We start from the raw sequence: 56,206 nt of genomic DNA, 5'->3' as shown, positions 1-56,206 counted from the left end.
GGGTGATTCCGTCAATTTGACGAAGCGTTCTGGTCAATTTGATCATGAATTATCCATCGCAGTTTACAATTTCGACGGATTTGGGACGCGCAGATAATCTTTGGCAGGAATAGAGATCAGGTCATGCAGGTGCAGAAGGTTCCGATCTTGCGGTGACATGGTTTGAATCGCGTTGCGAACTGCGCGTGCGATCTGAGCGGCGTCCTGATCCTTCGCTGTGATATAAGGTAGCGCGGGGGTTGGGGTTGTTTCGGCGACCTCACGCAGAGCTTCTGGAAGGTCGGAATGGACCTTCAGCATCTCCCATGTCAGCGCATCCAGCGCGGCATAATCGGCACGGCCCTCGGAAATGGCTTGAGCAGACAGCGCATGACCACCGGATTGCAGAACCGACGATGGTGTTCGGTGGTATCGTTCAAGGTGAACCATTGGGGCGGCCCATCCGGATTGCGACAGCGGTTCATTATAGGCAAAAACACCATCGGCCAATTCATCAAGATCGCGGGGGTCGTGGCGGCGGGCTACAAAAACCGACCGGTAATGGCCAGGTGGGCAGCCAGGCAACGCGTAATCCGGCGTTCCAACCAACTGCACCTTGCCATGCAGCCGGGTGCGATAGGGCATGCCGCAGGTCTGGGCAAAAACCAGATCCGGGTCCAACCAGATATCCCAGACATCCCGGTCTCGGTTTAGGTTTGCGGGGCCATAGCCAAGGTAATCCCGAATCGATGCCCAAAACCGATCATTCGCAGAGCGCAGCGCAGGCATGTCGTACATACCCAGCGTGGCTATCAAGATTTGGCAGCCTTTTGACGGGCCATTGCAGAGTCGACATCACTGATGCCCAACAGGCTGACGACCAGTCGCAGTAAGGAATCCTCTTCACCCGTGCGGTGCCCATCCGCCAGAGCGACCGACCACAAGGCCTGAACGACTGCCAGGCGGTCGTCATAGGCAACGGCCTCTTTGATTGCGCGAGTGAACCGTACTGTGTCCGGTGCTTCGGCCTCGAGATCTTCGGCGCGGGCGCGCAGGCCGGCGGCTTCGAACGGGGATAGGTCATAGCGTTCAATCGAAATCCGGTCGATTCGCGCCATTTCACTGTCGGCATAGTCGTTGTCAGATCGGGCAACGCGCACCAGCAGGGCCGTCAAGGCCAGTCGAGCATCGTCATCGGTGAAAGGGGCGGGCTGAGGCTGGGTCAGTCGAGACAGAAAATCACTAAACATGAGACAGGTATAGAGAGGCCTTACGCCTCTTCCAAGCGTCTTTGCACACGCTTTCTGGCGGTCTTGCTGTCGTTAAAGCTCAGACCCATGGCGATGCGGGCTTCTTCGACGATTTTCATCTCGCCCTCATCTGTATTCCCGTCGGCCAGAACCACCTCCCAGAGGGCATCCAAAGCGGCCAAGCGCTCGTGCAGGTCCGTGGTTTCCCGGATCAGCTTACCGAACGTGTCCGTTTCCGGTGCGGCTGCGTGCAGTTTCTCGCAGGTGGCGCGGACCTTTGCGGCTTCGATCGCATTATGTTGATAAAGTCGGGCGAGGATACGGTCGATCAGGCTGATCTCTTCCAGCTTATAATCCCTGTCCGCTTGTGCAACGCGCACCATAAGCGCCCCGAGTGCAAGTTCAGCGTCTGGGTCGGGCAGATTGTCGTGTTGTGGCGGGCGGAAAGCCTGAAAGAGTTTTTTCAACATGGTCAGAGATTATTCCATATTTGATAACCCGCCAAGCACGGACTATCGCGCAAGGCTCAGAATGATCAAAAGACCGCCTGCTAGAGCCGGATAGCGCGCTGGGTCAGAGTACCTTTCGCGCTTCGTCTTGCAGCCAGGCCAGCATTTTCCGATAGGGTACAGGGCCATAGCTTATACGCGCGACTCCCAGCCCAGCCAAAGTGGCGGTGTCCGGTGTGCCGGGTAATGCTATGATATTTAGCGGCAAGTCGATTGACTCTACCAACCGGGCAATCATGGCCTGATCCCGTAGGCCGGGGGCAAAGAATCCGCTGGCCCCTGCATCTGAATAGGCTTGTGCTCGGACCATTGCCTCTTCCAGCATCGCATCATCATGGGTTTCGGGCTGCGCCTTCAGGAAAATGTCGGTCCGCGCGTTGATAAACGCAGGAACGCCCGCCGCATCGCAACCTTCACGCATCGCGCTGACACGGGCGGCCTGAGTTTCAATATCGTACAACTCATTTGATCCGATGATCTGGTCTTCGAAGTTGAAGCCGACAACGCCGGATTCAAGGGCCAGCCTGACATTGGCAGAGATACCCTGAGCATCAGCCGCATACGCACCTTCGAAATCCAGAGTAACCGGAAGATCAACGGATTCGACAATCCGGCGAGCATTGTCCAGCGCGGCCTGCATCGGGATGTTTTGGCCGTCGCTGAACCCTTGTGCCATCGCAACAGGAGCGCTTCCAGTGGCAATGGCTTGGGCGCCAGCGTCGCGCACGGCACCGGCACTGCCAGCATCCCAGATATTGTACAGGATAACCGGTTCGCCCTTTTTGTGCAGGGCCGCGAATGTCAGTGCATTGGTGATCTGATCGGTCATGGACGGTCTCCTATCTCTGAGTTGCGGGCAGTTAACCGTGCAAAGGGTCAGCGCGTACAGTCTTTTCGCGCTGACCGATACAATCTGCTTTCGTGCCTGGTGTCAGACCAGACGCGAGGTGTCCTTGGCAGCGCGCACAAAGTCGCGGAACAAAGGATGCGGGTCGAACGGCTTTGATTTCAGCTCGGGGTGGTACTGGACCCCAATGAACCACGGATGATCCGACCACTCGACGATTTCTGGCAACCGGCCGTCGGGGGACATGCCTGAGAAATTGAGACCAGCTTTTTCCAGCTTGTCGCGGTATTTGATGTCCACTTCATAGCGGTGGCGGTGGCGCTCCTCGATGGCGGTACCGCCATAGACTTCGGCCACTTTTGACCCTTCGGCCAGAACCGCGTCATAGGCGCCCAGGCGCATGGTGCCGCCCTTGTCATCACCGACTTTGCGTTCGACCTTGTGATTGCCCTGCACCCATTCTTTCAGGTGATAGACCACCGGTTCGAAACGTTTTTTACCGGATTCATGGTCGAATTCCTCGGACCCGGCCTCTTTGATGCCAGCGGCATTTCGCGCGGCCTCAATTACGGCCATCTGCATGCCCAGGCAGATGCCCAGGTAGGGCACTTTATGTTCGCGGGCGTATTGCGCAGCCTTGATTTTGCCTTCGGTACCGCGCTCACCGAATCCGCCGGGCACGAGGATCGCGTGGAAGCCTTCCAGATGCGGGGCGGCCTCTTCGGTATCGAATACCTCGGCATCGACCCATTCGACCTTGACGCGGACACGGTTGGCCATCCCGCCATGGGTCAGCGCCTCGGCTATCGACTTATAGGCGTCTTCCAACTGGGTGTACTTACCGACGATGGCGACCTTCACTTCGCCCTCGGCATTGTGGATGCGATCACTGACGTCTTCCCATTTGGTCAGATCGGGCTTGGGGGCAGGGCTGATCTGGAAGGCATCCAGAACCGCCTGATCCAGTCCCTCGCGGTGATAGGCGAGCGGAGCATCGTAGATGGTGCTGAGGTCCTGCGCAGCAATCACGCTATCGGGGCGGACGTTACAGAACAAAGCCAGCTTTTCACGTTCCTTGGTCGGGATCGGGCCTTCGGACCGGCAGACCAGAATGTCGGGGGCGAGACCGATCGAACGCAGCTCTTTCACCGAGTGCTGGGTTGGTTTGGTTTTCAATTCGCCCGAGGCTTTGATGTAGGGCAGCAGGGTCAAGTGCATGAACAGGCATTGGCCGCGTGGTTTGTCCTGGCTGAATTGGCGGATGGCCTCAAAGAAGGGCAGGCCTTCGATATCGCCCACGGTGCCGCCGATCTCGCACAGCATGAAATCAACCTCATCCTCGCCTATGGCGATGAAATCCTTGATCTCATTGGTGACGTGCGGGATCACCTGAATGGTTTTGCCCAGGTAATCGCCGCGGCGTTCTTTTTCCAACACGTTGGAATAAATCCGCCCGGAACTGACCGAGTCGGTTTTGCGCGCGGCTACGCCGGTAAAACGTTCGTAATGGCCAAGGTCCAGATCGGTTTCTGCCCCGTCATCTGTAACGAACACTTCGCCATGTTCAAAAGGCGACATGGTGCCCGGATCGACATTCAGATAGGGGTCCAGCTTGCGCAGACGCACCGAATATCCGCGGGCCTGCAACAGCGCGCCCAAAGCCGCCGAAGCTAATCCTTTGCCCAAGGATGAAACCACACCACCAGTGATGAAAATAAAACGCGCCATGTTTTTCGGCTGCTCCCCGTGAGACGTCAATATCAGCTGCCCGGCGGTTCAAGAAAAACCGCTGCATCACGGGACTTCACGTATAAAGGATTCGCGCCAATAGCGCAAGAGAACCGCAAGATGCTGTTGCAGTTCTCTTTTCGGTTTCTAGGTTTTGTGTGTCAGTTGGCCTGCGGGATCAAAGGCGCGTTGTCACCCTGTGCCGGAGGCAACAGGTCATCCGCCGACGGAATTGCCGGTGTGCTTTCTTCGGTCGCGGCCGGTGCCTGTGTCCCAATCCGGTCGAGCACAGAGCTGCCCGAGGATTTTTGTGCCGCCAGAATGGTCAGCGTGATCGAAGTGACGATAAAGCACGCGGCTAAAATCCAGGTCACCTTGCCCAATGCTGTTGCAGCCGACCGACCAGCCATGGCACCGCCTCCGCCGCCACCCATGCCAAGGCCGCCGCCTTCGGACCGCTGCATCAGGACGACGGCGATCAGGCCCAAAGCCAGAAGAAGATGGATAATGAGAACGACGTTTTCCATGGTGGTCCTGTACAGCGTGGCGTGTATCGCGAGGTACTTATGCAAGTTTGGTTCCGGGGGCAAGTCACGAGTTACCATCACGCCAAGTGATCTTCGGGATCACAGCAAAGAGACTGGACAGGCAAGGGGATGGTAAAGCAGGCTGCGGCCTATGCCACATGACGATCCCGACCACCCGCACGCCTTATTGCCACCCGAACCCGCCCTGCGCGTCAAGGCGCTGGAAACGATTCTGACCCGCAAGGGTTTGATCGACCCGGCGGCTTTGGATGAGATCATCGACACCTACCAAAACAAGATTGGCCCGCAGAACGGCGCCCGGGTTGTTGCCAAAGCCTGGACTGATCCGGCCTTTAAGGCCGCACTGCTTAAGGATGCAACGCCCGAGGTGGCAAAGCTTGGCTTTTACGGTCGGCAAGGCGAGCACATAGTTGTTGTCGAAAATACCCCTGATCTCCACAACATGGTCGTTTGCACGCTTTGCAGTTGCTACCCATGGCCTTTGTTGGGGATTCCACCGGGGTGGTATAAATCGGATGCCTATCGTGCGCGGGCCGTGCGTGAGCCGCGTAAAATTTTGTCAGAGTTCGGAGTTTCTCTGGCGGATGAAACAGCCGTGCGGGTTTGGGATTCAACGGCCGAGATACGCTATCTTGTTCTACCCATGCGCCCCGATGGCACCGATGGGATGACCGAAGACGACCTGACCGCGCTTGTGACCCGTGACAGTATGATCGGAACCGGCCTGCCAAAGGTGCCGTCATGACCCGCGTTCACGATATGGGAGGACGGTTCGGCGACGGTCCGGTGATCCCCGAATCCCAAGATGCAGCGATTTTCCCAGAAGAATGGCACGGGCGCGCATTGGCACTGACATTGGCTGCCGGGTTTCTGGGACAATGGAATATCGACATCTCGCGCCATGCACGCGAACGACTGTCGCCCAAAGACTATGCACGATTCTCTTACTACGAAAAATGGGTGTCAGCACTTGCAGATCTGTTGGTAGAGCAGGGGGTCCTGACTTTGGAAGACCTTCTGGGCCAAGGAACGGATGCTTCACATCCTTTGGCTTCCCGCGCGCTGACAGCCGGGGCGGTAGAGGGCGCACTGTCCAAAGGCGGTCCGGCTGATCGACCCTCGAATATCGCGGTGCAGTTTGATCCCGGCCAAAAGGTGCGTACAGTACGACCGGCTGCCAACCGCCTGAAAAACGGTGGTCATACCAGGTTGCCATCTTACGCTTCTGGCGCTTGCGGTCGGATATTACGCCTGCATGGGACGCATGTTTTGCCGGATTCCAATGCTCATGGTCTGGGAGAGGCACCTGAACCATTATATGCGGTTGCATTCCCAGCCTCTGAGCTTTGGGCCGATCCCGAGAACCGAAATGACGAAGTCATATTAGATCTGTGGCAAAGCTATCTGGTGCCCGATGAGTGAGTGTAACGCACAGCCATTACCCGAGCTGGCATTCGCAGAGCCCTGGCATGCACAGGTCTTTGCGGTCACGGTCGCGTTGAATGAAGCGGGACGATTCGAATGGTCGGAATGGGCCGATCGGTTTTCGAAGATGCTAAAACGCCATGGTCTGAGCAAAGAGCTGAATGGTGGCAACGACTATTTCCATGCCTGGCTGGAAACACTCGAGGCCTTTTTAGCCGAAATGGGTGACGCGAACCCAAGTGATGTCGCTGCAGTATCGTTGGATTGGGAGAAAGCCTATCTGACGACTCCACATGGTGAACCCATTCATTTGTCGAATGGCTAGAAAAGGGGCGCTGCCCCCGCCGCGGCCAGCCGCGACTCCCCCGAGATATTTTGTGCCAGATGAAGCAAGGGATCTTCTCTTCACCTGGCCAAAAATACCTCCGCCGGAGGCACCACGCACAGCGTGGTTATGATCTGCGGCGAATTATCGGTTTCCCTGTCGCTGACACATCGCTATACGAGCCGGGTTTGATATCTCAGCGCAAAAAGGACCAGATATGGCCAATGTGGTTGTTGTCGGCGCCCAGTGGGGTGACGAAGGAAAAGGCAAGATCGTCGATTGGCTCAGTGAACGGGCCGATGTGATCGCGCGTTTTCAAGGCGGGCATAATGCCGGTCATACGTTGGTAATCGACGGTGCTGTCTATAAGTTGCACGCTCTGCCATCCGGTGTGGTACGTGGCGGCAAGCTGAGTGTCATCGGCAATGGCGTTGTTCTGGATCCCTGGCACCTGCTGAAAGAGATCGCAACGATCCAGGCGCAGGGAGTCGAGATATCGCCCGAAACGCTGATGATCGCAGAGAATACCCCGCTGATCCTGCCCATCCACGGTGAACTGGACCGCGCGCGCGAAGAGGCCGCAAGCAAAGGAACCAAGATCGGGACCACCGGTCGTGGAATCGGCCCCGCATATGAAGATAAGGTTGGGCGGCGTTCTGTGCGGGTTGCTGACCTGGCAGACGAAGCGACCCTTGAGGCACGCGTAGATCGCGCGCTGCAGCACCATGACCCGCTGCGCAAGGGATTGGGGATCGAACCCGTGGACCGCGATGCACTGATTGCTCAGCTGAGGGAAATTGCGTCCGAGATTCTGCCTTTCGCAGCACCCGTTTGGAAAGTACTGAACGAAAAGCGCAAGGCTGGTAAGCGTATTCTGTTTGAAGGCGCGCAGGGTGCCCTTCTGGACATCGACTTTGGAACCTATCCGTTTGTGACCTCGTCCAACGTGATCGCCGGTCAGGCGGCGACCGGTGTCGGCATCGGGCCCGGCTCGATTGATTTTGTCCTTGGCATCGTAAAGGCTTACACGACCCGTGTGGGTGAAGGGCCGTTTCCAACCGAATTGGATGATGCGGATGGCCAGCGTCTGGGTGAGCGTGGGCACGAGTTTGGTACCACCACCGGGCGCAAGCGGCGTTGCGGCTGGTTTGATGCCTGTCTGGTGCGCCAAACCTGTGCCACTAGCGGCGTAAACGGTATTTCGCTAACCAAGTTGGACGTGCTGGATGGATTCGAGACGCTGAAAATCTGTGTTGCCTATGACCTTGACGGTAAGCGTCTGGATTATCTTCCCACTGCAGCCGATCAGCAGGCACGATGTACTCCGATCTACGAAGAGGTGCCTGGTTGGAGCGAATCAACGGAAGGCGCGCGCAGTTGGGCGGACTTGCCTGCAAATGCCATCAAATATGTGCGTCGGGTCGAAGAGTTGATCGAATGTCCGGTTGCATTGCTGTCCACTAGCCCAGAGCGGGATGACACCATTTTGGTGACAGACCCGTTTGCTGACTGATGGCGGGCGAACAGAAAAATGGCCTGAGCTATAAAGCGCGTCGTCGTTGGTCGATGGTGCTGCTGCTGATTGGCCTGCCGGCTTATATCGTTGCGGTGGTGACGGTGATAAACTGGTTGGACCGGCCACCAATATGGTTGGAACTTCTGGTATATGTAGCGCTCGGCATTTTGTGGGCTCTGCCTTTCAAATTCATCTTCAAAGGTGTCGGAAAAGAAGATCCTAACGGGTCCTCTGACTGAGCGGCCAATTTGGGGCTCATCCTGCGACGGGTTCATACGCCTGCCCACAAAAGATCGCCCAATGAAAAAGGGCCGGAGTTGGTCTCCGGCCCTTTTTTCTTTTCGGTTTGAATTCAGCCTGCGGCGCGTTCATCTCCGTCAGGGCGGAACCCGATCTCGTCCGAAGCCGCAAACCGACCTCCGCCAGCTTTCTCAATCTTGCCATCGCGCAGCAGTTGCCCGAATGAGCGCAAGCTTTCCTCGCGATTAAAATCGTCCTGCTTGAGAGAACGGATCTTGTTCATCAGTTGCGGGCGCGAGAACTGTTCCTGTCCTTCGATGAACGACAGATAAGATGCCGCAGCTTCCAGCAGGTCCGGCAGAGATTGTGCGCCCTGTTCCTGCGCATAGTGCGCAAAGCCGCTTTCCTCGATCGGAAGACCCAGCGGTTTGGATTTTACACGGCGCGGAGAAATCGGCCCCATTTCATCCTCGTCTTTATTGTCGATGCGCTGTTCAGCAACCAGCTTGAGGGGAGCGGCAGGCTCTGCCTTGGGACGGGCAGTTGTAACATTGCTTTCGGGGCGGCGCGGGCTGATCTGCTGAGCCTGATTACGGTTCAGCGCATCTGCACGATCAGCATTGGTTGCGGCCACTGCATTGCGCAGACGGGAATATGTCTCGCGCTGAGTGGCAGTCGCGGGATCATCCATCTGTTCGACCGCCTTTTCCATCAGGCGAGAAACGTCCTCGTCCAGGTTCGGTTCCTCAGGCAGAGGCTCGGATGCACGGGCGGACAACACGGCTTCGACGCTGGCGATTTCGTCAAGCAGAGTTTCCTCGTCTTCTTCGGTCAAATAGCCGGCAACCTCTTCAGGTTCGTCTGCGTCCGCCGAAATGTCTTCTGTCAGGATATTGTCGATTTCGTCGCTCTCGGCTTCGTCCGTCTCGGCATTCAGATCCGAAAACATGACCTCTTCTGCCTCGACAGTGGTCACGTCGTCGGCAGTGGGTGCGACATCAATTTCTGGCACGGCGGGGGTCTCTTGGGCCGGGCCTTCGATCTCTGCCTCTTCCGCGGCGGGTGGGGGCATGTCCATCTGAGGTTCGGGCTCAAATTCCTGAGCTGCTTCAACCTCTGCATCGGCCGCGGGGGATTCGACCAGATCTGTGGGGGTCAGAGTTCCGGCCTGAAAGGCAGCCGATACGGCATCAGTTGGGCCGGTTTCGGATTTCATCAGGGGGGAATCTTCATCCTCGGCGTAGATCACCGAGTTTTCTTCGCTATGAGAGACCACAGCCCGAATCCGCTGCAGCTTTGCGGCGATACTATCGGCGGCGGGTTCGGGTCGACCCTCTACTGGCTCGGCCTCTGCGATGGGCGCGGACTGTGAAGGGGTATAGGCCGGAGCACCTGGGGTACTGGGCGGGGTCATGGGCGCGGTAGAAAGGGACGGTGAAGCGGCACGGTCTTGCGCCCGCAGAAGCAATCCGTTTTCGTTCTGGCTGGCTTCGACTTTACGCGTCGCATCTCGCTGAGCGATGCGGGTCAGCATTTCGGCGTCTGGTTGCGGCGGTTCAGACCCAAAATACCTGTCATCCGCTGCAAGGTCGCGGAAGTATTCGGCAATCGACTTCATCGTTTCAAAAGAATCGTCAAATCCTTCCAAAGTGCACGAGAAGGTTCCGTAGGAAACTGTCAAAACCTTGTTATTCTGTACCATCAGACGTACGTCCTCTACAAACTACACGAGCCATCAGCCCGGTCGTGGGCAGAGCTATTGGCTCAGAACTTTGTCCATGAACCTATCATTTTGTGGTCTCAATGTGTCAAAACCCGGAAAAAATGATCAATCTCATGAAAAAGACGCGAATTGTACGTTCGAAAGAGTCAATCACGCTGGTTGGAAGCGGTCAAATTGGCCCTGAAGATTTGGATTTGGCGTTGATTCGCACAAAGTTGGCCGTCGCCGCGGATGGTGGGGCGGCAAGTTTGTTGGAAATTGGGCGCATTCCAGACGCTGTTATCGGTGATTTTGATTCGCTTGATTCGGATCACAAAGATCAGATTCCGCTGGATCGACTGTTTCCAATTAGCGAACAAAACAGCACGGATTTCGACAAGGCCCTGCGCAGTGTCGAGGCGCCGTTGGTGATTGGGGTCGGTTTTCTCGGGGGGCGTCTGGATCACCAGTTAGCAGCACTCAATGTCTTGGTTCGCAGGCAAGATCAGCCCTGTATTCTGATTGGCGAAAGTGAGATTATCTTTCACGCACCCCCCCAAATCTCGGTTTCGATGGCGCCTCGAGATGTCGTCTCATTGTTTCCATTACAGCGTGTATCAGGGCAAAGCCGCGGCCTTGAATGGCCAATCGACGGTTTGGTGATGGAGCCGAACGGCGCTGTCGGAACGTCCAACCGCGCATTGGGCTCGGTAGTATTGCGCATGGATGGGCCGGGCCTTTTGGTAATGTTTCCCAGGGCGATGCTGGATCAGGTCATGCAGGCGCTTCTGTCGGGGCCGTCCGGGCGCTGGCCCGCTCACGCAGAATGACATAGAGGCCGGCAGCGATGGTGATGCAGATGCCCAAAGCGGCGACACCGTCGGGCAGGTCGTGAAAGATCAGCCAGCCAAACACCGTAGCGACTGGGATTTCGAGATACTGCATCGGGGCCAATGTTGCAGAGGGTGCATATCGCAGCGACCAGGTCATGAACAGATGTGCGACCGTGCCGAGAAGCCCGATTGCAAGCAAAAGCCAGACATCGCCCAAATTCGGAGCAATCAGGGACAGCTCCCAGATTCCGGCGGGTGTTCCCACCAACAGGGCAGGCAGTAGGATGACAGAAGCTATGACGCCCGACACGGCCTGCAGAGCAATGGGATCTGTAGCTTTTGCAATTTGCCGGGTCACGAGCATGAACAGGGCAAACACCACCGCGACGACAAGTGGAAGCAAAGCCGCATATCCGACCTCGGCAAAGCTGGGTTGAATGACAAGCAATGTACCACCAAAGCCCACAAGGCACGCAATCAGGCGTCGCTTGCCGACTTCTTCCTTTAGTACCAGTTTGCCAAGAAGCAACATGATAAACGGCATAACAAAGGCGATGGCCACAGCGTCGGCCAGCGGCAGGTATTGCAGGGCAGAGAACATCGCGGCGATGCCGACGATGTGCAGCAGGGTTCTTATGACAGCCAGGCGAAATATACGCCCCTGCATGCGCCAGGGCCTGCCAGTCCAGGCGACCAGCGGAACCAACAACATGGCTTGAATGGCAAACCGGACAAAGACCAGCATTCCAAGCGGCACGGTTTCACCCAGTAATTTGGCGACCGCATCCCCCAAGGGTGCAAGCGCGCAAAAGCCAAGCATCAGCACGATGCCAAAAACGGGACGATCCTGTGTCATGCAGCGACGCTAGCGCTTTGGCTGAACAGGGGAAAGCGAAAGCTAGGTTTCAGGCAAAGGCTGCATCTTGGTGTAGTCCGGGCCGATACAGATCGGCAGCCCGTCATCCATTTGCAACCAGTCCAGCTTTTCCTCATGCGCGACATGCAGTGTTGGCTGCAACTGGTTGGGGTCCTTCAGAAGGGCCACGTAGAGGTGCATTATGCCGGACATGGACGCAGACCGGAATGAGATCGGCGAGCCGCAATCAGGACAAAAGCTGCGTTCTACGCCGGGTGAGGATGCGAATGTCTTTGGTGCCTGGCCCGTCCAAGTCAGCTGTCCATCGCGGATCCCGAAATAGGCCGTCATCGGGGCCGCGCATTGTCTGCGGCAACTGTCGCAGTGGCAGGTCACACAGGACAGAACAGGCGGGTCCACCTGAAATGAAACTTTACCGCAAAGACAATGGCCATCCATCATGCTTCCCTGCTTTGTTTCAGCAATTCGGCACGTTCACCGCCAAACCGCCCAATGACGTTTCCTTGTATTTTTCATGCATGTCATGCCCTGTCTGACGCATGGTTTCGATGACGGCGTCCAGTGGTACGAAATGGTGACCATCTCCGCGCAGGGCCAAGGAGGCCGCTGATACCGCCTTGATCGCACCCAGCCCGTTGCGTTCGATACAGGGTACCTGAACCAGCCCGGCGACAGGATCACAGGTCATGCCCAGATGATGCTCGAGCGCAATCTCAGCGGCATTTTCCACCTGTTCCGGGGTGCCGCCCATAACCGCGCACAGCCCGGCAGCAGCCATGGCTGCGGCGCTGCCGACTTCAGCCTGACACCCGGCCTCGGCGCCCGAGATTGAGGCGTTGTATTTGACCAGCCCGCCAATAGCGGCCGCAGTCAGCATGAAATCTTCGATGTGGTTCTCTGAAGCACCGGGTACATGGTCCAGATAATAGCGCATTACCGCTGGAAGAACCCCGGCAGCACCATTGGTGGGGGCGGTCACCACCTGACCGCCAGCTGCGTTTTCTTCGTTTACGGCCATGGCGTAAACGCTCATCCAATCGTTGATCGTGTGGGGCGCGTTCAGGTTCATGCCTCGTTCGGCCATCAACGCGTCATAGATGCCTTTGGCGCGACGGCGAACATTCAGGCCACCGGGCAGAATGCCGTCGGTGGTCAGACCGCGCTCGATACAGTCGTTCATGACCTGCCAGAGGCGCGCGGTGCCTTTGGCAAAACTGTCTGCACAGCCGCGCGCGATCTCGTTGGCGCGCTTCATCTCGGCGATGCTTTTGCCGCTGGTTTTGGCCATGTCCAACATCTCGACCGCCGATTTGAAAGGAAAGGGCACCGGTGCGCCTTCATCTGTTGCCTTGCCCTGGGCCAGTTCTTCCTCGGTCAGAACAAAGCCGCCACCGATCGAGTAATAGACCTGCCGCAGGATCACGTCGCCCTGTGCGTCCGTGGCCATCAGGACCATACCGTTAGCATGGCCCGGCAGATTGTTTTCATAGTCGAAAACCAGATCGGCCTTGGGATCGAACTGCAGCGTGGGCAATCCTTCGGGGGTCACGCTGTGGGTCTCACTTATGCCAGCCAGTGCGGCCTCGGCCCGTTCGTGATCATATGTGTCGGGCACAAATCCGGCCAGGCCCAGGATCGTGGCGCGATCGGTTGCGTGGCCGACACCGGTAAAGGCCAGCGACCCGTGCAACGACCCGCGCAGCCCTGAAAATTCGAACGGAGAGGCGCGCATCATGTCCAGAAACCGCGCGGCAGCAACCATTGGTCCCATCGTATGGGACGAGGACGGGCCAATGCCCACTTTGAACATATCGAAGACAGACAGAAACATATCAGGTAGCAAAGCCTTCCGGTGGGTTAGCATAGGTTGGTGAGGTAAAGGGTGTAACCCCTAAACCCTCGGCCGCGATTGCGGCGCGTGTGGCGGGGCGCGTCTCCAACTGCATCAGCATTCGCTGCAGATGCGGCGTGTCAGCGATCTGAAACCAGCTGCGATCAGCCTTCGCAGGATAGAGCGCCATCCAGCGCATCTGACAGGCCAGATAATAACTCAGGACCGATGGTATGTCCGGGCTCAGCCAGGGCGGCGCGCTTTTCGCAACTTCATCAAGCTGGCGCAAGTGCTGGCGCAAACGAGGGCGGATACCGGCGCGCAAAGGATTGACCTGCGCTGCGTCTATATACTTTTCGGCGTAAAACAGAATACGCAGATCAGCGTGCAGCGTATTGGAGGCAAAGAACAGCCACTTCAGAAACGCGGCGCGGTTGCTGTCCATGGGGGTAGGGGCCAGCCGGCCATGCGTATCCGCCAGCCACAACAAGATAGCAGCGGTTTCGAAGATCGGCCCCTGTGGTGTTTCCAATACCGGGATCAGCCCATTGGGGTTCAGCGCGCGATATTTCGGGCTGTCCTGTGCGCTTTGGCGGCGGTCTACCAGAACCGTTTCATAGGGCAGGCACATCTCTTCCAGCGCCAGCCGGATGACCAGCGAAGCATTGTCCGGGGCATAGTGCAGGCAGTAAGGCGTGTTCATGCGAACTATGTATACCTCACGTATGTAATCAACAGACCTGATTGCGACGTTTCCCATAGGAAACGCGTAGTTTCGCGACATGTTGGTCTACCGATCCGGACAATTCTCTCTCGCAGTTGTCGTAGGCATTCCGTATAAGTTCCGCAGCAAATTAGGGGGATGCTGAAATGGCCGGTGATCTGTCGCCCATCGACACTGCAAAATACGTCGCAGCACGCCGTGCGGCTGACATGGTGCAGAATGGGATGCGAGTCGGCCTGGGAACCGGATCGACCGCTGCATGGATGGTGCGTCGGCTGGGGGAACGGGTCAGAGAAGAAGGTCTGGCGATCAAGGGTGTTCCGACATCGACCCGGACGGCCCAACTGGCCCGTGAACTGGGCATTGAGGTTGTTTCCCTGGATCAGGCGGGATGGCTGGACATCACCATCGACGGTGCGGACGAATTCGACAGAGAGCTTAATCTGATCAAGGGCGGCGGCGGCGCGCACCTGCAGGAAAAGATCGTAGCCACGGCCAGCGACCAGATGGTGGTCATCGCCGATGCCGGCAAAGAGGTCGAGACTCTGGGTGCCTTCCCATTGCCGGTCGAGGTGATCCCCTTTGGCTGGCAGACCACACGCACCCTGATCGAAGAGGTGCTGGATACCATGGATGTTCTCGGTACCCGCTCGGCGCTTCGCATGAACGGAGAAGCGCCGTTTGTCACGGATGAAGGCAATCACGTGCTGGACCTGCATTTGCAACGGATCGGAAACCCAAGGCAGATGGCGCTGGTGCTGAACCAGGTACCCGGCGTGGTCGAGAACGGGTTGTTCATCGACATTTGCGACAAGGTCGTGATCGGTTATGGAGATGGCCGGGTCGAACTGCGCGACATCAACGAGGGAACGGTGGAACTGGACGAGTTGTTCGATGGCGGCAAAGACAACCTGTTCACGGATTTGGCGGATTAAGGTATGAGCACCTCTCCGGTTGCTGAATACCGCGAAACCGAAGCAGATTTGGCTGCGCGAGCCAGGACGCTAAAACGCAACCTGATAAAGATCGGGATTGCGGCTGTGGTGGCGGCGTGGGGTTTTGTTTCCGCGGGGTGGACAGGTGGCACGCTTTTCACATTGGTGCTCGTTGCCCTTACTTCCGTCGTGTTGTTCATGAACTATCTAGTCTCACTCAATATGCCGTCGCTTGTGGCCCTAGTGGACTCCGGTGGATTGAAGCTCCGCACGCGTAGAGGAACGATCCAAGACATTGTTTGGCCTGATGTACGCTACATTGATGCGTTCGACGAAACCGAGCAAAAACGACGCCCTATTTTTTTTGTTAGCTTCAACAAGTCAGATGGCGGGCATGAGTGTTTACCCCTTCCGTTGCAATCCATGCCGAAACCCATATCTGAGTGTTTCGTAGAGACGATTGAGCATTATCGACCAAATCTGTATGCGTCCTGGCAAGATCAACTGTCCCAGTGGTCCAGTCTGGGCCGTCATGAGTGACCGGGTACATCATTGATGATGGCTCGATAGCGTTGTCAGAAAACTGAAAGAGGCACTGTAAATGAGCTTTGACTATGATCTTTTCGTCATCGGAGGCGGCTCGGGCGGGGTCCGGGCGGCGCGTGTGGCGGCTGGCGAAAACGGGGCCAAAGTGGCGTTGGCGGAAGAGGATCGCTATGGCGGGACCTGCGTGATCCGCGGATGTGTCCCCAAAAAGCTGATGGTATTTGCCAGCGAATTCTCTGGCATGGCCGAAGATGCACAGGCCTATGGCTGGGACGTCAAACCCGGTGCATTTGACTGGGATTTCTTTCGCGGCAAACTCCATGCCGAGCTGGACCGGCTGGAAGGCATCTATCGCAACATCCTGAAAAACAACGGCGTCGAAAGCTTTGATCAGCGTGCACATGTGGTGGACGCACATACGGTTGAGCTGGCCGATGGCACCCGCATGACGGCCAAGCATATTCTGGTCGCCACAGGCGGACGCCCTGTTGTGCCCGAGTTTCCGGGCTCGGATCTGGCGATCACCTCGAACGAGATTTTCCATCTGGAAAAACTGCCCGAAAGCATCCTGATCGTTGGTGGCGGTTATATCGCCAGCGAGTTTGCAGGAATCATGAACGGCATGGGCGTGAAAACCACCCAGTTCTACCGCGGTGCGCAAATCCTTCGGGGTTTTGACGAAGAAGCGCGCGGTCTTATCAGCGAAGAGATGTGCCAGAACGGGATTGATCTGCATCTGGGCACCAATGTGCTTGAGATGGCCAAAGACGGTGACAAGATTCGCGTAAAGGCCACCAATGGCACTGAACAGCTGTTTGACGTGGTCATGTATGCCACGGGTCGCGCGCCCAATTCCGACAATCTGGGGCTTGAGGCGATCGGCGTTGAACGCGGCCGCAAGGGTGAGATCATCGTGGATGATTACAGCCAGACAGGCGTGCCCTCGATCTATGCGATTGGCGACGTGACGGATCGGGTAAACCTGACTCCGGTTGCGATCCGCGAGGGGATGGCTTTTGTCGAAACCGTATTCAAAGGCAACCCGACACCTGTGGATCACGACCTGATTCCAACTGCGATTTTCACGCAGCCGGAATTCGGCACGGTCGGGTTGAGTGAAGAAGACGCTGCAGCCCAAGAGCCGGTCGAGATCTATGCAACCTCGTTCAAGCCGATGCAAAAGGCATTCGCAGGTGGCACGCAGCGGGTTTTGATGAAACTGATCGTCTCTCAGGCCACGCGTAAGGTACTGGGCTGTCACATTGTGGCACCGGGCGCCGGCGAGATGATTCAACTGGCTGGCATTGCCGTCAAAATGGGTGCAACCAAGGAAGATTTCGACCGCACCGTTGCAGTTCATCCGGTCATGGCGGAAGAACTGGTAACAATGCGTCATCCTGTGCGTACGGCTTGATTTGCAACCGCGCGCACACAAGTTACAAGGGAACCCGTGATCACACGGTTCAACACAAGGGAATAGATAAAAATGGCGGGCAACAGCGGCGGCCCCTGGGGGGGCGGAGGCTCTTCTGGCGGCGGAGGAAATCGGGGTGACAACGGGGACGGGCGCAAGCCTCCCGAAAATGAAGGCCCGCAGATTCCCGAGATCGACGAGCTGATGAAAAAAGGCCAGGAACAGCTGCGCGTCCTGATGGGCGGCGGCGGTGGTCGTGGCACCAATGGTTCGGGCAGTGGCGGCGGTGGTGGTCCCATCTTTACCAAAGGGACCGTTGCCATTGGGTTGGTGGTGGGTGCAGTCCTTTGGGGGGCGGCCAGCTTTTATACGGTAAAGCCGGAAGAACAGTCAGTAGAGCTGTTTTTGGGTGAATTTTCAAACGTTGGAAATCCCGGTCTGAACTTTGCGCCTTGGCCATTTGTAACTGCCGAGGTCATTCCTGTGACCCGCGAGCAGAACGAAGACATGGGCGGAGCCCGTGGTAGCGATGATGGCTTGATGCTGACCGGCGACGAAAATGTTGTCGATATCGACTATCAGGTGGTCTGGAACATCAATGACCCGGCCAAGTATCTGTTCAATTTGCGCGACCCGCGCCAGACGATCCGCGCCGTGTCGGAATCGGCCATGCGCGAGATCATTGCACAAAGCGAGCTGGCACCGATCCTGAACCGAGATCGGGGTGTGATCGCTGATCGCTTGCAGGAATTGATTCAATCGACGATGGACAGCTATGATTCCGGCGTGAACATTGTGCGTGTCAACTTTGACAAAGCCGACCCGCCACAGGACGTAATCGCGGCCTTCCGCGATGTTCAGGCTGCCGCACAAGAACGTGACCGTCTGCAGAACGTCGCCGACGCCTATGCCAATAAGGTACTGGCCGAAGCACGTGGTGAAGCCGCGCAGGTTGTGGAAGAGGCCGAAGGATATCGCGCCCAGCAGATCAACAGTGCTCAAGGTGAAGCCAGCCGCTTTAGCGCGGTTCTGGAAGAATACTCCAAAGCGCCGGATGTAACGCGCAAACGTTTGTATTTGGAGCGGATGGAGCAGATTCTGGGTGATGTCGACAAGATCATACTGGACGAAAACTCGGCCGGTCAGGGACAGGGCATTGTGCCGTATCTGCCGCTGAACGAACTGCGCCGCAATCAATCCGGGGAGAGCAACTGATGCGTAAGTCACCCATTATCCTCATCCTTGTGGTGATCCTCGGCGTTGTTGCGCTGTCATCGATCTTTATCGTGGACGAACGCCAGCGCGCATTGGTTCTGCAATTCGGCCGTGTGGTCGCGGTTAAGGAAGAGCCTGGTCTGGCGTTCAAAATTCCACTTATTCAGGAAGTTGTCCGTTATGACGACCGTATCCTGTCCATCGACGTTCAACCGCTTGAAGTGACGCCGTTGGATGATCGTCGTCTGGTAGTCGATGCCTTCGCACGGTACCGGATTTCCGATCTGAACCAGTTCCGCCAGGCGGTTGGTGTCGGTGGTATCCCGGTTGCCGAGGATCGTCTGGACCGCATCTTGCGCGCTGAAACCCGCGAAGTTCTGGGTTCAGTTTCGTCCCGTGACATCCTGAGCTCGGACCGGGCTGCACTGATGCTGCGTATCCGCAATAGTGCGATTGCCGAGGCACTTGCGCTGGGTGTGACCGTCATTGACGTGCGTCTGAAAGCGACCGATCTGCCGCAGGCCAACCTCGAAGCGACGTTTGACCGGATGAAGGCCGAGCGGGAGCGCGAAGCAACGGACGAACGTGCCCGTGGTAATGAGGCGGCACAGCGTGTACGTGCCCAGGCCGACAGGACCGTGGTCGAATTGGTGTCGGATGCGCGGCGTGAGGCTGAGATCATTCGCGGTGAGGCTGACGCCGAACGCAATGCGATCTTTGCCGAAGCTTACGGTGCGGACCCGGAATTCTTTGAATTCTATCGTTCGCTGACCGCCTATCAGAATGCATTGCAGGGCGGTAACAGCTCGATGGTATTGAGCCCGGATTCCGAGTTCTTCAACTATCTCAAATCACCCACCGGCCGGGGCCAATCGGCGGGGCAGGCGTCTGAATAATGGGTATGATCCTTCTGGCCTTTGGGCTGGTGTTGATTGTCGAGGGGCTGGCCTATGCGCTGGCCCCTTCGCTTATTGAACGTATGCTAGAGGCGTTGCGGTCGATGCCAGAGCAGGCACGTCGGCTTGCAGGATTGTTATGTGTGGTGGGAGGTCTCGTGTTGCTATGGGGTGCATATCAGGTCGGGTTTTGAACAACGGCTACACTTCATGGTGATTTCCCCGCGATCCTCAGTTGCGGGCAAGGACAAACCAGCTACATTGGATATCAAGAAGGGCCGCCTGCGGGCGATCCAGATAGTGTTGACGACAAGGAGTTCCCACGTGCAGTCACAAGCGCGCAGTATATCCGTCCGGCGGGACGACGTTGTTGGTTTCATGCGGTTGATGTTGCTGGCCTTTGCCGGGATGCTGCTTGTATTGGCGCAGTCAGTGGCCGCCCAGGCGCGGGGCGAAAGCCTGGCTCCGCTGGCCGATAAGATCAGCCCAGCGGTGGTCAACATCACCACTTCGACACTGATCGAGGGACAGACCGGCCCACAGGGGATCGTTCCCGAAGGCTCTCCTTTCGAAGATTTCTTTCGCGAGTTTCAAGACCGTAACGGGGATGAAGATAACCGCCCCCGCCGCAGCAATTCGCTGGGCTCGGGGTTTGTGATATCCGAGGATGGTTTCATCGTTACCAACAACCACGTTATTGCCGAGGCTGATGAGATACTGGTCGAATTCTTCCCGGGCGACGGTCAACCGAAGAAAGAACTGCCTGCGAAAGTGATCGGAACAGATGAAAAAACCGATATCGCGCTTCTGAAGGTCGAAGCCATCGGGCCGCTGAAATACGTCAAGTTCGGCGATAGTGACATTGCGCGCGTTGGCGACTGGGTGATTGCGATGGGCAATCCCCTGGGGCAAGGTTTTTCGGTTTCGGCGGGGATCGTCTCGGCGCGGAACCGCGCGCTCAGCGGATCTTATGACGACTATATCCAGACCGATGCTGCGATTAACCGGGGGAACTCGGGCGGGCCGCTGTTCAATATGGATGGCGAGGTGATTGGCGTGAATACGGCGATCCTGTCGCCGAATGGTGGTTCGATCGGGATTGGCTTCTCGATGGCCTCGAATGTGGTGGTCAAGGTTGTCGACCAACTGCGCGAGTTCGGAGAGACCCGCCGCGGTTGGCTGGGTGTCCGCATTCAGGATGTGACCGAGGATATGGCCGAGGCGATGGGCCTGGACAAGCCGGGTGGCGCGCTGATCAGCGATGTACCCGAGGGCCCGGCCAAAGAGGCAGGCCTGTTGGCGGGCGATGTGATCCTCAGCTTTGATGGTGTCGAGGTCGATGACACCCGTGGATTGGTACGTCAGGTTGGTGAGACAACGGTTGGCAAGTCGGTCCGTGTGGTGGTGCATCGGGATGGCAGCACGCAGACAGTGCTTGTGACTCTGGGCCGCCGCGAAGATGCCGAGCGGGCCGAAAGCGAAGAGGGTGAGGCCGAAGAAGCCCCGGTTGAGGAAAATGCCGATATTCTGGGGCTGACGATATCGCCCGTGACTGAAGCCCTGCGTGCTGATCTGGGGCTGGAGCCGGATACCGAGGGGCTGGTTGTGACCGAAGTGGACGAGGCGTCAGAAGCCTATGCCAAGGGTTTGCGCGCCGGTGATCTGATCACCGAGGCTGGCCAGCAGAAGGTCACTGCGATTTCTGATCTCGAGGACCGAATGGAAGAAGCCCGCACGGCCGGGCGGAAGTCACTGCTGCTTTTGGTGCGGCGCGGTGGAGATCCACGCTTTGTCGCGCTGAGCCTTGAAGAGTGATCTCTTAGGTTGAACAAACAGAAAGGCCAGGGCACCTGCTCTGGCCTTTTTTCTGTGCTGAAAAAAGATGAGCCACACGCCGGGGAAGGCGTATGGCTCTGGTACAGGGAGAGGTCAGTGGACAGATATCGGGGATGATTCTCTGACCTCCTACGGTAACAGTTCCTAACGTAATCTTAATGCGATCCGTCGTATGTGAAGCAGGTCACAACAGGTCAAATGAGGTCGGAATCCGCCAGTTCCCGCAGTGCCTCAAAATCATGGATCATCAGGCCGCCTCGCGAAGCTTCGACAACCTTGTCGCGTTTCCAGGTTGAAATTGTCTTTGAGACAGCTTCGCGCGTGGCACCAACGAATTCGGCCAGCTCGCTTTGGGACAGGGTAATGCGAGTGGTTGGATCGTCTTGAAGGTTGGACAGATGCAGCAGTTTGCGCGCAAGCCGGATAGGCATCGGCAAAAAGACCTGTTCATTCAGTTGCGACCCCATCCACCGCATGCGCAAACCGGCCAGTCGGATCATATCCACCGCAAGGTCAGGATGTTGGCGGATCTGGTTCATGACATCGGACCTTCGCACACGCAGCACCCGAGAGGCCTCGGCCGCGGCCACGGTTGCGGTGCGGGGGCCATTGTCGAACAAGCCGATTTCACCAAAGACCTCGCCAGGCTTCATCAATGTCAACGAGAGTTTTCGACCGCTCATCGCCAAGAAGGACACCTCTAGCGTGCCGGCAAGAATGGCATAGAGGGCATCCCCTTCATCCCCTTGTTCGAAAAGGATATCACCAGGTTCGAGAGAAATCTCTGTCGCCTGTGCCGAGAGCATTGATCTCAGCCGGTCTGAAGCTTCGGATAGAAAGCCACTATTTGGGAAAGCCGTCATTTGGTGTGGTGCTCCGGCGGGAAAAGGTGAGTGGTGACACAACTTTTCATAGCCCAAGCGTTTAGCCAAGGATTTTGTTAGGTTTTATGGCCTCCCGCGCTTCACGGAAAAGTCATCCGAAGGGCGGTTGAGGATTTAGCCGTCATTGATGATCGGGATCATCCATATAGCTTTGCAACAGGCTGAACTGCAGCATGAGGAACGCCATAAGGGCAATGGGGAATCCGAAGGTCTCAATCTTGACCCACAGGTCGGTCGACATCGTGCGCCACACGAATTCATTTGCGACGGCCAGAACAGCAAAACACGCACACAGACGACGGGTCAGGATCATCCAGCCTTCGTGTTTCATGGGCAGCATCTCGTCCAGAACATAGGCAAGATAGGATTTCTTTTGCAGCAGCCCGATCCCCAGGATCAGAGCAAACAGGCCATAAACAAGCGTGGTTTTCATCTTGAAGAACCGCTCGTCATTGAACCAGGCGGTCAGGCCGCCGAAGAAAATGACCATGAAAGCTGTGAATATCTGCATCCGGCTTAGCTTGCCGGTCAGGTACCACAAGATGCCCATTGCCCCCAGCATCAGCGGCACAAAAATGATCGTGGCAATGATAAAGCCGGAATACTCGATGCCGCCGATCTGAAAGCTGTCATCGCGCAAGCGTAGGTAGATGAAGAAAAAGGCCAGCGGAGGACCCAGTTCCAGCACCTGTTTCAGAAATGGATTTATGTCGGTCTTGCCCGTCATGTCTTTTGTCCTGCTGCTTACCCGCCCATTTCAACTATTACGGCGCCGAGTGCAATCAATGCCATCAGCGCGATCCGCCTTGGGCCGACGGTTTCTTTCAGAACCAGCCAGCCGATCAGGGCGGCAAAGACGGTGGAGGTTTCCCGCAGAACGGCGGCTTCGCCGACCTTGTCCAACCGCGTGGCCAGCATGATGGCCCCGAAAGATAGAGGGGCGATGATCCCGCCGGCGATGCCGCGCAGCGCCAAGGGCCCCAAGGCCGGGCGATGGGCCATCGCGCGCCAGCGGAAGAACGCATAGATCGGCATGGCGGCCCCGTCGATCATGAAAAACCAAGCCAGAAAGGTGAACGGATCGGCCGTCGCGCGAATGCCATAGGCGTCATAGGTGGTATATAACGCCACAAACAGGCCGGTTGCGAGGGCCAAGGCTAGGGCGATCCCAAGCGTTTCGCGGTTGGTTTCGAGAAACCGCAGATTATAGGCCGCAAGCCCGAATATCCCGGCCAGCAAGACCGCGACACCAAACCATTGCGTGGCAGAGAAGGTCTCGCCAAACAACAGGTAGGCACCGAATACTGTGAACAGGGGTCCGGTGCCGCGCACAACAGGATAGACCACTGTATAAGAGCCTTTGGTATAGGCCATTGCCTGCAGGATCTTATAAGCGATGTGGATCAGCCAGACGGTGGCGAAGATTGGCCACATATAGGGCTCGGGCCAGGGCACTACAAAAAACGCGAAAGGTGCAGCCAGAAGACAGTAGCTGGCGTCTATGGCCCCGCGGGACAGCCACGGGTCGTGACGGCCCTTTTGTAATGCTCCGAACACCGCGTGCAAGAAGGCGGCCATCAGCGCGAGCCCAAGGGCAAGGTCATGGCCCTTGGGCGTGCCTTCCAGAGAGATGAGCCAGTCGCTCAAGACATCGACCTTTCGCGGGTGGAGAGGGTGGGGAGCTGTCTGCCCCCACACCCCCGAAGATATTTTTAGCCAGTTGAAGTTCAGATCAGCGTTGATCGAGGCCGGTTAGAGCAGCGGCGAATTCTTCGGGATCGAAAGGGGCGAGATCGTCGATCTGTTCTCCGACGCCTATTGCGTGAATGGGCAGGCCGAACTTGTCGGCCAGTGCCACCAGCACGCCGCCTTTTGCGGTGCCGTCCAGCTTGGTCATCACCAGGCCGGAGACATCGGCCAGTTTTTGAAAAGTATCAACCTGGCTGAGTGCATTCTGACCGGTGGTGGCGTCCAGAACCAAAAGGGTATTGTGCGGTGCGGTTTCGTCGACTTTGCGGATCACCCGGACGATCTTGGCTAATTCCTCCATCAAGTCGGCACGATTTTGCAGACGACCGGCGGTGTCGATCATCAACAGATCGGCGCCATCCTCTTGTGCGCGGGTCAACGCGTCGAAGGCCAGGGAGGCGGGGTCCGAGCCTTCGGGGGCTGTCAGGACCGGAACACCTGCGCGGTCGCCCCAGACCTGCAGCTGTTCAACGGCGGCTGCGCGGAAGGTGTCTCCAGCTGCGATCACTACGTTCTTGCCGGCCGCCCTGAACTGGCTGGCTAGTTTGCCGATCGTGGTGGTCTTGCCCGATCCGTTGACGCCAACGACCAGTACCACCTGTGGGCGTTTGGAATAGAGCGGCATGGGCTTTGCAACGGGTTCCATAACCCTGGCGACTTCCTGCGCCAGAAGCTGCTTGATCTCTTGTGTCGAAAGTTTGCGGCCATAACGGCCCTCGGCCATATTGGCGGTGACGCGCAGCGCTGTGTCCACACCCATGTCGGATGCAATCAACAGCTCTTCAAGCTGTTCCAGCATGTCGTCATCCAGCGTGCGGCGAACTGTTGTCTCGGTTTCGGCGCGCCCGAAAAGCCGCCCGAGCATGGATTTGGACGGCGCAGACTCGGCTGTAGTGGCCACCGGTTTGGCAACTGCCTGTTCCGGTGCCATGTCCGGTTGCGCGACTCCGGGTGCCGGTTCGGAATGCGGCGCTGGCGCTGGCGGGATTGGATCCGGTGCAGTTGTTTCCTCGCCCCCATCTTCAACGATGGCATCCAACCCTTGTTCAAGGCGGGATGAGGATTTGAACAGCTTGTCCTTGAGCTTTGAGAATAGCGCCATTTTTGGTCTCCGCAGGTGTTCCTCTCACCTAATGCGGAATTGCAGCAGTTGCAAAGGGTCAGAGGAAGGCGATCAGAAGACCGGCTTGCGCCCCCCAATACAATACCCAAACCAGATAGGAGGTGAAACGGCGGCTGGGATGGTCCACTGGCAAAAGAAACTTCTCAGTCGCCAGGATCAGGTCGGACGCGATAAAGGACAAAGCCGCAGGTAAAGCCCAACGCAGCGCGCCTGTTTCGGGCAGGGCCAGGACCGTGATGCCCATGCCCAGAATGATCGGAATATACCCGAGAACGGGCCATTTCAGATCTCCGGCACGCGGCGGTAATAGGGTGAAAACGACAATACCGAGGAGGATCAAAGACCAGAAGTATCCGGGCTTCTCCAGAATAAGCGCGGCGTCGCTGGCCGGATGGGACAAGAACAGCCCGATATAGGCCAGATGACCAGTTGCAAAGGCACCGATCCCGGCCATGAAGGTGGCATCACTTTCCCGGGACAGAAGGGCGTCCCCCAGCGCACAGAATGCCAGCGCAAGGATCAACATAAATGGAGCGCCACTTTGGGCGGCAATGACCGCCAGAACTGCGACGGATAGGGTCTTTAGGATTGACCGAACAGCACCAGCGCCACGCGAGGTCAATGGCAGGTAAGCCAGAGCGCAAGCTGTCGCAATCAGAAAGAGGGCATTGGTCATAGAGTTATCTCCGCAGCATGTACTGAACACTTTCGCAGCGCATAACCGCAAAACTCAATCGGTGACGTGAAGGCACCCGGTTGGAATGAAAAGGGAATTGGCCTAGCGGCCTGCCATCTGACAGAATGGTCCCATGCTGAAACGAATTGCGATTCTGTTGTCGTTGGCTGCCCCGGCGGTTTGTGCCGACACATCCCTGTCCGGCGCCGAATTTGACCGCTATACGCTGGGAAAAACCCTGTTCTATGGCTTTGAAGGCAGGATTTATGGGGTCGAGCGTTATCTGCCGGATCGACGCGTGATTTGGTCTTTTCTGGATGGGAACTGCAAAGAAGGGCTCTGGTACGAGCAGGAAGGACAGATCTGTTTCGTCTATGAAGACCGGCATGACCCGCAATGCTGGGTATTCACCGAATCTGGCGGCGGTCTGATCGCTCAGTTCGAGGGAAATCCTGAGATGACCGAACTATATGAGAACGAAGACACAGACGCCGAGATGGTCTGTTACGGTCCCGAAGTCGGTGTCTAGCCTGTGCAGGGGTCAGAACAACGACCCCTGATCCGGCGCATCTTTTTTCGGCGGCTTTTTCGAAGTTGACGGTGACGCGGTAGACGGGCCGGTCTTCAATTCGCCATCTGCAAATTCAATGTCAAAGGATTGGTGTTTTGCCGCCTGATTACGGGTTGTCAGTACTTGCCCTTCGGCGCGTACGACCGCATATCCACGTTGCAGCGTGGCCTTGTAGCTGAGCGTTTCCCGCAGCCGGTCTGCGGTTTCCAGGGATTGACGCATCCGGTCCAGACGCGCGGCTTGCGCTGTACTCAAGCGTTCGGCTAGGCGGTTGATGTTTTGCCGTTGGCTGTCGATTTCGCGCTGGATCGGCCGGACAGACAGGCGCGACGAAAGGCTGCGCAGTGTTTCCTGTCGGGTTCCGACCAGTGAGCGTAATGTGGACGGGCGCAGATGGGCGGACAGTTTCACAACTTGAAGGCGGCGGTTTTGTACGCCGCGCTCAAGTGCTGGTGTCAGTCGGTCCGCAATTAAATCAAGGCGTTGTCGCGGGTTGTTCAACAAGCTATCCGGGCGTGGTAATGCGCGGGATAAATCCCGCAACCGTTGCGACCGTCTTTGCACAGCGTCCGTGGCTGCACGGGACAGGCGGGCGCCCTGCTCTCCGGTCCAGGCCAAAAGTTCCATGCGGACGGGCACCGCAAGCTCGGCTGCGGCCGTGGGGGTTGGGGCCCGGCGGTCCGACACAAAATCAATCAGGGTCGTGTCGGTCTCGTGCCCAACGGCCGAGATCACCGGGATATCCGACGCCGCCGTTGCGCGGGCCACGGCCTCTTCGTTGAACCCCCAGAGGTCTTCGATTGACCCGCCACCACGGGCGACGATGATCAGGTCCGGTCGTGGCAGCGCACCGCCAGGGGTCAGTTGGTTGAAACCAGTAATCGCGTTCGCCACCTCAGGCGCGCAATTCGAACCTTGCACGGCGACAGGCCAGATCAGCACTTTGCGCGGAAACCGGTCACGCAACCGGTGCAGGATATCGCGGATCACCGCGCCCGAGGGTGAGGTCACCACGCCGATGATCTGAGGAAGATAGGGCAGAGGCTTTTTACGCTCGGGTGCGAACAGGCCCTCGGATTCCAACTGTTTCTTTCGCTTTTCAAGCAGGGCCATCAAGGCACCCTGTCCGGCCACTGAAACCTCATCCACGTTCAGATTGTATTTGGACTGCGCTCCAAAAGCGGTCAGGCGGCCTGTGACGACCACTTCCAGACCTTCCTCGGGAACCACGGACAGGGCAGCAACCTGGCCTTTCCAAGTGGTGCAGGCCAGTACGTTCTTGTCGTCCTTGATGTCATAGTACAGATGACCAGATCTGGCTTTGAACACGCGACCGACTTCACCCCGAACACGGATTCGGCCGAAACTGCCTTCCAGCGTCCGCTTCACCTCGCCCGAGATGTCGGAAACAGTGTATTCTGGGGTATTTTGGCCGGGAATGGGGTCGTCAAGCAGGTCGGACATTTCAGCGCCTTGTGTCAAATGCCCGGCCAGCTTAGAACGCGCGGAAGGCGAGGCCAAGCAGATCGGAGAGCAGTCATGAACATCCTCATTCTCGGCAGTGGTGGGCGCGAACACAGCCTGGCCTGGGCGGTGATGCAAAACCCGAAATGCGACCGCCTGATTGTGGCGCCGGGCAATGCCGGGATCGCCCAGATTGCCGAATGTGCAGCGCTGGATATCGAAAACGGCGGTGAGGTGGTCAGGTTTGCGGATGAGAACGCGATCGACTTTGTGATCGTCGGCCCCGAGGCGCCATTGGCTGCGGGGGTTGCGGATCGTTTGCGCGAGGCCGGTGTGCTGGTTTTTGGCCCCTCGGCAGAGGCCGCACGTCTCGAGGCGTCCAAGAGCTTTACTAAAGAGATCTGCGACGCCGCCAATGCTCCAACCGCAGGATACGCCCGGTTTACCGAGGCCGAGCCAGCCAAAGCCTATATCAAAAAGAAGGGCGCACCTATCGTCGTCAAGGCTGATGGCTTGGCCGCGGGCAAGGGTGTGATCGTTGCGATGGACGAAGCGACGGCCTTGGATGCGATCGATGACATGTTTGGCGGAGCCTTTGGTGGTGCCGGTGCCGAAGTTGTGGTCGAAGAGTTCATGGAAGGTGAAGAGGCATCTCTGTTCGTGCTATGCGACGGGGAAAGCATCCTGTCCATTGGCACGGCGCAAGACCATAAACGGGTAGGCGAGGGCGATACCGGTCTGAACACCGGCGGCATGGGCGCGTATTCTCCGGCTCCTGTGTTAAGCGCTGTAATCGAAGAGCGCGCGATGAACGAGATTGTGCGCCCCACCATGGCAGAGATGAAGCGGCGGGGTACGCCGTTTCAGGGCGTTCTTTATGTTGGCTTGATGATCAAGGACGGCCAGCCACGGTTGGTTGAATATAACGTGCGTTTCGGCGACCCGGAATGTCAGGTGCTGATGATGCGCCTGGGCGCGCAGGCGATGGACCTGATGCACGCTGCAGCAGAAGGCCGGTTGGCCGAGGCGCGTGTAAACTGGGCGGATGATCACGCCTTGACGGTAGTCATGGCCGCAAATGGTTATCCGGGCTCTTACCAAAAAGGCAGCGTGATCAAAGGGCTGGATGACGTATCTGAAGATAGCGGTAATATGGTGTTTCACGCAGGAACCAAAGAAGCCGACGGTCAGATCGTCTCTAGTGGTGGCCGGGTATTGAATGTCACCGCACGCGGACGGAACCTGCAGGAAGCGCGTGACCGCGCCTATGAGCTGATCGACGGGATCAACTGGCCAGAGGGGTTCTTTCGCCGGGATATCGGATGGCGGGCGCTTTAATCGCGACGGCTCCCGCGCCCAGCCACTGCATCAGAGATGCAGCGTCAATGGACTTGGGCCGGGCAGCCCTCTGACGCGGGCTGCAGTCAGGGCGAGGGTACGCAGTTAAGCGCAGAGGTCATTGCTTTCGGGCTAAAGGGGGCGACCAGATGCTGCACCCAGCCATTGTCAAAGCGGATGCTGACAATTTCGCGCCAGTCCGCAGACGCGACAACCAGTTCCGGGCCATTGCCACAGTCGCGCAGACCCCCTGTGATGAAATCTTCGCCGATCCGATGATTTGTCAGCCTTGGTAGAGCGGCAATCTGGATTAATTCGCCGTCGACAAAGCGCCAAATGCGCAATGTCTTGGCCAGATGAGGGCGGTCGATATAGGCGATCTCGATATTGCCATCCCCATCCAGATCCGCCGCCCCGACCGGAGCAAGCCATCGAAAGCGGGTACCGATATGCGGAGTTGCGGCGATTTTGTCCCCTCTGGCATCATAGATGGCCAACTGAGCGCCCGCTTGATCCTGAGATTCAACGACAATGGCCTCGGGGGTCCCGTCCTGATCTACGTCCACAAGCCGTGGAGCGAGATCTTCAAATACGCGATCAGATGGAAGACGGATGGTCACGTTTCCGCTTTGGGTAGTCAGCTCTAACGCGCCATATTCGATGTTATCACCCAGAACTCCGTGGGCGTAACGTGTTGTCGGCTCGGTGAAACGAGCGGCTGAGACGGTCTCCGCCAGTGCCAACGGGGCATGGCCCGTCAGCCAGAAGCACAACGTCAGCGCTGCGCCGCGGGCCTGACCCTGCCAAGTTCGGTAGGGTAGGCGCGGCGCTTTGCAGGGCATCAGATCTGTTTTTCCGGCATCTGAACGATCAGGCCATCCATCTCGTCTGTGACTTTGATCTGGCAGGTCAGGCGCGAACGGGCAGGGTCGGGCTCATAGGCAAAGTCCAACATGTCTTCTTCCATGTCATCCTTGCCGGGAATTTTCTCAACCCAGTCGGGGTGGATATAGACATGGCAGGTCGAACAGGCACAGGCGCCGCCGCAATCCGCTTCGATGCCGGGAATGTTGTTGTCACGGGCTCCTTCCATGACGGTTAGTCCGTTGGCGACCTCGACAGTGTGCTCGGTACCGCCATGCTCGACATAAGTGATCTTTGCCATTGCGTGCGTCTTCCTCTTGCGATGTTAGATCCTTCCTTAGTCAAGGCATTTAGGTGTTTCCAGCCTCATTTGCGACTCGATGTGCCGCGTCTGGGAATTCTTGGCCTTTGTTCCCCTCCCGTTCTTCTGCTCGCTGTATTTTTACCCGCAGCTACTGACTGGATTTGGCATAGCCAGTCAGCGGCTGCCCGTTGTGAGGTCGAGGGTCAATAATACGCCGATTGCCGAGGTCATGAGGTTTTGCTGGAAAGAGAATTGAAAGCCAAGGGTTCTGACCATGCAAATAGCCGAGACCATCGGCGCTGGGGTAAGGGTGGGATGCCACTGCGCAGGACCGCCAAGCTCAGGGCGTTAGGGTTACGTAACAATGCCTGATAAACTTGCAACGCACCGGGGCGTGTGTAGCTGGACCAATGGCTGAACCTGCGTCTGGAGGCATGGATCGCAAAAGCGTGATGCGCCAGATGATTCAGCGTGTCCGGGCAATCCAGTTGCAGCGTTATTGCATTCGGGGCCGTCAAGCCGCTGCCTATGCTGCGATCGCCTTGTTCAGGCGGAGGGATCAGGCATTCGTATAGAAAATCAAACAGATCGTTTTCGCGGCTCGTAATATTAATGAATTCCGCCCGTCTACCCGCCGGAGTGGCCAGCGCTCTTAACGCGCGACTCTGATAGGCGGCTCCGGTCAACGAGATGATGCGGTTTAGGGATCCGGGCCGGATGTGATGCAGGGCTTCAAGCGCCAATTCGGTCCCCACCGAGTGGCCAATAAAGTGGATCGGACGTTGCGGGTTCAGATGGCGCAGTTCCCGGATCAATTCGGCCAGAACACGTCCGGCCTCGTGCGCCCGGCGGAGGGCACCCCAAAACGGGCCCCGTGCATTCCAGCCAAAGGCAATGCCCAGCCCCTCGGTTTGCAAACCAGTGCCAAAACCAAGTTGCCGCGGCCAGCTGCAGAAAGATGTTGGCGAGGATGTCCGGGGCAGGGACAAGAAATGTTGGTGCGGGCAGGCCGTGGCCAGGCCTGGCCGGAATCTGTACCCATGTGACATGAGGATGACCGGGCCTTGGATGTGCCGGGTCTGACATAGCAGGCTGAAGGGGGACTGTGGGCTGTTGTGCAGCGTAAGCGTGTCGCCGGTCGCGTTGATCCGGATTATTGGCATTCTCACTGCCTCATACAAGATGTTGTGGCGGCAATATCCCAACAGCCTATGCCCCCTAGGTGAAGGGATTGTTACAGCTGCGCGACGTTGCGGGGGGCGGGGTTGACGATGCTGCAGCCGCGGCGTAATTCAGCATCACCACGTGGCGATTTGTTACCGGATTGCGGGCCACGCTAAACAACACCGCTAAAAGGTCAGGATGAAAGACCCCTTTCGCTTGGCCGCGTCTGGGGTTTTTTGTTTACGTCCCTCAAGGGGCTGAAAGGAATGACATGAGCGAGAGCTGGAACAAGCGCACACAAGCCGTCCATGGCGGCACCCGCCGCAGCCAATACAACGAAGTGAGCGAGGCGATTTTTCTGACCCAGGGATTTGTCTATGATACGGCCGAACAGGCCGAGGCGCGGTTCATCGAAACCGGCCCGGACGAGTTCATCTATGCCCGTTATGGCAACCCCACAGTGTCGATGTTCGAACAGCGTATCGCGGCTCTGGAAGGGGGCGAAGACGCTTTTGCCACCGCCTCTGGAATGGCTGCGGTGAATGCGGCACTGACTTCGATGTTGCAAGCCGGTGACCACGTTGTTTCTGCCAAGGCTCTGTTCGGGTCGTGCCTGTATATTCTGGAAAACGTGCTGACCCGGTTCGGGGTTGAAGTGACCTTTGTGGACGGTACCGATCTTGACGCATGGGAGGCTGCGATCCGCCCGGATACCAAAGCGGTTTTCTTCGAATCCATGTCCAACCCGACGCTTGAGGTCATCGACATCTCAGCCGTTTCCCTTCTGGCCCATGCGGTTGGTGCAACGGTCATCGTGGACAATGTGTTCTCGACCCCAGTTTTCTCGCGCGCGATCGCTCAGGGGGCTGACGTGGTTGTCTACTCGGCGACCAAGCATATTGACGGGCAGGGCCGCGCCCTGGGTGGTGTCATCATCGGCACCAAAGAGTTCATCCGTGGTACGGTCGAGCCCTATATGAAACACACCGGAGGCGCGCTTAGCCCCTTCAACGCGTGGATCATGTTGAAAGGGCTTGAGACCATGGCCTTGCGGGTCAACGCACAGGCCGAAACCGCCCAGAGGATTGCCGAGGCGCTAGAGGGCCATCCGGCGTTGGAGCGGACGCTTTACCCCGGTCTGAAGTCTCATGCGCAGAATGATCTGATACAAACGCAGCTTGGCGGCAAAGGCGGGACAGTGCTGTCGTTGGATATCAAGGGCGGTAAAGAGGCGGCATTTTCCTTCCTTAACGCCCTGACGATTCCGGTGATTTCGAACAATCTGGGCGATGCCAAGTCGATTGCCACCCACCCGGCAACCACCACACATCAAAGATTGAGTGACGACCAAAAAGTTGAGCTGGGCATTGCTCCGGGCCTCGTCCGGTTCTCGGTAGGTCTGGAAGACGCCGATGATCTTCTTTCCGATATCAAACGCGCATTGGACGTTTCTCAGCAATAGGGGCGTCAGCTGGACTGTTAGGCATGGTTCGAAAACGGTTTGTGACTTGTGCGCATGGTGCGCCCATCACGAAGTTTCGATCCGGGCTGTGTTTCGGCGCGTATACCATTAGACTGGAAATCGCGTCGAACATATATATAGTCCGGCGACCAACCCGAGGAGCCCTGATCGATGAACGTGTATCCCCGTGACATTGATGACGCCCCCAACAATGATGAGGCCGCGGCAGCGTTGAAAACCCTGCGGAAATGGGCCGAGAACGCGACCGAGGCTGAAATCGGTCAGCTTGATCCTGCTGTCGCGCGCCTTGTGCCGGGGCTCCTGCCGGTCAACTACCCATCCCTGTCGCGGCATTACCCCGAGGGGTTTGCTGTGGATGAGGCCTACCGCGCCTCGTTGCCTGACCTTCAGAATGGACCTTCCAGCCTGATCCGTGGGGCAAAGCAACAGATTCAACATGTTGGCATATCGAATTTCCGCCTGCCGATCCGGTTTCACCGCAAGCAGGGCGACGACCTGACGCTGGAGACCTCAGTGACTGGCACTGTCAGCCTTGATGCGGAAAAGAAGGGCATCAACATGTCCCGTATCATGCGTTCGTTCTACAAACATGCTGAGCGCACGTTCAGCTTTGAGGTGATCGAGGCTGCGCTGAACGACTATATGACCGATCTGGACAGCTTTGACGCACGTATCCAGATGCGGTTCTCTTACCCGGACAGGACTCAAAGCCTGCGTTCGGGTCTGGAAGGCTATCAATATTACGATATCGCGCTGGAACTGGTCGAACAGAATGGCGTGCGTCAAAAGATCATGCATCTGGATTATGTGTATTCCTCGACGTGCCCATGTTCTCTGGAGCTCAGCGAGCATGCGCGGTCTACCCGAGGGCAACTGGCGACGCCGCATTCGCAGCGCTCGGTTGCGCGGATATCGGTTGCGGTCGATTGCGATGCCGATTGCCTCTGGTTCGAAGATCTGATTGCGCTGTGTCGCAGGGCGGTGCCGACCGAGACGCAGGTCATGGTCAAACGTGAAGATGAGCAGGCCTTTGCCGAGCTGAACGCCGCAAACCCGATTTTTGTCGAAGACGCGGCACGCCTGTTTTGTGCCGAACTTTTGGCCGACCATCATATCGGCGATTTCCGCGTGATCGCCAGCCATCAAGAAAGCCTGCACAGCCATGATGCCGTTTCTGTTCTGACTGAGGGCCCGACCTTTGTGTCCTCTAGCCTGGATCCGAGACTGTTTACGACATTGTTTCACGTCGGATAGGCGCTAAACTTTTGTAAAACCTTGATTAAGTGCCGATACGGTGAAATTTCGCCGCATTGCAGCGATAAATGCTGCAAGCGCGAAGTTCTTGCTGTAAACTATCCTTGAATGCAGCCATCTCGTGGTCACTGTTCTGGTGATCATTTCACTCAATCAGGAAGCCGGCACGTGCGACGCCAAGGACTGCAAGGCAACGTAATCCGCCCGTTTAGTCAGGGCGGGCAGGGTTCTTTACTCATTCGCGGGTTGCATCACTTTCACAGGAGAACAACCTCATGAACCCGTTTACCCAGCCATTTGAATTTCAGGCAGCAGCAATTCGATTTGCCGGTGAGGCAATGACCAACCATTTGAAAATCATGCAAATTCTGACCAACTCTGCGATTGAACTGCCCTTCTCCCAGGTTCAGGCCCTGCGTGTCGCCTCCGAAAAGACTGTTGCTGACGTGAAGGCACCTGAGTTCAAATCTCAGGCGATGCCTGTGGTCAATGCTGATCCGCAACCTGCGGCAAAGGTCAAAGTGGCCGTCCAGAAAAAGGCAGAAGTCAAGGCAAAGGCCGAATCGCCCAAGCCCGCCCTGGCGAAACCTGTGACAAAAGCCAGAGCGTCGGGGGGTGCGAAAAAGGCACAGACCAAATCCGCGGCAGAACCTGCAGTAGCAAAAGCCGCAGCCCCAAAAGTCGCAGCTAAGCCCGCTGCCCCCAAAGCCGCTACGGCAAAGCCTGCTGTTACCAAAACCGTAACTGTCAAATCTGAAACGCCCAAAGTAGAAGCCGCTAAACCTGCTGCAGTTAGGCCTGCAGTGGTAAAATCTGCTGCTCCCGCCGCTGCGATCGACGCTGCTGTTGCAAAAACCGCAGCTGTTAAACCCGTAGCGTCCAAGGTGAAGGCAGATCGGGTCGCAACAGCCAAACCTGCACCCGCAAATCCGGCCGCGTCGAAGACTCAGGCGGGACAGGCGGCAGCTGCACGCCGGTCACGCGCGCCTTCGAAACCGCCCGTGATGCCCGTCTCGAGCGGCAAAACCGAAAAGTAATCGGGACATCCGCTTGACACAGTCGTGCAGGCGCGCCAACGCTGCGCCTCATGACGGACATGCGCCCGGTAGGATATGTGATTGGCCTGTTGGTCGCCATTCTTGGGGCGACCATGATGTTGCCCATGCTTGCGGACCTTATCGAGGGTCGCGGCGAATGGCATGTTTTCCTTGAAAGCAGCGTTATTACCATTCTGACCGGCGCTGTCCTTTCTATGAGCTGCTCAAATGGCGTTGGCGAAGGGTTGACGATCCGTCAGACCTTTCTGCTCACGACCGGCGTTTGGGTGGCTTTGCCTTTATTTGGGGCAATTCCTTTCCTGTTCGGGGAAACCGAGTTGCGCTTTGTCGATGCCTATTTCGAGGCCATGTCTGGCCTTACGACCACGGGCTCGACCGTGATTTCCGGGCTCGACGGTCTGCCGCAGGGGTTGCTTTTGTGGCGCGGTGTGCTGCAATGGCTGGGCGGTATCGGGATCATCGTTGTTGCAATGGTTTTTCTGCCCGAGCTTCGGGTCGGAGGAATGCAGATCTTCCGTTCGGAAGGTTTCGAAACCATGGGTAAGATCCTGCCGCGGGCGCAAGAAATCGCAGGCCAGATTTCCCTGATCTACGTGTTCCTGACCGTGGTCTGCGCGCTTGTTTACACCGGTCTTGGCATGAGCTTTTTTGACGCCGTGGTTCATTCTATGACAACAATCTCGACCGGTGGGTTTTCAAACTATGATGCATCGTTCGGTACCTTCTCGGGTCCGGCGGAATATGCGGCGTCGATTTTCATGATCCTCGCTGCCCTGCCATTTGTGCGTTATGTTCAGTTTGCCAATGGCAGCACCGGCTCCCTGTTCCGCGACAGTCAGATTCGGGCGTTTTTGGCCACGATCCTGATTCTTGTAGCCGTCATGGCGGTGTTTTTGACCTCTGTCTTTCCGCATCACTGGGAACAGGCGGTGCGGGAATCGCTGTTCAACATCACGTCGATCATTTCAGGTACCGGTTATGCCAGCGTCGATTACATGGGTTGGGGCAGTTTTCCGATCATGGTGTTCTTCCTGATTGGCCTGATAGGAGGGTGTGCGGGATCAACTGCCTGTTCGATCAAGATTTTCCGCTATCAACTGCTGTTTGCATCCATCAAAACTCAAATCCGGCGTATCCGTTCACCGCATGGGGTGTTCATGCCTCTCTATGATGGGCGTCCCATCGGAACGGATGTCCTGACTTCGGTCATGAGCTTTTTCATGTTCTTCGTATTGTCTTTGGGTTTCCTGGCATGGGCGCTGGCGCTGACCGGGCTGGATTTCATTACCTCTGTCTCGGGTGCAGCAACCGCGTTGGCCAATGTTGGTCCGGGCCTTGGGGATCAGATCGGACCAGCGGGTAATTTCAGCGGGCTCAGCGATACAGCCAAATGGTTACTATCTGCGGGGATGCTGGTCGGTCGGCTTGAACTGCTCGCGGTCTATGCGCTGTTCACAGTCCATTTCTGGAGAAGTTAATGAAAAGACCACTTGGCGCTCAAATCTCGCACATGCTCCGGGATCGGGGTGTTGATGTGATTTTTGGTATCCCCGGCGTCCATAATCAGGAGATGTATCGCGGGATCGAAGAAGCCGGCATCACCCAAGTTCTTGCGCGGCACGAGCAGGGGGCCGGTTTCATGGCGGACGGATATGCGCGCGCAAGCGGCAATCCTGGCGTGGCCTATGTGATCACTGGGCCTGGGCTGTGCAACATCATGACACCCATGGGGCAGGGGTATTCGGATTCGGTGCCAATGCTGGTGCTGTCCTCCTGCCTTGATGATGATCAGGCGCTGCAGGGACAGCTTCATCAGATGAAGGATCAACGTGCCGCCGGAGAAACGGTCGCGGATTGGTCGTTGCAGGCTAATACAGCTTCGGCCGCCTATGGCCTGGTTGAACGTGCTTTCGAAGAGTTCGCGTTGAGCCGCCCCAGACCCAAGCACATACAGGTGCCGATTTCGCAACTTAAGGCACAGGCTGACCCAGCCCCATTCCCGAACCAGCCGGGTTTGCGGACAAAGGCTCTGCCGCCGGACGTCGCTCCGGTCTTGTCGATGCTGAACATTGCGCGCAGGCCGCTGTTCGTTCTGGGAGGTGGTGCAAGATCAAACTTGTGGCGGCAGATTCTGACACAGATCGGAGCGGCCTGTTTCACCACCTATGCGGGGCGTGGAATGGTGGGGTTGGATTATGCGTTGGATTTTGGCGCTGCCTTGTCTCGTCCCGAAAGCGCCCGGATCATCGCCTCCGCCGATCTTGTGGTGGTCGTCGGAGCCGAGCTGGGTGAGGTCGATCTGTGGCGCGATGCGCTGGGGCATACGGCCAATATGATCCGCATTGATCTGGACCCTCAGGTCCTGTCGGACCATCATCGGGCCTCTGTCAAGTTGCAGGCGGATGGCGGAAGCTTTGCCCACGCGATGTGGGCGTCTATTGACCATGTCAAACCGGCAAATGGCTGGTCCTCGGATGAGGTCTCCGAAGCCCGCAGTAAATGGCGCGCCGAGATTGATGCGGAACGGCCCGGTATTGTCCCGGTGTTGGATGCCTTGCGTAAGGCAATGCCAGCGGATGTGATGGTGTATTCGGACATGACCCAGTTCGCCTATGTTGCCAAGGGGGTGTGGGAAATGCCTTTCCCCTATCATTGGCACCACCCGAACGGCTTTGGCACGCTGGGCTATGCGTTGCCGGCTGGAATAGGTGGCGCTATCGCGCGGCCGGGCAGGCCGACTGCTGTGATTGCTGGGGATTATGGCTTTCACTACACGATGATGGAATTGGGCGTGGCGGTAGAGCTGGGTTTGCCCCTGCCGATCATTCTTTGGGACAATGGCAAGCTGAAAGAGATCGAAGACAGCATGGTGGGCAGTCAGATCGCGCCGAATGCTGTCGTTGCGCGAAACCCTGACTTTTGCAAACTGGCCGAGGCATTCGGCGCCTTGTCTGCTGCGCCCTCAACACTGGAAGACATGCAGTCTGCGGTGCGAAAAGCGTTTTCCGCTAAGGGGCCGACATTGATCCGGATCACTCCGGACATATGGCGCGCAGAATAAAAAACGCCGCCCGGATGGGCGGCGTTAATGCGCGATTTTACGAACTCAATCCCAGCATTGTACCAGAACAGTCATCCCATTTGCCCGGCGGCTAAGCTCATTGGGTGAGACCTGCGTGGCGGCGGTGGCGCTGGATTGACCTGCCAGCCCAGCCTTGCTCAGCGCCTTGTTCAGGCTCTCTGTATTGGCAGACAGGCTGACCGAGGCGGGCAGGGTCCGCCCATTCGTCGGGGTCGGCAAAAGCATCCCGACCACCTGACCGTTGCCGTCAAACACGGGGCCTCCTGCATCGCCGGGTTGGGTGGCCAGCGCCAGACGCTTCACGCCATCCTCACCGTTCAGGCCGCGCAGGTCGGCGATCTGCCCATATGACAGCGTCGGACCGCCCAAAACGCCCTGATACGAGAATCCGGAGACCGCAACCTCGGACTGAATCCGCGGCTTGGTGCTGCTGAACTCGGCCACGCTGATCGGGGAAAGGTCGCGGCTTGGCCGCAGAACGGCGATGCCGATATTGGGATCGGTCGAGGCGACCTCAAGCTCGTGCGCGCCGTCCAGCGTGATCCGCGAGCAGCTATCTGCCGCCTCGGTCACGGTCAGGACGGTGCCTTTGGCATCCGCAAAGAACCCCGAGCGTGACAGGCGCGGTTTGCGAACCTGCAGGCCGGATACAAGATCAATGCTTTGCGCAGCGTCCGATCCGGCGGCGGCGTCAAGAACCGCATCAGTGGTGCTAAAGCCCGCTTTCATGGCGGCAAGAACGCGGGTACGGCGCGCCTCGTCCCCTTCGGGCCAGACCAGGGTAAAACCTTTAATCTGACCATCTTTCAGCTTGGCCTCGGTATAGGATACAATGTCATTGCCGCGACCTTCCAGCGTAAAGCTGTCACCGCGCAGCTGGCGAGGGCCTTCAAGCGGAACGATTTCCAGCGACTGCATGACTTCAAAAAGGGCCCGCAGGGTTGCTTTGGTGCCATCCTGACTGATCAGCAGGGCCTGAGCATTCAGGTCGGTCGAGCCGTTGAAATGCACGAAGGGGGCCTCGTAACGGTCGAATGCAACCACACCCAGCGGCATGGCCATCTCGATACCTGCCTGTGGGTCTGTGTAGCGCTGCATTCCGGCGCTGATTAGTGGCGCGTTATAGTCATCCATCAGGGCCTTGCGCTGTGCCGTCGTCAGAACCCCGGTCGCCTCGTATCCGTTGAAACTTTGCCAGTCGCCCATCGAGCGGCGTGTCCCCTGACCAAAGGCACCGTCAATCGTCGAATTGTAGAAACCGGCTGCCTGAAGTGCGGTTTGAAGGCCCATACGCTCCTGCGCGCTCAGCAATCGTTCGCTTTGCAGTGCCTGTGATCGGGTTTCATCGGCAATTTGCGGGGTTGCCTCGGCCACTGGTTGTTCCGGTTCAGATGCGACCGGCGCTGTCACAGCGGCCTGGTCCTGAGTATTCGCACTGACCGGCCAGAACTGCTGCCCCAGTGTGTTCGAGAAGGCGATAAAGCTGTCGGCTGGAATTTGCCCCTCTGCGCGGTACACCCGCAGAACTTGCTCGGCATCGCCGCGCAGATACGGGCCGATCACAATGGCATACCAGCCCGAATTCAGGCGAAATCCATTCACGTCTGGCAACGCGCCAGAATAGGCTTGTGCGCGTTCCTGGGCTTCACGCAGCGAAGGCTGCGCCTCGACCTGGACCCAAACACCTCCGTCTTGCTGCGCAAATGATGCCCGCACGCCGAAAAGAAAAAGAACTGAAATTACCGTTAGTATGCGTCTCATTGTGTGCCTGTGTCCGCGGTGTTTTTCTGCGATGAAGAGTACGCGATATGCGGGTTGAAACACCATGCCTGGAATACGGGGAATTTCCAGTTTGGCCGCTCAGTGGCTTCCCGGGCACACTGTCCCGTTGACGCCCCTTGGCCCCTTGCATAGGAAGGGCAAAACCCACCGGAACAGGGCGCAATGGCGTCCAAAGGGAATGTGATGACCGTTAAGTCCAACGCACCTCGCTCTTTTCAGGAGATCATCCTGCGCCTTCAGACCTATTGGGCGTCAAAAGGCTGCGCCATTCTGCAGCCCTATGACATGGAGGTCGGGGCAGGGACATTCCATCCAGCGACTACTTTGCGCGCTTTGGGGTCCAAGTCCTGGGCCGCAGCTTATGTGCAGCCCTCGCGCCGCCCAACAGATGGGCGTTATGGCGAGAACCCCAATCGCTTGCAGCACTATTACCAGTATCAGGTGTTGATCAAGCCTAGCCCGCCGGACCTGCAGGCGTTGTATCTGGGCAGCCTTGAGGCAATCGGCATCGACATGGACCTGCATGACATCCGGTTTGTCGAGGATGACTGGGAAAGCCCAACCCTGGGCGCCTGGGGCCTGGGCTGGGAGGTCTGGTGCGACGGCATGGAAGTCAGCCAGTTCACCTATTTCCAACAGGTCGGAGGCCATGACTGCGCGCCGGTTTCAGGTGAATTGACCTATGGGTTGGAGCGGCTGGCGATGTATGTGCTGGGTGTTGATCACGTGATGGACATGCCCTTCAACGATCCGCAGTCACCCAGCCCGCTGACCTATGGTGACATATTCAAGCAGACCGAAGAAGAATATGCCCGCTGGAACTTTGACGTGGCCAACACCGAAGTCCTACTGCGCCATTTCGAAGAGGCCGAATCCGAATGCGCCAATATTCTGGCGCAAGAGCATGACGATCCAAAAACCGGTAAGCGTATCGTAATGGCGCACCCGGCCTATGATCAGTGCATCAAGGCATCACATATCTTTAACCTGTTGGATGCGCGTGGCGTGATCTCGGTGACGGAACGGCAGGCCTATATTGGGCGCGTGCGGACCTTGGCAAAGCAATGCGCCGACGCCTTCGTTCAGACCGATGCCGCCGGGTACGAGGTCTGATGCGGCAGTTACGCCAAACCGGGAAGCAGAACTTTAAGTCCGTCCGCGATCATGCTGATTGCGATGGCAGACAGGATCATACCCATAAAGCGGCTCATGATCACCCGAGCGTTGTCCGAAAGCCGCTTGGACAGCGCCGCGGCGTTCCAGAATGTGACGAACAGCAAAAACAGCACTGCCAGAAAAACGCCCGCATAGAGTATGACTTCCATAGGTTTGGACATTTGATGTGCATAGAGGATCAACGTTGTGATTGTGCCAGGCCCAACGAGGATGGGAAAGGCCAACGGATAAAAGGCGACGGTGTCGGGCTCGGGATAAGATTTCTTTTCGCCTTCGGTTCCGTGATGCGCCGTGCTCTCGGTGCCGCTCAGCATGTTCAGGCCGATCATCAGGACAACAAGACCGCCGGCAACGCGCAGATCATTGACGCTGATGCCGAACAGTCCCAATGTCTTGCTGCCAATGGCTGCAAAAGCACCGCCCAGGATCAGACAGTAGGTGACGGTTTTCACCGCAACCTTGCGTTGATCTGCGGGGGGCAGACCATCAGTCACGCTCAGAAAAACGGGCAAGTTGGTGATCGGGTTCATGATCGCAAAAAGCGCGCCGAAAAAACCTGCGGCGAGAGTCGTGTCCATTTTCATTACCCTAATGTCAGCCTGTATCAGGTTGGAAACTGGCCCATTTTCGACCTCAATGAAAGAGGCCACGTGAATAGGATGCTCGAACGATGACCGGAAAACTACTTGCTATTCTCCTTCTTGGGTCGGCTGTTCTGGCTGGTGGGGCCATGTACTATCTGCAAGTTTACGGCTTTTATTATGAAGTGGTCTCAAAGCCAGGACAGGATGTCCGTTTGCTTGCAATCGGCGCAGATGAGCCCGAGACCATCGCCTATACGGACTTTCAGGCGATTGATGCGGACAGCTCTCCGATTCGATACCGCGCCTGCTTTGAAACTGACCTGACGCCAGCAGATCTGGCTGGTTATCAGACCGCCAATGACCCCGAACCGTTGACGGCGCCCGGATGGTTTGAGTGCTACGATGCCATAAAGATTGCCAACGCGTTGCAGACCGGTCAGGCGCAGGCCTTTATCGGGGCTAAGAATATACACTTTGGCGTGGACCGGATCGTCGCTGTAACCCAGGATGGAAAAGGCTATGTTTGGCACGCGCTGAACAACTGCGGGGAAAAGGCCTATGACGGCACGGTCGTCGGAGAGGAATGCCCGCAGCAACCGGAAACGGGGCAATGACTTATCTCATCCCGGATATGATCGCCGCCACGTTGGGGCTAGCTGTCTATCTTTTGGGGGCGGAGTTGAACACGCAGGTGAAGCTGCTTCAGCGCTTCAACATACCCGAACCGGTCAGCGGCGGGTTGGTCGCAGCGCTGGTGATGTTGGGATTATACATGGCCACAGGCATCTCATTCGATTTTGAGATGGCCACGCGGGACTATATGCTAGTGCTGTTTTTTGCGGCAATCGGCCTGAATGCCCGGTTCTTGGATCTGCTTACCGGCGGCAAACCTCTGTTCTTGCTGTTGGTTCTGACATTGATCACCATCATCATGCAAAACGGCATTGGTGCGGTCGGGGCGGTTGCATTTGGTTTTCCTGCCCAATCCGGAGTGTTATTCGGATCAGCTGCACTGATCGGCGGGCATGGAACCGCCATCGCATGGGCGCCGGACGTTGGTGCCGTAACTGGGTTGGAAGGCGCGACCGAGTTGGGGGTCGCAGTGGCGACATTGGGCCTGGTGTTGGCCGCGGTGGTTGGTGGTCCTGTGGCCAAGTATCTTGTCGAACGCTATACTCTGACCCCCGACCGCCCCAATGAAGAACTGACAGTTGGTGTCGCAACCGAAGAACAGCGTTATCCTGATATTACGCCGCTTGGTCTGATGCGGGTCATGCTGTACCTCCATCTTGCCATTATCATTGGCTATGGCGTGAATGTCCTGATCGCAGAGGCCGGCCTGAAACTTCCCCTGTTTGTACCTTGTCTGATCATTGCCATTTTGATCGGCAACCTGCGCAGCTGGTTGCGGCCAAATGCAGTTCCCGTCAGCCGCACATCCGCGCTTGGGCTGGTTTCAGAGCTTGCGTTGGGTACCTTTCTGGCCATGTCGCTGATGAGCCTGCAGTTGTGGACGATTGCGGAACTTGGTGTGACCATTTTGGTCGTACTGGCGGCACAAACCGCCTTTACGGTAATCTTCGTTATCTACGTGTTGTTTCCGGTGATGGGGTCGGGATATCGCGCCGCGGTTCTGGCCGCAGGCTTCGGTGGGTTTGCGCTGGGCGCGACCCCCACCGCCATTGCCAATATGACCGCTGTAACCAAGCGATATGGCCCGTCCCCTATTGCCTTTATCGTACTGCCCCTTGTATCCGCATTTTTTGTGGATATCGCTAATGCCATCGTCATCCAGACGATCGTCAATTTCTAAGGACTGACTATGCCCGACCTGCTGATCGAACTGTTTTCCGAGGAAATCCCTGCACGCATGCAAACCCGTGCCGGTGAAGACCTGAAAAAGCGGATCACTGATGGTCTGGTCGAGGCCGGTCTGACCTATGCCGGGGCCGCCTCTCTGACCACGCCCCGCCGCCTGACGCTGGCGGTCGAGGGTTTGCTGGCCGAAAGCCCGTCCATCCGCGAGGAACGCAAAGGCCCGAAAGTGGGCGCACCCGATAAGGCCATCGAAGGCTTCCTGCGCGGCGCCGGCCTGACCCGCGACCAGTTGGAAGAGCGTGAAACGCCCAAAGGTGCGGTCTATTTCGCGATGATCGAAAAGCCCGGCCGCCCGGCGGCTGACATCGTGGCCGACGTGCTTGAGGCGACGATCCGCAATTTCCCCTGGCCCAAGTCGATGCGCTGGGGCAGTGGCCCGATGCGCTGGGTGCGTCCGCTGCATTCGATCCTGTGCATCCTCAATGATGAGACCGGCGCGCAGGTCGTGCCTCTTGAGGTCGAAGGGATCAAATCCGGCGACACAACCGAGGGTCACCGCTTTATGGCCCCGAACCGGTTTTCTGTAACGTCGTTTGAGGATTATGCCGCCAAGCTGAAACGCGCTTTTGTGGTGCTATCGCCTGAGGAACGCGCCGAACATATTTGGAATGACGCGCAGAACATGGCTTTTGCCGCCGGTCTGGAAGTGGTTGACGACAAGGGCCTGCTGGCCGAGGTGGCCGGGCTGGTCGAATGGCCCGTGGTACTGATGGGGCAGATCGACGAGGAGTTCCTCGAATTACCGCCCGAGGTACTGCAAACCTCGATGAAAGAGCATCAGAAGTTCTTTTCCGTGAAAAACCCCAAATCCGGTCGGATTGAACGCTTTATCACCGTCGCCAACCGCGAGACCGTCGACAATGGTGCGACCATTCTGGCGGGCAACCAAAAGGTGTTGTCGGCGCGTCTGGCTGATGCCAAGTTCTTTTGGGAGAATGACCTGCGCATTGCCAAGTCGGATATGCCTCAGTGGACCCGCGCGCTGCAGAATGTGACCTTCCACAACAAGCTGGGCACACAGGCGGAACGGATTGACCGCATCGCAGCACTAGCCCGCGAACTGGCGCCAGTAGTCGGAGCAGATGCGGATCAGGCCGAGAAAGCCGCGCGTCTGGCCAAGGCCGATCTGAACTCGGAAATGGTCTATGAGTTTCCCGAACTTCAGGGGCTTATGGGGCGGTATTACATCGAGGCTGCAGGCGAAGATGCTGCTGTCGCCGCCGTGGCACAGGAGCATTACTCGCCGCTGGGGCCGTCGGATGACGTGCCGACTGCACCGCTGTCGGTGACCGTGGCGCTGGCCGACAAGCTGGACACGCTGACCGGGTTCTGGGCGATTGACGAGAAGCCCACCGGGTCCAAAGACCCGTTTGCCCTGCGGCGTGCGGCGCTGGGGGTTATTCGGTTGGTTTTGGAGAATAGCCTAAATATGCCGTTGATCGAACCTCTTTCTAACGCAGAGCGCGCCCACAGGACCGGGTTCTCTCGTAGGGAGTGGTCTGATCTTTTTAACAATGAAGAAGCATTGATCGATCAGGTGGCCATCGCCACTGGAAAGACCAAGGAAGAAGCCGGTGCAATTGTAGACAACTTGATCTCGGATCGGATTGACAGAGAAGGCCAGGAATCTGAGTTGCTGGAGTTGGCGGGTGTGCCGGTTGCCGACCAATTGGAAGTTGAGTGCCTGCACGACCTCCTCTCTTTCTTCCACGACCGCCTCAAAACCTTCCTCCGCGATGAAGCCATTCGTCACGACATCATCGACGCCTGTATCGCGATGGACGGGAATGACGACCTCAACCTGCTAGTCAAACGTGCCCGTGCTCTGAATGCGGTGATCGCGACCGAGGATGGGGAAAACCTCGTGCAGGGGTTCAAGCGGGCCAACAATATCCTGTCTCAGGCGGAAGAGAAGGATGGGGTGGAATACTCCTATGGTGCAGATGTGAAATTTGCCGAAACAGACAGCGAGAAAGCGCTGTTTGCAGCATTGGATCAGGCTCAGGCACAGATCGGCACAGCGCTGGCGTCCGAAGATTTCCCGGCCGCGATGACGGCTATGTCCGCGCTGCGCGGGCCGGTGGATGCGTTCTTTGAGGATGTGCAGGTCAATACCGACAATGACATCCTGCGCCGCAACCGCCTGAACCTGCTCAGCCAGATCAGGAAGGTCTGTTCCAGCGTGGCCGATCTGGTCCGAATCGAAGGTTAACGCTCTTGCGCCACGGGCGCAGGGGCCTATGCTGCGGTGAAACCAAAAGGTGCCGCAGTGCAGAATAACCCGCATACCACTCTGATCACAGCCGAAGCGCCCGTAGCGGCGAATACTCATGGCGGGCGCGCGAAATGCCTGCAGCGTCTGGTTCGGCTGGATTTTCCCGTACCACGAACGGTTGCATTGTCCTTTGATGCAGTGCAGCGGATCGCCGGCGGGCAGGTGCCCGACATTGCGGCCATTCTCGAACAGTTCGACGAGGCGGCGCTGCTATGTGTTCGTCCAAGTTCCGAGGACCCCGATTGGGGCGGGCCTGGGGCAATCCTCAACATCGGTATGAATGATGCGCGCTATGTGGATCTGTCAGACGAGATGGGGAACGAGGCCGCGGCTGCACTGTCGCTGCGCTTTGTTCAAAGCTATGCCATTCATGTGGCGCGTCTGGATGCGGATGTGTTTGACGACATCGAGGCCGATGGGCTGGAAGGTCTGCGCCAGTCGTTGCGGGCCTATGAGGATGAAACCGACGAGCCTTTCCCACAGGATCGTGGTGAGCAGCTGGTTGCGGTTCTGCGTTCGATGGCGCGGGCATGGGATGGAACCTCAGCCCGGCTGTTACGCCAGGCAAAAGGTGCGCCAGCAGATGCAGGTCTGGGCCTGGTCATTCAAGAGATGGTCCCGGGTGTGGGGCAGGGCGAATGCGGGTCCGGCGTTCTGCAACTGATTGATCCGACAACAGGGCTGCAGCAGATAACCGGTCGTTACCTCAGCCAAAGCCAGGGTCGCGATGCGTTGGGCGAGGGGGTCGCCGCGCTGTATCTGGAAAAGGATCCGCGTGGTAAGTCGCTTGAGGAAGTTGCGCCCAAGGCATTCGCGGAACTCAAGGCACATGCTGCAATCATGCGCGAAAAGCTGCGTGAGGAAATGCAGGTCGAATTCGTCATCGAAAATGGGCACGTTCACATTCTGGACGGTGTGCGCGTGCAGCGCAGTGCCCGTGCTGCCATGCGGATTGCCGTTCGGTTGGCCGAGGATGGCATCATTCCTCAGCAAGAGGCGGTGATGCGGGTCGATCCGCATTCTCTGAACGAGTTGCTGCACCGGCAGGTTCACCCCGACGCGCGCCGCGATGTGCTGACCACAGGCATTGCAGCCAGTCCAGGGGCGGCAACCGGAAAGCTTGTGTTTACTGCGGCCGAGGCGCAGGCCAGTGCCGCGCGGGGCGAGCCCTGTATTCTGGTGCGCCGAGAGACGTCCCCGGAAGATGTCCGGGGAATGCACGCCGCAGTGGCTGTTCTGACCGAAAAGGGTGGGATGACCAGCCATGCGGCCGTGATCGGTCGCGGCTTGGGCCTGCCTTGCATCGTTGGCGCCTCTGAAATGCGGTTTCAGACCAAAGAGAAGATGTTGACAGCTCAGGATGGCCGCGTTTTCAAAACGGGCGACAAGCTGACGATAGACGGAACTTCGGGGCAGGTTCTGGCGGGGCAGCCCGCGATGCTTGAGGCGGCGCTAGACGATTGTTTTCAGACGCTTATGAGCTGGGCAGACGCCGAACGTGATATTGAGATCCGCGCCAATGCCGATACGCCTGCGGATGCGCAGACCGCTCGGAACTTTTCGGCACAAGGGATCGGCCTGTGCCGGACGGAACATATGTTCTTTGATCCCGGCCGCCTGATCGTGATGCGCGAAATGATCTTTGCCCAAACCTCTTCCGGTCGTGCGGCGGTTCTGGAACGTCTGCTTCCGATGCAACGCGCAGATTTCGTGCAACTCTTTCGAATTATGGAAGGTCAACCGGTCTGTATCCGCCTGTTCGACCCGCCGTTGCATGAGTTCCTGCCCACGACTCGCAGTGGCCAGCGTGAATTAGCAGAGGCACTTGATCTGCCGGTTTCGGATGTGGAACGCCGTGTCGCCGAGATGACCGAATATAATCCGATGTTGGGATTGCGCGGCGTCAGGCTGGGCATCACGGTGCCGGAAATCTATGATATGCAGGCCCGGGCAATCTTTGAGGCGACGCTTGAGGCCAGCAAAGAGGGCGCTCTGGTGGTCCCCGAGGTGATGATACCGCTGGTTTCGGCCAAGCGCGAGGTTGAGCTTGTCAAATCTCGGATAGACACGGTTGCGGCGTCGGTAGCCGCTGAACGAGGGCAAGAGTTCGAATATCGGCTGGGGGTCATGGTGGAAACGCCGCGTGCCTGCCTGCGGGCGGACGAAATCGCTCCACAAACTGCGTTCCTTAGCTTCGGCACCAATGATTTGACCCAAATGACCTACGGATTGTCTCGTGATGACGCTGGTCGTTTCATGTCTGCTTATGTGCGTCAGGGTGTTTTCGCCGAGGACCCGTTCCACGTGCTAGATCCCGATGGTGTAGGGGAATTGCTGAAGCTGGGGTCTGAACGCGGACGCCGGGTTCAGCCGGACGTGACCCTGTCGGTCTGTGGTGAACATGGCGGAAACCCCGAATCAATCGCAATTTGTCGGGATTTGGGGTTCGACTATGTGTCATGTTCACCCTTCCGGGTACCTGTCGCTCGGCTGGCTGCCGCTCAACTGGCGATTTCGTCCAGACTTGGGGGTTGACAGTAACGGCCGACCCAAGGATTAGTGGGAAAAGAAGGTAGCCGTCGTCAACTTATTTTGACGTTACGGCGATTTTCCACTTGCATCTTCTTCTGATCTGGACGTTTCCGATTCAATTCGGTATGAGCCTCATCGCGCCCGCCGGGGGAGGGTATGGCGCAGAATGTGCCTGTGCGAGGTTATCTGATGCTAAGATATATTCTGGCTGTTGCCGTTATGGCGACAACCATGCTGCCTAGTGTGTCCTTCGCTGAGAGGGAAGCAACCGATACTGCGAAACGTGAGCTGGTCGCCCGTAGCGAACTGCCCGGTCAGAATTTTCGCGATTATCTGAATTTGTTCAAGCCCCGACAGGAGCCTGAGCCGAAAGAAGTGTCCTACTCCAAGAGCTGGTTGGACGAGCAACCCACCGCCACCGGAGGCGAACAGTTCAAGTGCCTGGCCGAGGCGTTGTACTTTGAAGCGCGCGGCGAAGGTGTGCGCGGTCAGTTTGCTGTGGCGGAGGTTATCCTCAACCGTGTTGCCAGCAGCCGCTTTCCCGACACGCTGTGTGGTGTGATCAATCAGGGCACAGGTAAGAAATACCAGTGCCAATTCACCTATACCTGTGACGGTCAAGAAGAAGTGATCCGTGAAAAGAAGGCCTATGAGCGTGTGGCAAAAGTTGCGCGTACAGCCATCGACGGGGATGCCAAAAAGCTGACCGAAGGGGCTACGCATTATCACACGACCGCAGTGCGCCCGTCTTGGGCCAAGGTCTACAAGGAAACCGCGCGTATCGGTGTCCATATTTTCTACCGTCACAACTATCAGACGGCGAGTAACTGATTGACGCACCCGCGCTGGAACCCTACTGGCGCGGGACGAAAATCGGTTTAGATTGCGGGTCCAGGAGGCCCGTATTGGTGTTATCACGCAGACAGATTTTGCAATCCGGTACAGCAATGTTGCTGTTGCCCAAGGCAGTGCATGCCGCAATAGATGATTTGGTTGCCCAGATCGTCTCCCGACAGCTGGCCCCTGACGGGTACCCCGAGACCTCGGTTTGGTCCTTTGGTGGAAATGTGCCCGGTTCAGAAATTCGCCTGCGCAAAGGGCAAAGCGTCCGGCGCAGATTGGTAAACGATTTGCCCCAACCCGCTACGATCCACTGGCATGGCATTCGGATTGTCAATGCAATGGACGGAGTTCCGGGTCTGACGCAGGACGCTGTTCAGCCTGGCCACAGTTTTACCTATGACTTTGTGGTCCCGGATGCGGGAACATATTGGTATCATGCCCATAACCGATCCATGGAGCAGGTTGCGCGTGGCCTCTACGGCCCATTGATTGTCGAAGAAGATAATCTGCCTGATGTGGATCAGGATTTGACCCTTGTCCTGGACGACTGGAGGTTGACCCCGGAAACCGGGCAGATCGTAGAAGATTTTGATAACCAGCACGACCTCAGCCACGCCGGGCGTTTGGGTAATCTCGTCACAGTTAATGGCCAGTTTGATCCAGAATATGCAGTGGCGCGCGGCGCGCGCCTGAGGCTGCGGCTGATCAATGCGGCAAATGCCAGGATATTCGATCTGGGGCTTGATGGTCTGACAGGTTGGATCGTCGCTTTGGATGGAATGCCTCTGGTTGACCCTTTGCCGTTTTCTGGGAACGTCCCGCTTGCACCTGCTCAGCGGATGGATCTGATCGTGGATGTGCAAAGTGATGAGGGTCAGATTGCCGGGCTTGTTAGTCAAGAACGCGGTGAAAGCTTCGGTCTGGTTCGGCTTGCGGTGGCCGGACGGGCGGCGGCAAACAGGACTGGAATCCACCCTTTGCCAGCAAATGAGATGCCTAAGGTTCGGCTGGACGACGCACCGATCCATCGCATGACGCTGCAAGGCGGGGCCATGCGCTGGCTGGATTCCGCCAATATGGGCGAGACCGAGCTATCAGGCCGTGAATTGGCCCAACTCGGGAGGTTTTGGGCATTGAATGGCTATTCTGATCGACCGGATGAGCCGTTTCTGGATGCGCGATTGGGAAGTGCTCATCAGATTGAGTTTGTCAATGAAACGGTATTTTCCCATGCTATGCACCTGCATGGGCACCATTTCCGCATCATCCTGGATGACGGCACGCTGGGCCCCTGGCGCGACACAATACTGATAGGGCGGGGTCAGACCCGTAAAATCGCGCTGATTGCTGACAATCCAGGCGACTGGTTGTTGCACTGTCATATGCTGGGTCATTCAGCATCGGGAATGATGAGCTGGTTTCGCGTCAGCTGACGCCGCATTCGAAGACTGGAATGGCGCTTGTTGCAGTGTTATAGGGCCTGCAATGTGTAAATAGGTCCGAAAAATCCACCAAGCCCAAAGGGTCAACCGCATGAGTTCTGAAATCCGTCTTGCCTTTGCGCACCCCTCCGAGCGGTCCGAAGCGACAGCCACGCGGGGACCTCTGGATCGCATTTCTCTGCGGGACCATATTGTCGAGGTCGAAATTGGCGCTTTTCAGGCAGAGCGCGGAACGACGCAACGCATTTGCTTTAATATCGTTGTCGAAGTGCGCCCTTTGACCGATCCGATTGACGATGATGTTGATCGCATTTTGTCATATGATCGTGTGACCGAGGCTATCGCCTTTGAACTGTCAGCCGAGCGGTTGAACCTGCTGGAAACTTTGGCAGATCGGATTGCGGAAAGAATTTTGCTTGAGCCTCAAGCCGTAAGAGCTTTTGTCAGAATAGAAAAACTGGATCGAGGACCCGGCGCTTTGGGCGTCGAGATCGTGCGCGGTAAAGATGCAACTCACCACGATCTGGTCGAGGAAGAGCGTCCGCACCCGCGTTTGGCCTTCCTGTCAAACGAAGCAATCGCTTCGGACAATCTGACCGGTTGGATCGACCAGTTGGAGAACCGGAAACGTCCCTTGATCCTATGCGTTGGGGCGGCGGATATGGCCGTTTCACAAACGGGGCACGCCATGACACAACGCCGGATCGACCTTTTGGCCATCGAGCAAAACGCCTGGGTATTGGCCGCGCGTGACCTCCGCTGTGTCGTCGTTTCCACGCGGACTGAATTGGATTGGGCCATGAAGAACGGACAGATTTGCGTTTGGGCCCCGTCCAAGATCGTTCTTGATGCGGTGGATGGGCCATCTGCCGCACCCTCTGACGCGGTCGCTTTGGCGGCATGGTTTGCCGCGACTTTCGAAGCAAGTGAGCTGTTGGTTTTCGGAGGCGCCCTGCCGGACTCGCCGCAGATTCCGCTGCGCGCTGTGCCGGTGGATCAGGCGAATCTGTGACTGCTTACTACCGACCCCTGGTTCAGCATGGTGAGGCGCGCCCTGAAGGGGCGGTGACCTTAGTCGGTCAGAAGCTGTGGTTTACCCATGTCGAACGTCTGAGCCGGACTGAAGCCGCGTGCATCATCCCGGCTGCGCAGGTTCCGGGGGATGTGCTGGATCGACTGACACGTCCACGGGCAGCTGTTTCTGGAGTTGCGATGGATTGCCCTCAGATCATGGGGATCCTCAACGCCACGCCGGACAGTTTCTCGGATGGCGGGGTGCATAACTCGGTCGAGGCGGCACAGGCTGCGGCGCGGGACATGGTATCGCAGGACGCCAGGATTCTCGATATCGGTGGCGAGTCGACGCGCCCCGGCGCAAGTTTTGTGCCTGAAGATGAAGAAATCGCCCGGACCGAACCGCTGATCAGGGCGATCAGGTCGGCCACCGATGCGTTGATTTCCATAGATACCCGCAAAGCCGCCGTTGCCAAAGCCGCTTGGAAAGCCGGGGCAGGGCTGATCAACGACGTCTCGGGCTTTACCTTCGATCCGGACCTAGCGCCGTTCTGTGCCCAGGTCGGAGCCCCTGTCTGCGTGATGCACATGCAGGGCGATCCCGGTTCGATGCAGGATGACCCGACTTACGACAATGTTTTGCTGGATGTTTATGACTTCCTACATGGGCAGGTTGGTTTTCTTGAAGACCTCGGCATGAGCCGGGACCAGATCGTTATCGACCCGGGCATAGGATTTGGCAAAACCGAAAAGCACAATCTTATCCTTCTGCAGAATCTCAGCCTGTTTCACGGTTTGGGGTGTCCGATCCTGCTGGGCGTGTCCCGAAAGGGGTTTATTGGTCAGATAGGCAAAGAACCCGGCAAAGATGCCCGTGCGCCGGGATCTATCGCCGTGGGGCTGGCCGGATTGGCACAGGGTGTGCAGATCCTTCGTGTTCATGACGTCGCTGAAACCGCTCAGGCCTTGCGTCTATGGGCCGCCGTCCGGTAATCCGGTCGCAAGCAAGAATTTACGGAGAGATACCAATGCGCAAGCTGTTCGGAACCGATGGGGTGCGTGGCACCGCCAATACGCATCCGATCACGGCTGAGATGGCCCTGCGCATGGGGGCCGCGGTTGGGCGGTACTTCCGACGTGACCAATCCGGCGTGCACCGTGTTGTTATTGGCAAGGATACGCGCCTGTCTGGGTATATGCTGGAAAACGCGCTGACGGCGGGGCTGACCTCGACCGGGATGAATGTTTTGCTGCTGGGACCAGTTCCAACGCCGGCTGTCGGCCTGATGACGCGGTCAATGCGCGCCGATCTGGGCGTGATGATCTCGGCCAGTCACAACCCCGCCGAAGACAACGGGATCAAGTTTTTCGGGCCTGATGGCTTCAAGCTGTCGGATCAGGCGGAAATTGAAATTGAACGGCTGATCGAAGAAGGGGTTAAGCCTGCGCAGGCGCAAAATATCGGTCGGGCCCGCCGGGTAGACGATGCGCGGTTTCGCTATGGCGAGCGGGTGAAATCTTCGCTATCCCGCGATCTTAGACTGGACGGTCTCAAAGTGGTGGTGGATTGCGCCAATGGCGCCGCGCACCGCACTGCGCCCGAAGTTTTGTGGGAACTTGGGGCCGAGGTCATTCCTGTAGGCACATCTCCTAACGGTAAGAATATCAACCTGAATTGCGGTTCGACCAAACCTCAGCTTGCAGCTGAAACAGTGGTGGCGCACGGGGCCGATGTCGGGATCTGCCTGGATGGTGATGCCGATCGGGTTGTGATCGTGGATGAGCACGGACACGTGGCCGACGGCGATCAGTTGATGGCGTTGTTAGCGACCTCTTGGGCCAAGGCAGACCGCTTGCGCGGCGGCGCTTTGGTCGCGACAGTCATGTCCAACCTTGGTCTCGAACGCCATATCGGTTCGCAGGGGCTCAGGCTTGAAAGAACGGCCGTAGGCGACCGCTATGTAGTCGAGCGGATGCGTGAAGGAGATTTCAACCTGGGTGGTGAACAATCTGGCCACATCGTCATGAGCGATTATGCCACCACAGGCGATGGCCTCATGGCGGGCCTGCATTTCCTGGCTGAAATGGTACATTCCGGGCGCAACGCATCCGAACTGTCGGTTCAGTTCGAAACAGTACCGCAACTGTTGAAGAACGTGCGCTATGGCGAGGGGCAGGCCCCGCTGGAAACAACTGGTGTGAAAGCCGCAATCTCGGATGCCGAAGAGCGTCTGAAAGGAAAAGGCCGATTACTGATCCGTAAATCCGGCACTGAACCTCTGATCCGCGTCATGGCGGAGTGTGAAGATGATCAGCTGTTGGCCCAAGTCGTTGACAGTATCGTTGCTGAGGTCGCGGCGGTTGCAGGCTAGCGACCGGCAAGCATTCTGCGCAGGCTGAACCACTGGCTGATCGCTAGCCCGGTCAGGATCATCGCCAGAGCAACGTAAAACCGTATCGGCAATGCCTCGGACAGAATCCACGCGCCAAATACCATCGACCATATCGGAACCTGGTAGTTGACCAGCGTCAGAAAAACAGACCCGGCGCTGCGAATAATCGAGACGCGCAACAACGTGGCAAAGGCGGTCGGAACAAGGCCCAATGCGATTATGGCGAGGCTAGGCCGTGCGCCATGCCAATTTGGCACCCCTTCGGTTACCAGCATGATGGGCAACAAGATCGCCGCGCCGACCAGCAAAGTGAGCGCAGCCAGAACAACCGGATCGACCGGAGGGCATCTGCGCGTGAATATAGAAGCGCAGGAATAGCACAGTGCAGCACCAATACAGGCCAGCTGTGCCAGTGGTTCCGCACCTTGACCAAGCTGTGCAAGGCCAGGGCCAATCAGCACCAGTGCGCCTGCAAATCCAAGTGATACGCCAACAAAACGCCGCGCGTTGAGGGGCTCATCCGAAAAGAAATGTGCCAGTGGCAACACCATCAACGGGATGGCCGCCATCGAAAGGCCCGCAAAGGCGGACGGAACATATTGCTGGCCCCAGCTGAGAAGCAAAAAAGGTAGGGCCGTCGACAGAATGCCGATCACGATGATTGAGGGCCAAAGGCCCCGCGTGGTTGTTGGCAATTTGCGACCCGTCGCCCCCAACAGCAGTATAAGGGTGAGCGCGCCCAGAGTCGTGCGCGCTGTTGCTACTGTGACGGGCCCGTACCCTTCGAGCGCGATGGCCACGACCATAAATGTGCCGCCCCAGATGAAGCCAAGTACAGCGACCATAAGCCAGTTTTTATTGGTGATTTCAGAGGGTTCGCTCATGGTATTGCCTGCTTCGTCACAATTAGCTGCGAGTGTGGTATTGTAGGGGTATTGGAAAAAGAATTTGGAGACAAATTATGGACTACAAAGAAGTGAATGCTGTTTGCCAGCCCGGAGACGATGTGGCTTCACGAGATTGGTATGCTTGGAACAACAAGATGCCTCCGGGGCCCGCTAGGTTGATTGTGACGGGCATTGTCACGGTTGGTAATCCAGGGGTCGAGCCCATGTTGGTTATCGCCAATCCGCAGGGGATCAATCCCAGCCATTTGCTGCTCAACATCTTCCTCTGTCAGAAGCCCGGGAAATGGCCCTCGGTGGTTGTCGACAAGCCGGTGCGGTTCGAGCAGCATTCGAACCCGATGTATACCCATGTGGATATTGTTGGCGGGCCGTCGATAGAAATTTTTGACGCCCATTAAATGAATGACGCCGCCCCGGGGGGCGGCGTCACGATAGGATCAGTTCTTTTCCTGATCGACCAGTTTACCGGCCGAAATCCAGGGCATCATGTCCCGCAGCTTTTTGCCGACCACTTCGATCTGGTGCTCGTCATTGGAACGGCGCGAGGCTTTGATGGTGGGTTGACCCACAGCATTTTCCAGCATGAAGTCGCGTACGAACTTGCCGCTCTGAATGTCCGACAGGGACTCTTTCATTGCCTTCTTGGTCTGCTCATAAGGCAGGATGCGCGGACCAGTGACGTACTGACCGTATTCAGCAGTGTTCGAGATCGAGTAATCCATGTTGGCGATTCCGCCTTCATAGATCAGGTCCACGATCAGCTTGGTTTCGTGCAGACACTCAAAATAGGCCATTTCGGGTGCATAACCAGCCTCGACCAGAGTTTCAAAGCCGCAGCGGATCAGCTCGACGATACCTCCACACAGAACCGCCTGTTCACCGAACAGGTCGGTTTCGCATTCTTCGCGGAAGTTGGTCTCGATGATGCCCGAACGGCCGCCACCGATGGCCGAGCAATAGGACAGACCGATTTCCAGCGCTTTGCCGGTTGCGTCGGTGTCAACAGCCACAAGGCAGGGAACGCCGCCGCCTTTGGTGTATTCACCACGGACGGTGTGGCCGGGGCCTTTGGGGGCCATCATGATGACGTCGACGCCTGCTTTCGGTTCGATCAGGCCAAAGTGAACATTCAGGCCGTGGGCGAACGCAATCGCAGCACCCGGCTTGATGTTGTCATGCACGTATTTCT

Annotated in this window: 55 protein-coding genes and 1 riboswitch (1 of these 56 cut by a window edge); of the genes, 31 read left to right on the top strand and 24 right to left on the bottom strand. The window is 57.5% G+C overall.

Features of this window, described 5'->3' with window-relative positions:
* Positions 1–63 precede the first annotated feature (63 nt).
* The 6 genes from AC2FH9_RS02800 to secG all read right to left on the bottom strand — a co-directional run bounded on the left by AC2FH9_RS02800 (position 64) and on the right by secG (position 4,840).
* Positions 64–777, bottom strand: coding sequence for a phosphate/phosphite/phosphonate ABC transporter substrate-binding protein (locus AC2FH9_RS02800; RefSeq protein WP_496870687.1), 714 nt, complete (start codon positions 775–777; stop codon positions 64–66).
* A 14-nt stretch (positions 778–791) separates the two neighbouring features.
* Complete coding sequence (locus tag AC2FH9_RS02795) at positions 792–1,229, bottom strand: tellurite resistance TerB family protein (RefSeq protein WP_281972316.1); 438 nt, start codon at positions 1,227–1,229, stop codon at positions 792–794.
* A gap of 20 nt (positions 1,230–1,249) precedes the next feature.
* Positions 1,250–1,699 (bottom strand): tellurite resistance TerB family protein, encoded by a 450-nt coding sequence (locus tag AC2FH9_RS02790; protein WP_142634606.1) that lies wholly within the window; start codon positions 1,697–1,699, stop codon positions 1,250–1,252.
* Between the two features lie 103 nt (positions 1,700–1,802).
* Positions 1,803–2,567, bottom strand: a complete 765-nt coding sequence (locus tag AC2FH9_RS02785; RefSeq protein WP_142634604.1) for an isocitrate lyase/PEP mutase family protein — start codon at positions 2,565–2,567, stop codon at positions 1,803–1,805.
* Between the two features lie 102 nt (positions 2,568–2,669).
* The gene (gene pyrG / locus AC2FH9_RS02780) at positions 2,670–4,313 is read right to left on the bottom strand and encodes a CTP synthase (RefSeq protein WP_142634602.1); all 1,644 of its coding nucleotides are present in this window, start codon (positions 4,311–4,313) and stop codon (positions 2,670–2,672) included.
* A gap of 161 nt (positions 4,314–4,474) precedes the next feature.
* A complete protein-coding gene (secG, locus tag AC2FH9_RS02775; RefSeq protein ID WP_142634600.1) occupies positions 4,475–4,840 on the bottom strand; it encodes a preprotein translocase subunit SecG in 366 nt (121 codons plus the stop codon).
* A gap of 151 nt (positions 4,841–4,991) precedes the next feature.
* Between secG and nthA the strand changes: the two genes are divergently transcribed.
* From nthA to AC2FH9_RS02750, 5 genes are all read left to right on the top strand, one after another.
* Positions 4,992–5,606, top strand: coding sequence for a nitrile hydratase subunit alpha (gene nthA / locus AC2FH9_RS02770; protein ID WP_496690784.1), 615 nt, complete (start codon positions 4,992–4,994; stop codon positions 5,604–5,606).
* Positions 5,603–6,283: a nitrile hydratase subunit beta gene (gene nthB / locus AC2FH9_RS02765; RefSeq protein ID WP_496870685.1), complete on the top strand. Its 681-nt coding sequence runs from the start codon at positions 5,603–5,605 to the stop codon at positions 6,281–6,283. The genes nthA and nthB overlap by 4 nt, the downstream gene beginning before the upstream one ends.
* Positions 6,276–6,611 carry a nitrile hydratase accessory protein gene (locus tag AC2FH9_RS02760; protein WP_496694990.1) on the top strand — a complete coding sequence of 112 codons (336 nt, stop codon included), beginning with the start codon at positions 6,276–6,278 and terminating at the stop codon, positions 6,609–6,611. The genes nthB and AC2FH9_RS02760 overlap by 8 nt, the downstream gene beginning before the upstream one ends.
* Positions 6,612–6,828: 217 nt before the next feature.
* Positions 6,829–8,124, top strand: coding sequence for an adenylosuccinate synthase (locus AC2FH9_RS02755; RefSeq protein WP_142634592.1), 1,296 nt, complete (start codon positions 6,829–6,831; stop codon positions 8,122–8,124).
* A complete protein-coding gene (locus AC2FH9_RS02750) occupies positions 8,124–8,366 on the top strand; it encodes a DUF2842 domain-containing protein (RefSeq protein WP_142634590.1) in 243 nt (80 codons plus the stop codon). Before AC2FH9_RS02755 ends, AC2FH9_RS02750 begins: the two co-directional genes overlap by 1 nt.
* Positions 8,367–8,479: 113 nt before the next feature.
* Here the strand turns inward: AC2FH9_RS02750 and AC2FH9_RS02745 are convergent, their stop codons facing one another.
* Positions 8,480–10,069: a hypothetical protein gene (locus AC2FH9_RS02745; RefSeq protein ID WP_496870683.1), complete on the bottom strand. Its 1,590-nt coding sequence runs from the start codon at positions 10,067–10,069 to the stop codon at positions 8,480–8,482.
* Between the two features lie 134 nt (positions 10,070–10,203).
* Here AC2FH9_RS02745 and AC2FH9_RS02740 point away from each other — a divergent pair, with 134 nt between their 5' ends.
* Entirely contained in the window at positions 10,204–10,899 is a 696-nt protein-coding gene (locus tag AC2FH9_RS02740) for a thiamine diphosphokinase (RefSeq protein WP_496870682.1), read from the top strand.
* Here the strand turns inward: AC2FH9_RS02740 and AC2FH9_RS02735 are convergent.
* From AC2FH9_RS02735 to AC2FH9_RS02720, 4 genes are read right to left on the bottom strand one after another with little or no spacing between them, the layout of a single operon-like run.
* A complete protein-coding gene (locus tag AC2FH9_RS02735; RefSeq protein ID WP_496694995.1) occupies positions 10,844–11,758 on the bottom strand; it encodes a DMT family transporter in 915 nt (304 codons plus the stop codon). The two genes, AC2FH9_RS02740 and AC2FH9_RS02735, sit on opposite strands and share 56 nt — an antisense overlap.
* Before the next feature lie 42 nt (positions 11,759–11,800).
* On the bottom strand, positions 11,801–12,220 hold the full coding sequence (locus tag AC2FH9_RS02730) for a GFA family protein (protein ID WP_496870679.1): 420 nt from the start codon (positions 12,218–12,220) through the stop codon (positions 11,801–11,803).
* A gap of 16 nt (positions 12,221–12,236) precedes the next feature.
* Positions 12,237–13,610: an L-serine ammonia-lyase gene (locus AC2FH9_RS02725; protein WP_142634582.1), complete on the bottom strand. Its 1,374-nt coding sequence runs from the start codon at positions 13,608–13,610 to the stop codon at positions 12,237–12,239.
* 1 nt (position 13,611) lies between these two features.
* On the bottom strand, positions 13,612–14,313 hold the full coding sequence (locus AC2FH9_RS02720; RefSeq protein ID WP_496749150.1) for a glutathione S-transferase family protein: 702 nt from the start codon (positions 14,311–14,313) through the stop codon (positions 13,612–13,614).
* A 167-nt stretch (positions 14,314–14,480) separates the two neighbouring features.
* Between AC2FH9_RS02720 and rpiA the strand changes: the two genes are divergently transcribed.
* The 7 genes from rpiA (at position 14,481) to AC2FH9_RS02685 (ending at position 21,155) form a co-directional block, all read left to right on the top strand.
* On the top strand, positions 14,481–15,269 hold the full coding sequence (gene rpiA, locus AC2FH9_RS02715; protein ID WP_271946345.1) for a ribose-5-phosphate isomerase RpiA: 789 nt from the start codon (positions 14,481–14,483) through the stop codon (positions 15,267–15,269).
* A 3-nt stretch (positions 15,270–15,272) separates the two neighbouring features.
* Positions 15,273–15,809: a hypothetical protein gene (locus tag AC2FH9_RS02710; protein ID WP_496870677.1), complete on the top strand. Its 537-nt coding sequence runs from the start codon at positions 15,273–15,275 to the stop codon at positions 15,807–15,809.
* Positions 15,810–15,870: 61 nt separating this feature from the next.
* Positions 15,871–17,229 (top strand): glutathione-disulfide reductase, encoded by a 1,359-nt coding sequence (gene gor, locus AC2FH9_RS02705; protein ID WP_496870675.1) that lies wholly within the window; start codon positions 15,871–15,873, stop codon positions 17,227–17,229.
* Positions 17,230–17,301: 72 nt separating this feature from the next.
* Positions 17,302–18,444: an FtsH protease activity modulator HflK gene (hflK, locus tag AC2FH9_RS02700; RefSeq protein ID WP_142634572.1), complete on the top strand. Its 1,143-nt coding sequence runs from the start codon at positions 17,302–17,304 to the stop codon at positions 18,442–18,444.
* Positions 18,444–19,340 (top strand): protease modulator HflC, encoded by an 897-nt coding sequence (gene hflC, locus AC2FH9_RS02695; protein WP_496700039.1) that lies wholly within the window; start codon positions 18,444–18,446, stop codon positions 19,338–19,340. Before hflK ends, hflC begins: the two co-directional genes overlap by 1 nt.
* The gene (locus AC2FH9_RS02690) at positions 19,340–19,534 is read left to right on the top strand and encodes a DUF2065 domain-containing protein (protein ID WP_496695008.1); all 195 of its coding nucleotides are present in this window, start codon (positions 19,340–19,342) and stop codon (positions 19,532–19,534) included. The genes hflC and AC2FH9_RS02690 overlap by 1 nt, the downstream gene beginning before the upstream one ends.
* A 184-nt stretch (positions 19,535–19,718) precedes the next feature.
* Positions 19,719–21,155, top strand: a complete 1,437-nt coding sequence (locus tag AC2FH9_RS02685; RefSeq protein WP_496870714.1) for a Do family serine endopeptidase — start codon at positions 19,719–19,721, stop codon at positions 21,153–21,155.
* 215 nt (positions 21,156–21,370) lie between these two features.
* Here the strand turns inward: AC2FH9_RS02685 and AC2FH9_RS02680 are convergent, their stop codons facing one another.
* From AC2FH9_RS02680 to AC2FH9_RS02660, 5 genes are all read right to left on the bottom strand, one after another.
* Positions 21,371–22,039 carry a Crp/Fnr family transcriptional regulator gene (locus AC2FH9_RS02680; RefSeq protein WP_142634564.1) on the bottom strand — a complete coding sequence of 223 codons (669 nt, stop codon included), beginning with the start codon at positions 22,037–22,039 and terminating at the stop codon, positions 21,371–21,373.
* 142 nt (positions 22,040–22,181) lie between these two features.
* Positions 22,182–22,787 (bottom strand): inner membrane-spanning protein YciB, encoded by a 606-nt coding sequence (locus AC2FH9_RS02675; protein WP_496690772.1) that lies wholly within the window; start codon positions 22,785–22,787, stop codon positions 22,182–22,184.
* 17 nt (positions 22,788–22,804) lie between these two features.
* Entirely contained in the window at positions 22,805–23,707 is a 903-nt protein-coding gene (locus tag AC2FH9_RS02670) for an EamA family transporter (RefSeq protein WP_142634560.1), read from the bottom strand.
* Between the two features lie 85 nt (positions 23,708–23,792).
* Positions 23,793–24,911 (bottom strand): signal recognition particle-docking protein FtsY, encoded by a 1,119-nt coding sequence (gene ftsY / locus AC2FH9_RS02665; RefSeq protein ID WP_496870673.1) that lies wholly within the window; start codon positions 24,909–24,911, stop codon positions 23,793–23,795.
* Positions 24,912–24,969: 58 nt separating this feature from the next.
* Positions 24,970–25,608 carry a lysoplasmalogenase family protein gene (locus AC2FH9_RS02660; protein ID WP_496870671.1) on the bottom strand — a complete coding sequence of 213 codons (639 nt, stop codon included), beginning with the start codon at positions 25,606–25,608 and terminating at the stop codon, positions 24,970–24,972.
* A gap of 133 nt (positions 25,609–25,741) precedes the next feature.
* Between AC2FH9_RS02660 and AC2FH9_RS02655 the strand changes: the two genes are divergently transcribed.
* Entirely contained in the window at positions 25,742–26,137 is a 396-nt protein-coding gene (locus tag AC2FH9_RS02655) for a hypothetical protein (RefSeq protein ID WP_496690768.1), read from the top strand.
* Positions 26,138–26,149: 12 nt separating this feature from the next.
* Here AC2FH9_RS02655 and xseA read toward each other — a convergent pair whose 3' ends face one another.
* Positions 26,150–27,643, bottom strand: coding sequence for an exodeoxyribonuclease VII large subunit (gene xseA / locus AC2FH9_RS02650; protein WP_496870670.1), 1,494 nt, complete (start codon positions 27,641–27,643; stop codon positions 26,150–26,152).
* 75 nt (positions 27,644–27,718) lie between these two features.
* Here xseA and purD point away from each other — a divergent pair, with 75 nt between their 5' ends.
* Complete coding sequence (purD, locus tag AC2FH9_RS02645; RefSeq protein ID WP_496751366.1) at positions 27,719–28,981, top strand: phosphoribosylamine--glycine ligase; 1,263 nt, start codon at positions 27,719–27,721, stop codon at positions 28,979–28,981.
* Between the two features lie 86 nt (positions 28,982–29,067).
* Here the strand turns inward: purD and AC2FH9_RS02640 are convergent, their stop codons facing one another.
* The 3 genes from AC2FH9_RS02640 to AC2FH9_RS02630 all read right to left on the bottom strand — a co-directional run bounded on the left by AC2FH9_RS02640 (position 29,068) and on the right by AC2FH9_RS02630 (position 31,312).
* Positions 29,068–29,823, bottom strand: coding sequence for an FG-GAP repeat domain-containing protein (locus AC2FH9_RS02640; protein ID WP_496690765.1), 756 nt, complete (start codon positions 29,821–29,823; stop codon positions 29,068–29,070).
* On the bottom strand, positions 29,823–30,146 hold the full coding sequence (locus AC2FH9_RS02635; RefSeq protein WP_142634548.1) for a 2Fe-2S iron-sulfur cluster-binding protein: 324 nt from the start codon (positions 30,144–30,146) through the stop codon (positions 29,823–29,825). Before AC2FH9_RS02635 ends, AC2FH9_RS02640 begins: the two co-directional genes overlap by 1 nt.
* Before the next feature lie 230 nt (positions 30,147–30,376).
* Complete coding sequence (locus tag AC2FH9_RS02630) at positions 30,377–31,312, bottom strand: alpha/beta hydrolase (protein ID WP_496870669.1); 936 nt, start codon at positions 31,310–31,312, stop codon at positions 30,377–30,379.
* Positions 31,313–31,444: 132 nt separating this feature from the next.
* A riboswitch (SAM riboswitch) is annotated at positions 31,445–31,522 on the top strand.
* A 62-nt stretch (positions 31,523–31,584) separates the two neighbouring features.
* Here AC2FH9_RS02630 and metZ point away from each other — a divergent pair.
* The 5 genes from metZ (at position 31,585) to AC2FH9_RS02605 (ending at position 38,169) form a co-directional block, all read left to right on the top strand.
* The gene (metZ, locus tag AC2FH9_RS02625; protein ID WP_496870667.1) at positions 31,585–32,775 is read left to right on the top strand and encodes an O-succinylhomoserine sulfhydrylase; all 1,191 of its coding nucleotides are present in this window, start codon (positions 31,585–31,587) and stop codon (positions 32,773–32,775) included.
* Between the two features lie 171 nt (positions 32,776–32,946).
* Complete coding sequence (folE2, locus tag AC2FH9_RS02620; protein WP_142634540.1) at positions 32,947–34,050, top strand: GTP cyclohydrolase FolE2; 1,104 nt, start codon at positions 32,947–32,949, stop codon at positions 34,048–34,050.
* Positions 34,051–34,325: 275 nt separating this feature from the next.
* A complete protein-coding gene (locus AC2FH9_RS02615; RefSeq protein ID WP_496870665.1) occupies positions 34,326–35,087 on the top strand; it encodes a hypothetical protein in 762 nt (253 codons plus the stop codon).
* Positions 35,088–35,137: 50 nt separating this feature from the next.
* Positions 35,138–36,586, top strand: a complete 1,449-nt coding sequence (locus tag AC2FH9_RS02610) for a TrkH family potassium uptake protein (RefSeq protein WP_142634535.1) — start codon at positions 35,138–35,140, stop codon at positions 36,584–36,586.
* Positions 36,586–38,169 carry a thiamine pyrophosphate-binding protein gene (locus tag AC2FH9_RS02605; protein WP_496693309.1) on the top strand — a complete coding sequence of 528 codons (1,584 nt, stop codon included), beginning with the start codon at positions 36,586–36,588 and terminating at the stop codon, positions 38,167–38,169. The genes AC2FH9_RS02610 and AC2FH9_RS02605 overlap by 1 nt, the downstream gene beginning before the upstream one ends.
* Positions 38,170–38,214: 45 nt before the next feature.
* On the opposite strand, the gene AC2FH9_RS02600 is transcribed toward AC2FH9_RS02605, so the two are convergent.
* Complete coding sequence (locus tag AC2FH9_RS02600; RefSeq protein ID WP_496870664.1) at positions 38,215–39,951, bottom strand: serine protease; 1,737 nt, start codon at positions 39,949–39,951, stop codon at positions 38,215–38,217.
* 204 nt (positions 39,952–40,155) lie between these two features.
* Between AC2FH9_RS02600 and AC2FH9_RS02595 the strand changes: the two genes are divergently transcribed.
* On the top strand, positions 40,156–41,085 hold the full coding sequence (locus tag AC2FH9_RS02595) for a glycine--tRNA ligase subunit alpha (RefSeq protein ID WP_496690759.1): 930 nt from the start codon (positions 40,156–40,158) through the stop codon (positions 41,083–41,085).
* A gap of 8 nt (positions 41,086–41,093) precedes the next feature.
* Here the strand turns inward: AC2FH9_RS02595 and AC2FH9_RS02590 are convergent, their stop codons facing one another.
* Complete coding sequence (locus AC2FH9_RS02590; protein ID WP_496870662.1) at positions 41,094–41,726, bottom strand: MarC family protein; 633 nt, start codon at positions 41,724–41,726, stop codon at positions 41,094–41,096.
* 92 nt (positions 41,727–41,818) lie between these two features.
* Between AC2FH9_RS02590 and AC2FH9_RS02585 the strand changes: the two genes are divergently transcribed.
* From AC2FH9_RS02585 to glmM, 9 genes are all read left to right on the top strand, one after another.
* The gene (locus tag AC2FH9_RS02585) at positions 41,819–42,346 is read left to right on the top strand and encodes a DUF6446 family protein (protein ID WP_496749134.1); all 528 of its coding nucleotides are present in this window, start codon (positions 41,819–41,821) and stop codon (positions 42,344–42,346) included.
* Positions 42,343–43,545: a sodium/glutamate symporter gene (gltS, locus tag AC2FH9_RS02580; RefSeq protein ID WP_496700704.1), complete on the top strand. Its 1,203-nt coding sequence runs from the start codon at positions 42,343–42,345 to the stop codon at positions 43,543–43,545. Before AC2FH9_RS02585 ends, gltS begins: the two co-directional genes overlap by 4 nt.
* 9 nt (positions 43,546–43,554) lie before the next feature.
* A complete protein-coding gene (gene glyS, locus AC2FH9_RS02575) occupies positions 43,555–45,822 on the top strand; it encodes a glycine--tRNA ligase subunit beta (protein WP_496870659.1) in 2,268 nt (755 codons plus the stop codon).
* 36 nt (positions 45,823–45,858) lie between these two features.
* Positions 45,859–48,420 (top strand): putative PEP-binding protein, encoded by a 2,562-nt coding sequence (locus tag AC2FH9_RS02570; RefSeq protein ID WP_281972295.1) that lies wholly within the window; start codon positions 45,859–45,861, stop codon positions 48,418–48,420.
* Positions 48,421–48,573: 153 nt separating this feature from the next.
* Complete coding sequence (locus tag AC2FH9_RS02565; protein WP_496749132.1) at positions 48,574–49,248, top strand: cell wall hydrolase; 675 nt, start codon at positions 48,574–48,576, stop codon at positions 49,246–49,248.
* A 116-nt stretch (positions 49,249–49,364) separates the two neighbouring features.
* The gene (locus tag AC2FH9_RS02560; protein WP_496870657.1) at positions 49,365–50,693 is read left to right on the top strand and encodes a multicopper oxidase family protein; all 1,329 of its coding nucleotides are present in this window, start codon (positions 49,365–49,367) and stop codon (positions 50,691–50,693) included.
* Positions 50,694–50,793: 100 nt separating this feature from the next.
* On the top strand, positions 50,794–51,714 hold the full coding sequence (locus tag AC2FH9_RS02555) for a dihydroneopterin aldolase (protein WP_496700710.1): 921 nt from the start codon (positions 50,794–50,796) through the stop codon (positions 51,712–51,714).
* On the top strand, positions 51,711–52,709 hold the full coding sequence (gene folP / locus AC2FH9_RS02550) for a dihydropteroate synthase (RefSeq protein ID WP_496870655.1): 999 nt from the start codon (positions 51,711–51,713) through the stop codon (positions 52,707–52,709). The genes AC2FH9_RS02555 and folP overlap by 4 nt, the downstream gene beginning before the upstream one ends.
* Before the next feature lie 35 nt (positions 52,710–52,744).
* On the top strand, positions 52,745–54,088 hold the full coding sequence (glmM, locus tag AC2FH9_RS02545) for a phosphoglucosamine mutase (protein ID WP_496870654.1): 1,344 nt from the start codon (positions 52,745–52,747) through the stop codon (positions 54,086–54,088).
* On the opposite strand, the gene AC2FH9_RS02540 is transcribed toward glmM, so the two are convergent.
* Entirely contained in the window at positions 54,085–54,993 is a 909-nt protein-coding gene (locus tag AC2FH9_RS02540) for a DMT family transporter (protein ID WP_496870652.1), read from the bottom strand. The two genes, glmM and AC2FH9_RS02540, sit on opposite strands and share 4 nt — an antisense overlap.
* Before the next feature lie 77 nt (positions 54,994–55,070).
* Between AC2FH9_RS02540 and AC2FH9_RS02535 the strand changes: the two genes are divergently transcribed.
* Complete coding sequence (locus AC2FH9_RS02535) at positions 55,071–55,415, top strand: hypothetical protein (protein WP_142634506.1); 345 nt, start codon at positions 55,071–55,073, stop codon at positions 55,413–55,415.
* A 39-nt stretch (positions 55,416–55,454) separates the two neighbouring features.
* Here AC2FH9_RS02535 and ilvC read toward each other — a convergent pair whose 3' ends face one another.
* Positions 55,455–56,206: the 3' portion of a ketol-acid reductoisomerase gene (gene ilvC, locus AC2FH9_RS02530; protein ID WP_496793366.1), read on the bottom strand. It continues 271 nt past the right edge of the window; only the last 752 of its 1,023 coding nucleotides appear in the window; the start codon falls outside the window, past its right edge; its stop codon occupies positions 55,455–55,457.

It is taken from the genome of Ruegeria sp. CDSC081 (assembly GCF_059610485.1).
Note: the sequence above shows the minus strand (reverse complement) of the source record. Positions and strands in the feature narration are given on the sequence as shown.

Excerpts from the sequence above, each read along its gene's own strand:
- AC2FH9_RS02800 (WP_496870687.1), bottom strand. The coding sequence starts at position 777 with ATGTACGACATGCCTGCGCTGCGCTCTGCGAATGATCGGTTTTGGGCA.
- AC2FH9_RS02795 (WP_281972316.1), bottom strand. The coding sequence starts at position 1,229 with ATGTTTAGTGATTTTCTGTCTCGACTGACCCAGCCTCAGCCCGCCCCT.
- AC2FH9_RS02790 (WP_142634606.1), bottom strand. The coding sequence starts at position 1,699 with ATGTTGAAAAAACTCTTTCAGGCTTTCCGCCCGCCACAACACGACAAT.
- AC2FH9_RS02785 (WP_142634604.1), bottom strand. The coding sequence starts at position 2,567 with ATGACCGATCAGATCACCAATGCACTGACATTCGCGGCCCTGCACAAA.
- pyrG (WP_142634602.1), bottom strand. The coding sequence starts at position 4,313 with ATGGCGCGTTTTATTTTCATCACTGGTGGTGTGGTTTCATCCTTGGGC.
- secG (WP_142634600.1), bottom strand. The coding sequence starts at position 4,840 with ATGGAAAACGTCGTTCTCATTATCCATCTTCTTCTGGCTTTGGGCCTG.
- nthA (WP_496690784.1), top strand. The coding sequence starts at position 4,992 with ATGCCACATGACGATCCCGACCACCCGCACGCCTTATTGCCACCCGAA.
- nthB (WP_496870685.1), top strand. The coding sequence starts at position 5,603 with ATGACCCGCGTTCACGATATGGGAGGACGGTTCGGCGACGGTCCGGTG.
- AC2FH9_RS02760 (WP_496694990.1), top strand. The coding sequence starts at position 6,276 with ATGAGTGAGTGTAACGCACAGCCATTACCCGAGCTGGCATTCGCAGAG.
- AC2FH9_RS02755 (WP_142634592.1), top strand. The coding sequence starts at position 6,829 with ATGGCCAATGTGGTTGTTGTCGGCGCCCAGTGGGGTGACGAAGGAAAA.
- AC2FH9_RS02750 (WP_142634590.1), top strand. The coding sequence starts at position 8,124 with ATGGCGGGCGAACAGAAAAATGGCCTGAGCTATAAAGCGCGTCGTCGT.
- AC2FH9_RS02745 (WP_496870683.1), bottom strand. The coding sequence starts at position 10,069 with ATGGTACAGAATAACAAGGTTTTGACAGTTTCCTACGGAACCTTCTCG.
- AC2FH9_RS02740 (WP_496870682.1), top strand. The coding sequence starts at position 10,204 with ATGAAAAAGACGCGAATTGTACGTTCGAAAGAGTCAATCACGCTGGTT.
- AC2FH9_RS02735 (WP_496694995.1), bottom strand. The coding sequence starts at position 11,758 with ATGACACAGGATCGTCCCGTTTTTGGCATCGTGCTGATGCTTGGCTTT.
- AC2FH9_RS02730 (WP_496870679.1), bottom strand. The coding sequence starts at position 12,220 with ATGATGGATGGCCATTGTCTTTGCGGTAAAGTTTCATTTCAGGTGGAC.
- AC2FH9_RS02725 (WP_142634582.1), bottom strand. The coding sequence starts at position 13,610 with ATGTTTCTGTCTGTCTTCGATATGTTCAAAGTGGGCATTGGCCCGTCC.
- AC2FH9_RS02720 (WP_496749150.1), bottom strand. The coding sequence starts at position 14,313 with ATGAACACGCCTTACTGCCTGCACTATGCCCCGGACAATGCTTCGCTG.
- rpiA (WP_271946345.1), top strand. The coding sequence starts at position 14,481 with ATGGCCGGTGATCTGTCGCCCATCGACACTGCAAAATACGTCGCAGCA.
- AC2FH9_RS02710 (WP_496870677.1), top strand. The coding sequence starts at position 15,273 with ATGAGCACCTCTCCGGTTGCTGAATACCGCGAAACCGAAGCAGATTTG.
- gor (WP_496870675.1), top strand. The coding sequence starts at position 15,871 with ATGAGCTTTGACTATGATCTTTTCGTCATCGGAGGCGGCTCGGGCGGG.
- hflK (WP_142634572.1), top strand. The coding sequence starts at position 17,302 with ATGGCGGGCAACAGCGGCGGCCCCTGGGGGGGCGGAGGCTCTTCTGGC.
- hflC (WP_496700039.1), top strand. The coding sequence starts at position 18,444 with ATGCGTAAGTCACCCATTATCCTCATCCTTGTGGTGATCCTCGGCGTT.
- AC2FH9_RS02690 (WP_496695008.1), top strand. The coding sequence starts at position 19,340 with ATGGGTATGATCCTTCTGGCCTTTGGGCTGGTGTTGATTGTCGAGGGG.
- AC2FH9_RS02685 (WP_496870714.1), top strand. The coding sequence starts at position 19,719 with ATGCGGTTGATGTTGCTGGCCTTTGCCGGGATGCTGCTTGTATTGGCG.
- AC2FH9_RS02680 (WP_142634564.1), bottom strand. The coding sequence starts at position 22,039 with ATGACGGCTTTCCCAAATAGTGGCTTTCTATCCGAAGCTTCAGACCGG.
- AC2FH9_RS02675 (WP_496690772.1), bottom strand. The coding sequence starts at position 22,787 with ATGACGGGCAAGACCGACATAAATCCATTTCTGAAACAGGTGCTGGAA.
- ftsY (WP_496870673.1), bottom strand. The coding sequence starts at position 24,911 with ATGGCGCTATTCTCAAAGCTCAAGGACAAGCTGTTCAAATCCTCATCC.
- AC2FH9_RS02660 (WP_496870671.1), bottom strand. The coding sequence starts at position 25,608 with ATGACCAATGCCCTCTTTCTGATTGCGACAGCTTGCGCTCTGGCTTAC.
- AC2FH9_RS02655 (WP_496690768.1), top strand. The coding sequence starts at position 25,742 with ATGCTGAAACGAATTGCGATTCTGTTGTCGTTGGCTGCCCCGGCGGTT.
- xseA (WP_496870670.1), bottom strand. The coding sequence starts at position 27,643 with ATGTCCGACCTGCTTGACGACCCCATTCCCGGCCAAAATACCCCAGAA.
- purD (WP_496751366.1), top strand. The coding sequence starts at position 27,719 with ATGAACATCCTCATTCTCGGCAGTGGTGGGCGCGAACACAGCCTGGCC.
- AC2FH9_RS02640 (WP_496690765.1), bottom strand. The coding sequence starts at position 29,823 with ATGCCCTGCAAAGCGCCGCGCCTACCCTACCGAACTTGGCAGGGTCAG.
- AC2FH9_RS02635 (WP_142634548.1), bottom strand. The coding sequence starts at position 30,146 with ATGGCAAAGATCACTTATGTCGAGCATGGCGGTACCGAGCACACTGTC.
- AC2FH9_RS02630 (WP_496870669.1), bottom strand. The coding sequence starts at position 31,312 with ATGCCAATAATCCGGATCAACGCGACCGGCGACACGCTTACGCTGCAC.
- metZ (WP_496870667.1), top strand. The coding sequence starts at position 31,585 with ATGAGCGAGAGCTGGAACAAGCGCACACAAGCCGTCCATGGCGGCACC.
- folE2 (WP_142634540.1), top strand. The coding sequence starts at position 32,947 with ATGAACGTGTATCCCCGTGACATTGATGACGCCCCCAACAATGATGAG.
- AC2FH9_RS02615 (WP_496870665.1), top strand. The coding sequence starts at position 34,326 with ATGAACCCGTTTACCCAGCCATTTGAATTTCAGGCAGCAGCAATTCGA.
- AC2FH9_RS02610 (WP_142634535.1), top strand. The coding sequence starts at position 35,138 with ATGACGGACATGCGCCCGGTAGGATATGTGATTGGCCTGTTGGTCGCC.
- AC2FH9_RS02605 (WP_496693309.1), top strand. The coding sequence starts at position 36,586 with ATGAAAAGACCACTTGGCGCTCAAATCTCGCACATGCTCCGGGATCGG.
- AC2FH9_RS02600 (WP_496870664.1), bottom strand. The coding sequence starts at position 39,951 with ATGAGACGCATACTAACGGTAATTTCAGTTCTTTTTCTTTTCGGCGTG.
- AC2FH9_RS02595 (WP_496690759.1), top strand. The coding sequence starts at position 40,156 with ATGACCGTTAAGTCCAACGCACCTCGCTCTTTTCAGGAGATCATCCTG.
- AC2FH9_RS02590 (WP_496870662.1), bottom strand. The coding sequence starts at position 41,726 with ATGGACACGACTCTCGCCGCAGGTTTTTTCGGCGCGCTTTTTGCGATC.
- AC2FH9_RS02585 (WP_496749134.1), top strand. The coding sequence starts at position 41,819 with ATGACCGGAAAACTACTTGCTATTCTCCTTCTTGGGTCGGCTGTTCTG.
- gltS (WP_496700704.1), top strand. The coding sequence starts at position 42,343 with ATGACTTATCTCATCCCGGATATGATCGCCGCCACGTTGGGGCTAGCT.
- glyS (WP_496870659.1), top strand. The coding sequence starts at position 43,555 with ATGCCCGACCTGCTGATCGAACTGTTTTCCGAGGAAATCCCTGCACGC.
- AC2FH9_RS02565 (WP_496749132.1), top strand. The coding sequence starts at position 48,574 with ATGGCGCAGAATGTGCCTGTGCGAGGTTATCTGATGCTAAGATATATT.
- AC2FH9_RS02560 (WP_496870657.1), top strand. The coding sequence starts at position 49,365 with ATGTTGCTGTTGCCCAAGGCAGTGCATGCCGCAATAGATGATTTGGTT.
- AC2FH9_RS02555 (WP_496700710.1), top strand. The coding sequence starts at position 50,794 with ATGAGTTCTGAAATCCGTCTTGCCTTTGCGCACCCCTCCGAGCGGTCC.
- glmM (WP_496870654.1), top strand. The coding sequence starts at position 52,745 with ATGCGCAAGCTGTTCGGAACCGATGGGGTGCGTGGCACCGCCAATACG.
- AC2FH9_RS02540 (WP_496870652.1), bottom strand. The coding sequence starts at position 54,993 with ATGAGCGAACCCTCTGAAATCACCAATAAAAACTGGCTTATGGTCGCT.
- AC2FH9_RS02535 (WP_142634506.1), top strand. The coding sequence starts at position 55,071 with ATGGACTACAAAGAAGTGAATGCTGTTTGCCAGCCCGGAGACGATGTG.